Source organism: Luteibacter flocculans, from assembly GCF_023612255.1.
Classification (GTDB): Bacteria; Pseudomonadota; Gammaproteobacteria; order Xanthomonadales; family Rhodanobacteraceae; genus Luteibacter; species Luteibacter flocculans.
On sequence record NZ_CP063231.1, the window covers coordinates 2516055 to 2573725 of the forward strand.

At 63.6% G+C, this 57671-nt stretch carries 44 protein-coding genes (2 of these 44 cut by a window edge); 22 read left to right on the top strand and 22 right to left on the bottom strand.

Annotation, left to right across the window (positions count from 1 at the left end; genetic code table 11):
- The 3 genes from IM816_RS10680 to IM816_RS10690 form a co-directional block, all read right to left on the bottom strand.
- Window positions 1–276: the beginning of a chloride channel protein gene (locus IM816_RS10680; RefSeq protein WP_345779946.1), read on the bottom strand. 1134 nt of this gene lie to the left of the window's left edge; 276 of the gene's 1410 nt are visible here — the first part of the coding sequence; it begins with the start codon at window positions 274–276; its stop codon lies off the left edge, out of view.
- A 97-nt stretch (window positions 277–373) separates the two neighbouring features.
- The gene (locus IM816_RS10685; RefSeq protein WP_250338067.1) at window positions 374–1303 is read right to left on the bottom strand and encodes an LD-carboxypeptidase; all 930 of its coding nucleotides are present in this window, start codon (window positions 1301–1303) and stop codon (window positions 374–376) included.
- A 151-nt stretch (window positions 1304–1454) separates the two neighbouring features.
- The gene (locus tag IM816_RS10690; protein ID WP_250338068.1) at window positions 1455–2432 is read right to left on the bottom strand and encodes a helix-turn-helix domain-containing protein; all 978 of its coding nucleotides are present in this window, start codon (window positions 2430–2432) and stop codon (window positions 1455–1457) included.
- Between the two features lie 385 nt (window positions 2433–2817).
- Between IM816_RS10690 and IM816_RS10695 the strand changes: the two genes are divergently transcribed.
- A complete protein-coding gene (locus tag IM816_RS10695; protein ID WP_250338069.1) occupies window positions 2818–4563 on the top strand; it encodes a M28 family metallopeptidase in 1746 nt (581 codons plus the stop codon).
- Window positions 4564–4771: 208 nt separating this feature from the next.
- On the opposite strand, the gene IM816_RS10700 is transcribed toward IM816_RS10695, so the two are convergent.
- The gene (locus IM816_RS10700; protein WP_250338070.1) at window positions 4772–6178 is read right to left on the bottom strand and encodes a porin; all 1407 of its coding nucleotides are present in this window, start codon (window positions 6176–6178) and stop codon (window positions 4772–4774) included.
- A gap of 293 nt (window positions 6179–6471) precedes the next feature.
- Here IM816_RS10700 and IM816_RS10705 point away from each other — a divergent pair, with 293 nt between their 5' ends.
- The 7 genes from IM816_RS10705 (at window position 6472) to IM816_RS10735 (ending at window position 13275) form a co-directional block, all read left to right on the top strand.
- The gene (locus tag IM816_RS10705) at window positions 6472–8736 is read left to right on the top strand and encodes a TonB-dependent receptor (RefSeq protein ID WP_250338071.1); all 2265 of its coding nucleotides are present in this window, start codon (window positions 6472–6474) and stop codon (window positions 8734–8736) included.
- Window positions 8737–9285: 549 nt separating this feature from the next.
- The gene (locus tag IM816_RS10710) at window positions 9286–9468 is read left to right on the top strand and encodes a hypothetical protein (protein WP_072321267.1); all 183 of its coding nucleotides are present in this window, start codon (window positions 9286–9288) and stop codon (window positions 9466–9468) included.
- Between the two features lie 31 nt (window positions 9469–9499).
- Window positions 9500–9835, top strand: a complete 336-nt coding sequence (locus tag IM816_RS10715; RefSeq protein ID WP_250338072.1) for a hypothetical protein — start codon at window positions 9500–9502, stop codon at window positions 9833–9835.
- 5 nt (window positions 9836–9840) lie between these two features.
- Window positions 9841–10215: a GntR family transcriptional regulator gene (locus IM816_RS10720; RefSeq protein WP_250338073.1), complete on the top strand. Its 375-nt coding sequence runs from the start codon at window positions 9841–9843 to the stop codon at window positions 10213–10215.
- Complete coding sequence (locus IM816_RS10725; RefSeq protein WP_250338074.1) at window positions 10212–11069, top strand: ABC transporter ATP-binding protein; 858 nt, start codon at window positions 10212–10214, stop codon at window positions 11067–11069. The genes IM816_RS10720 and IM816_RS10725 overlap by 4 nt, the downstream gene beginning before the upstream one ends.
- Window positions 11066–12031 (top strand): hypothetical protein, encoded by a 966-nt coding sequence (locus tag IM816_RS10730; RefSeq protein WP_250338075.1) that lies wholly within the window; start codon window positions 11066–11068, stop codon window positions 12029–12031. The genes IM816_RS10725 and IM816_RS10730 overlap by 4 nt, the downstream gene beginning before the upstream one ends.
- A 53-nt stretch (window positions 12032–12084) precedes the next feature.
- Window positions 12085–13275 carry a serine hydrolase domain-containing protein gene (locus tag IM816_RS10735; protein ID WP_250338076.1) on the top strand — a complete coding sequence of 397 codons (1191 nt, stop codon included), beginning with the start codon at window positions 12085–12087 and terminating at the stop codon, window positions 13273–13275.
- Between the two features lie 10 nt (window positions 13276–13285).
- On the opposite strand, the gene IM816_RS10740 is transcribed toward IM816_RS10735, so the two are convergent.
- The 3 genes from IM816_RS10740 to IM816_RS10750 form a co-directional block, all read right to left on the bottom strand.
- Complete coding sequence (locus IM816_RS10740; RefSeq protein WP_250338077.1) at window positions 13286–14683, bottom strand: class II fumarate hydratase; 1398 nt, start codon at window positions 14681–14683, stop codon at window positions 13286–13288.
- A 71-nt stretch (window positions 14684–14754) separates the two neighbouring features.
- Complete coding sequence (locus IM816_RS10745) at window positions 14755–17328, bottom strand: dermonecrotic toxin domain-containing protein (protein WP_250338078.1); 2574 nt, start codon at window positions 17326–17328, stop codon at window positions 14755–14757.
- 45 nt (window positions 17329–17373) lie between these two features.
- Window positions 17374–19641: a dermonecrotic toxin domain-containing protein gene (locus tag IM816_RS10750; protein ID WP_250338079.1), complete on the bottom strand. Its 2268-nt coding sequence runs from the start codon at window positions 19639–19641 to the stop codon at window positions 17374–17376.
- 420 nt (window positions 19642–20061) lie between these two features.
- On the opposite strand from IM816_RS10750, the gene purB reads away from it, so the two are divergent.
- The 13 genes from purB (at window position 20062) to pilH (ending at window position 37447) form a co-directional block, all read left to right on the top strand.
- Complete coding sequence (gene purB / locus IM816_RS10755; protein WP_250338080.1) at window positions 20062–21429, top strand: adenylosuccinate lyase; 1368 nt, start codon at window positions 20062–20064, stop codon at window positions 21427–21429.
- Between the two features lie 12 nt (window positions 21430–21441).
- Window positions 21442–22635, top strand: a complete 1194-nt coding sequence (locus IM816_RS10760; RefSeq protein WP_250340743.1) for a cupin domain-containing protein — start codon at window positions 21442–21444, stop codon at window positions 22633–22635.
- Window positions 22632–23120 carry a DUF7931 domain-containing protein gene (locus tag IM816_RS10765; RefSeq protein ID WP_250338081.1) on the top strand — a complete coding sequence of 163 codons (489 nt, stop codon included), beginning with the start codon at window positions 22632–22634 and terminating at the stop codon, window positions 23118–23120. Before IM816_RS10760 ends, IM816_RS10765 begins: the two co-directional genes overlap by 4 nt.
- A gap of 303 nt (window positions 23121–23423) precedes the next feature.
- Entirely contained in the window at window positions 23424–24680 is a 1257-nt protein-coding gene (locus IM816_RS10770) for an NHL repeat-containing protein (RefSeq protein ID WP_250338082.1), read from the top strand.
- Between the two features lie 195 nt (window positions 24681–24875).
- Window positions 24876–26141 carry an NHL repeat-containing protein gene (locus IM816_RS10775; protein WP_250338083.1) on the top strand — a complete coding sequence of 422 codons (1266 nt, stop codon included), beginning with the start codon at window positions 24876–24878 and terminating at the stop codon, window positions 26139–26141.
- A 159-nt stretch (window positions 26142–26300) separates the two neighbouring features.
- The gene (locus tag IM816_RS10780; protein ID WP_250338084.1) at window positions 26301–27653 is read left to right on the top strand and encodes a hypothetical protein; all 1353 of its coding nucleotides are present in this window, start codon (window positions 26301–26303) and stop codon (window positions 27651–27653) included.
- 214 nt (window positions 27654–27867) lie between these two features.
- Complete coding sequence (locus IM816_RS10785) at window positions 27868–29217, top strand: NHL repeat-containing protein (protein ID WP_250338085.1); 1350 nt, start codon at window positions 27868–27870, stop codon at window positions 29215–29217.
- A gap of 307 nt (window positions 29218–29524) precedes the next feature.
- Window positions 29525–32371 (top strand): 2-oxoglutarate dehydrogenase E1 component, encoded by a 2847-nt coding sequence (locus IM816_RS10790; protein ID WP_250338086.1) that lies wholly within the window; start codon window positions 29525–29527, stop codon window positions 32369–32371.
- Between the two features lie 7 nt (window positions 32372–32378).
- Complete coding sequence (gene odhB / locus IM816_RS10795) at window positions 32379–33584, top strand: 2-oxoglutarate dehydrogenase complex dihydrolipoyllysine-residue succinyltransferase (protein ID WP_072321281.1); 1206 nt, start codon at window positions 32379–32381, stop codon at window positions 33582–33584.
- 111 nt (window positions 33585–33695) lie between these two features.
- Window positions 33696–35123: a dihydrolipoyl dehydrogenase gene (gene lpdA / locus IM816_RS10800; RefSeq protein ID WP_250338087.1), complete on the top strand. Its 1428-nt coding sequence runs from the start codon at window positions 33696–33698 to the stop codon at window positions 35121–35123.
- A gap of 162 nt (window positions 35124–35285) precedes the next feature.
- A complete protein-coding gene (locus tag IM816_RS10805; RefSeq protein WP_072321283.1) occupies window positions 35286–35894 on the top strand; it encodes an LOG family protein in 609 nt (202 codons plus the stop codon).
- A 14-nt stretch (window positions 35895–35908) separates the two neighbouring features.
- Window positions 35909–36901 carry an acrylyl-CoA reductase family protein gene (locus IM816_RS10810; RefSeq protein WP_250338088.1) on the top strand — a complete coding sequence of 331 codons (993 nt, stop codon included), beginning with the start codon at window positions 35909–35911 and terminating at the stop codon, window positions 36899–36901.
- A 180-nt stretch (window positions 36902–37081) separates the two neighbouring features.
- Window positions 37082–37447 carry a twitching motility response regulator PilH gene (gene pilH / locus IM816_RS10815; protein ID WP_072321285.1) on the top strand — a complete coding sequence of 122 codons (366 nt, stop codon included), beginning with the start codon at window positions 37082–37084 and terminating at the stop codon, window positions 37445–37447.
- Window positions 37448–37521: 74 nt separating this feature from the next.
- Here pilH and IM816_RS10820 read toward each other — a convergent pair whose 3' ends face one another.
- Together IM816_RS10820 and IM816_RS10825 are read right to left on the bottom strand one after the other, a co-directional pair.
- Complete coding sequence (locus IM816_RS10820; protein ID WP_250338089.1) at window positions 37522–38433, bottom strand: DnaJ C-terminal domain-containing protein; 912 nt, start codon at window positions 38431–38433, stop codon at window positions 37522–37524.
- Window positions 38434–38522: 89 nt separating this feature from the next.
- The gene (locus tag IM816_RS10825; RefSeq protein WP_250338090.1) at window positions 38523–38969 is read right to left on the bottom strand and encodes an Hsp20/alpha crystallin family protein; all 447 of its coding nucleotides are present in this window, start codon (window positions 38967–38969) and stop codon (window positions 38523–38525) included.
- A gap of 158 nt (window positions 38970–39127) precedes the next feature.
- On the opposite strand from IM816_RS10825, the gene IM816_RS10830 reads away from it, so the two are divergent.
- On the top strand, window positions 39128–39610 hold the full coding sequence (locus IM816_RS10830) for a peroxiredoxin (RefSeq protein WP_250338091.1): 483 nt from the start codon (window positions 39128–39130) through the stop codon (window positions 39608–39610).
- Between the two features lie 70 nt (window positions 39611–39680).
- Here IM816_RS10830 and gyrA read toward each other — a convergent pair whose 3' ends face one another.
- The 13 genes from gyrA to nusA form a co-directional block, all read right to left on the bottom strand.
- A complete protein-coding gene (gene gyrA, locus IM816_RS10835; RefSeq protein WP_250338092.1) occupies window positions 39681–42317 on the bottom strand; it encodes a DNA gyrase subunit A in 2637 nt (878 codons plus the stop codon).
- 138 nt (window positions 42318–42455) lie between these two features.
- On the bottom strand, window positions 42456–42869 hold the full coding sequence (locus tag IM816_RS10840) for a GtrA family protein (RefSeq protein WP_250338093.1): 414 nt from the start codon (window positions 42867–42869) through the stop codon (window positions 42456–42458).
- The gene (gene mtnA / locus IM816_RS10845) at window positions 42866–43879 is read right to left on the bottom strand and encodes an S-methyl-5-thioribose-1-phosphate isomerase (protein ID WP_072321290.1); all 1014 of its coding nucleotides are present in this window, start codon (window positions 43877–43879) and stop codon (window positions 42866–42868) included. Before mtnA ends, IM816_RS10840 begins: the two co-directional genes overlap by 4 nt.
- Before the next feature lie 47 nt (window positions 43880–43926).
- The gene (locus IM816_RS10850; protein ID WP_250338094.1) at window positions 43927–44421 is read right to left on the bottom strand and encodes a DUF2165 family protein; all 495 of its coding nucleotides are present in this window, start codon (window positions 44419–44421) and stop codon (window positions 43927–43929) included.
- Window positions 44418–45485, bottom strand: a complete 1068-nt coding sequence (locus IM816_RS10855) for a class III poly(R)-hydroxyalkanoic acid synthase subunit PhaC (protein ID WP_250338095.1) — start codon at window positions 45483–45485, stop codon at window positions 44418–44420. Before IM816_RS10855 ends, IM816_RS10850 begins: the two co-directional genes overlap by 4 nt.
- Complete coding sequence (locus tag IM816_RS10860; RefSeq protein WP_250338096.1) at window positions 45482–46288, bottom strand: poly(R)-hydroxyalkanoic acid synthase subunit PhaE; 807 nt, start codon at window positions 46286–46288, stop codon at window positions 45482–45484. The genes IM816_RS10855 and IM816_RS10860 overlap by 4 nt, the downstream gene beginning before the upstream one ends.
- 39 nt (window positions 46289–46327) lie before the next feature.
- The gene (bglX, locus tag IM816_RS10865; protein ID WP_250338097.1) at window positions 46328–48697 is read right to left on the bottom strand and encodes a beta-glucosidase BglX; all 2370 of its coding nucleotides are present in this window, start codon (window positions 48695–48697) and stop codon (window positions 46328–46330) included.
- A gap of 728 nt (window positions 48698–49425) precedes the next feature.
- Window positions 49426–51531, bottom strand: a complete 2106-nt coding sequence (gene pnp, locus IM816_RS10870) for a polyribonucleotide nucleotidyltransferase (protein WP_250338098.1) — start codon at window positions 51529–51531, stop codon at window positions 49426–49428.
- A 30-nt stretch (window positions 51532–51561) separates the two neighbouring features.
- Window positions 51562–51831, bottom strand: a complete 270-nt coding sequence (rpsO, locus tag IM816_RS10875; protein ID WP_072321295.1) for a 30S ribosomal protein S15 — start codon at window positions 51829–51831, stop codon at window positions 51562–51564.
- A gap of 143 nt (window positions 51832–51974) precedes the next feature.
- The gene (truB, locus tag IM816_RS10880; protein ID WP_250338099.1) at window positions 51975–52889 is read right to left on the bottom strand and encodes a tRNA pseudouridine(55) synthase TruB; all 915 of its coding nucleotides are present in this window, start codon (window positions 52887–52889) and stop codon (window positions 51975–51977) included.
- Between the two features lie 214 nt (window positions 52890–53103).
- Window positions 53104–53472, bottom strand: a complete 369-nt coding sequence (rbfA, locus tag IM816_RS10885; RefSeq protein ID WP_250338100.1) for a 30S ribosome-binding factor RbfA — start codon at window positions 53470–53472, stop codon at window positions 53104–53106.
- 109 nt (window positions 53473–53581) lie between these two features.
- Window positions 53582–56446, bottom strand: coding sequence for a translation initiation factor IF-2 (infB, locus tag IM816_RS10890; RefSeq protein WP_250338101.1), 2865 nt, complete (start codon window positions 56444–56446; stop codon window positions 53582–53584).
- A gap of 133 nt (window positions 56447–56579) precedes the next feature.
- A protein-coding gene (gene nusA, locus IM816_RS10895) for a transcription termination factor NusA (RefSeq protein ID WP_072321299.1) crosses the window boundary here: on the bottom strand, window positions 56580–57671 show its 3' portion. Its footprint extends 423 nt past the window's final position; 1092 of the gene's 1515 nt are visible here — the last part of the coding sequence; the start codon falls outside the window, past its right edge; its stop codon occupies window positions 56580–56582.

Consider the following 57671-nt stretch of genomic DNA (forward strand, 5'->3'; position numbering starts at 1 on the left):
CCACGCGCCCAGGTGATGTCCCGCGGGCGATGTGAAAGCGGTACTCCAGGTTTGATGGAACGCGAGGTTCGTCACCACGCCGATCAGCATCGTGAGCAAGCGCGCGACGCCACCCACCACGAGACCAAGCAGGATGGCGAGCCCGCAGACGCGCACGACACGCGCGCCGATCAGCGGCAAACGCGTGGGCATATGGGCGTCGACGAGCGAATCGTCCAACGACGGGGCGAGCGGGATCGCCGCACGATCGTGCGGTGTATGCAGGGGGTCGGTCATGGGTTCGCTCCGGTGGAGACTTGCGGCGCAAGGCTACCGGGATATCGGCGTCGTAGCTGGCTCGCAGATGAACGCCTGTGCGGCGCCCATCGGCACCTCACTCGCGAACATAGGGGTAATTCATCACCGACAGGTGGGCCGTTCCACCGGCTGCATCGAGCACCGCGTGCGCACCGAACGGCAAGGTCCACTTGTCCTGCCCGTGACCGAAGGCGAGTCCGCGCACGATCGGCAATCCGCAGGCCTGTCCGAAGCGCTGCAACGCGTGCTCGATGTCATAGCCATTGTCGTACTCACTGACGCGCTGGCCGCCCAGGCCGCCGATCAGGATGGCGCGTTGTCCGTCGAGCGCGCCACCGAGCTTCAACTCGAACAGCATGCGCTCGATGCGCCAGGCCTGTTCGCCGCTTTCCTCGATGTACAGAATGCCGTCGTCGAGCTTAGGCAGGTACGACGTGCCGACGAGGCTGCACAGCGCCGAGAGATTGCCTCCCCACAGCGTGCCTTCCACGCGTACGCGGGCATCGTCACCGCATGCCCAGCTCACGTCGGTGCTGGGCGACAAGACGGTTTGCCAGAAGTGTCGCCACATGTCCTCGCGCAGGTAGGGGCCGCCGAAATCGCGCACCAGCATGGGTCCATGCAACGAGAGGATGCCGCTGCGCGCATACAGCGCGCACTGGATGGCGGTGAAATCACCATGCCCCACGAATACGCAGGATTCGTTCTCGAAGCGACGCGCAAGGCCGTCGAAGTCGATGTGTTCGAGCAGCACGATGGCGCCGTAGCCGCCGCAGACGGCCATCGCCATGTCCGGCAATGGCTGGGAAGGATCGGCGAAGCGATTGATGTCTGCGGCGCGCTCGGCGTCGCTGCCGGCGAACCGCAACATCACACGCTCGAGCACTTCTTCCCCGTGCACGCGGTGTCCGGCGGCGCGCAGGCGTTCTACGCCTCGCTCGAAAGCTGCGCGGTCGTCCGGGTATCCGGAAGGAGCGAGAAGGCGGATATCGAGTCGTTTAGGCATGGCAGGCACGATGAGAATTGCCTACCAATACCGCTAGCCATGCGGGAAGGCAACACACAGTTGCCTTCCGCACAAGCGCGCGACGCATCGCCGCATGCATGGCAGCGGCCCCTACGCCTTGCAGCTCAACGCCAACGATCGCGGGAGCGCCCTACCATTCCTCGTATTCGTTCGTTTGTGCCATGTCTTCCGACAGGTTGTGCCGCGTGAGTGTCTCCCGCGGTTGTTCGCCGAATACGCTGCGATATTTCTCTGCAAAGCGCGAGAGATCCCACATGCCGCAACTCAGTGCCACCGACTTCACCGAACGCCGGCCGGCTTCCGCCATGACAAGGCTGCGATGCGCCGTGCACAGGCGAAGCATGGCGAGATAGCGATTCGGCGGAATGCCGAGCATGTCGTCGAATGCGTAGCGCAAGCCACGCTCGCTGGCGCCTGCCGCCTGGCAGAGCTCCTGCGAATAGATGTCACGGCGCAGGTTCGCCCGCATGAAACGCTCGGCGCGGCGCACCACCTGGTAATGCGCACGACGACCACGTGACGCGACCGGCCGTTCTTCCGGAGACGACGCGAGCGCCACGCGAATGTGCTCGTCGAGCAGATCCTCGATCGGCCCCATCGCGGCATCGCCCGACGCGACGCGCGACGCGATCTGCCGATAGGCGCGTCGCAGATGTTCCGAGCGCACCGAGAAAAGCCGCAAGCGCTGCGCTGCCATGTCGACGTCGGCATGGTCTGACGCCAGAAAGCGAGAACGGAATCGCGCGTACGGCGCCACCACCAGCGTCAGCCGTGTGCCGCGCTCGAACATGAAATCGGTGGGCGTACCACGCAGCAAGGTGACCGCCATGTCCGCTTCGACGCCGATACCCTGGCACCAGCTGCGCTCGCCTGCCTCATGCAGGTAAACCAGCATGCAGGCATCTTCCGGCACCGTGAGCGAACCGCGAACGTCGAAATCGATATGCGCGGAAAGATACGTCACGCCGTCGTGGGTCGTCGACGCAATGGCGGCGCGTGGTCGCACCGGGCTCAAGGTCAGGAGGTCCACTTCGCACACGCCGAGCGTCGCGCCCAACGTGACGAGGTCAAAATCTTCCAGACCCTGCATATCGGAGGGTCGGCTCATAGGGTTTCCTCCCCGCTGTTGGTTCTCGTCGCCCACACCGGCAAAAGCGGCTTCCGTTGCGGAACCCTCATGCCAGGCACGCCCCCTCTCACGATCCGGCCATTCCCCACGTTCATGCGTTCCCCCGCGTCCTCCGCGGGTGCTCCCCGCGCTTCCTGATGTCCTGCCCCTTGCCTTGCCTTTTCCCGGCGAAAAAGCCGCCGGTTGGGCATAACTTACGATGTATCGGAGCAAATGCCAGCACTTTGTGAATTTGCCGAATCGGCACATAACCTATGGTGCGCCAGGGGCCGCTTTGGCAAGGCTGATGCTTTCGCGGCGCGCCAGCTACCCCACGCTGCGGCTACACTCGGCCAGTTCAGCCAATGAAGGGATAGCCCAGCCGATGCGACGCCTCGTTCTCGCCTGCCTCACCGCCCTCACGCTGGCCGCCTGCCAGTCCCACGACGAAGACAAGACCGCCGCGGCGCCACCCGCCGCTCCGGCGGGCCCCTCGACCGCACCGCCGCCGCCCCTGCCTGCGGTAGCCAACGAGCATCACGAGTTCACCCCGGATATCACCGCCGCCGACTTTGCCGCGCACCTGCGAGTGATTTCCTCGGACGAATACGATGGCCGCAAACCGGGCACCCTGGGCGAACGCCTGACCACCAACTACATCATCGAACAGTTCAAGCGCATGGGTCTGGAGCCCGAAAACAAGGGCGAGTGGATCCAGACGGTTCCCGCCGTGTCCATGGCGTTGAATGGGCAGGACACGCTCGCGCTGGACGTCGCGGAAGGCGGCGGCACCGAACATTTCCCCTTCGGCACCGATATGGTCGCCGGCACGCTCCAGGCCAAGGCGGACGTGGATCTGAAAGACTCCGACATCGTTTTCGTCGGTTACGGCGTCGATGCGCCCGAGGCCGGTTGGAACGATTTCGACGGTATCGACGTGAAGGGCAAGACGCTGGTGATCCTCGTCAACGATCCCGGCTGGAATGGCAACGATGCGTCGCTGTTCAAGGGGCGCGAAATGACTTATTACGGCCGCTGGACGTACAAGTACGAGGAAGCCGCGCGCCAGGGCGCAGCCGCCGCATTCATCGTGCATCAGACCGAACCGGCCGCCTACGGCTGGAACGTGGTGCGCAGCGGCTGGACCATGCCGCGCCTCGATCTACCCGAGAGCGAAGACCCGGCACCGCGGCTCCCCGTCGCAGGATGGCTCACGCATGAAGCGGCGCAGCGGCTTTTCGCCAAGGCGGGAAAGAACTTCGACGAGTTGGCGAAGCAGGCCGATGTGCGCGGCTTCAAGGCGGTACCGCTCGACGCCAAGGCTTCCATCCACTTGCAGAGCACGATTACGCATTCGCTGAGCAACAACGTCATCGGCATGGTCAAGGGCAGCGAAAAGCCCGACGAAGCGATCGTCTATTCCGCGCACTGGGACCACCTCGGCCACGACCCGTCACTGAAAGGCCACCAGATCTACAACGGTGCCATCGACAACGGCACCGGTATTGCGGCCATGCTGGAAATTGCCGGCAAGTTCGCCCAGGAGAAACCGAAGCGATCGGTGATCTTCGCCGCGGTGACGATGGAGGAATCGGGCCTGCTCGGTTCGAAGTACTACGTGACGCACCCGCCCTTCCCGCTCGCCAAGACCGTGGCCGACATCAACATGGATGCCCTGGGCATTACCGGCCCCACGCATGACATGGAAGTGGTGGGTCTGGGCCAGAGCGACCTGGAAGACCTGTTCGCCGATGTGTTGAAAACGGACGGTCGTGTGGTGAGCGGCGATGCGTCTCCGGAAAAGGGCCACTATTTCCGCTCGGATCACTTCAACTTTGCCAAAGCCGGTGTCCCTGCGCTGTCCGCAGGTGGCGGTATCGACATGGTCCAGGGCGGCAAGGCCGCGGGCCTCGCGGCGGAAGAAGACTACACAAAGAACCGCTACCACCAGCCGACCGACGTCTACGACATGCGCTGGAACTTCGACGGGGTGATCCAGAACGTCAAGGCGTTCTACGCGCTCGGCGAGAAACTGGCCGACAGCGACACCTGGCCCAAATGGAAGGACGGCAGCGAGTTCAAGGCCGCACGCGAGAAGTCGCTGGCGGCAGGCTCGAAGAAAACGAGGTAAGGGCGAGAGTTCGGAGCCAGCCTGCGGGCCGCGACCTCGGTGAGAACTGGCCGTCCGGCTCTCGCTCCCGGTGTGAGCCAGCCTGCTGGCGATACGGGCTCGCGATATGCCCAGATCGCCAGCGGGCTGGCTCCCACCTAATGCCTCGTGGCTCCCACCTAATGCCTTGTGGCTCCCACCTAATGCCTTGTGGCTGCCACCTGAGGCCTCAGTAGTTGACCTGCAACTGCACCCGCAGCAACTGACCCTTGACCCGTCGATACGGTGCGGTCGTGACATCGGTGCGGTGCATGTTCGCCCAAGCCACGGCCAACTCCACCGCACTGGACGGCTGCCATTCCACGCCGGCTTCGAGTTCGTCGACCAGCATACGTGGCGCATTGGTGTCGAACTTCGACGCACCGCGGTAGGTCTGCCACTTTGCGTACGGCATGAGCGAACCATATCCGCCGTCGAACTTGTACATCACCTGCGCATAGCCGCCGCGAAGGGACTTGGTGCGAATGACGCGGCGGGCGATGTCCAGCTCGGGGCCCTTACCTACCGTCCATTCCGCCTGGAAACCGAACGGCTGGGGGTAATACACCACATGCGCGGCGACACGGCGGTCGGTGGAACCGGCCACGGGTGCATCCACGGAAGGCGTGAACGTCACGCCTCCTACCGTGGCCGATCCGGTACTCACCTTGTATCGGCCGGCATACGCATCCGCACCAACCTCAAGATATTGACCGTTGGCGAATTTGAACGGATAGGAGAAGTGGATCACGCTGTGCAACTGGTCGTTGCGGTCCGGGCGATTCGCGCCCTGCCCGTTGTAGACGCCGAAGCCGACCACGCCGTAATCGCCCGAGCCTTTCAGGCCCGATTTCTGCAGGTAGGCGAAGCGTTCCTTCGCGACCGTCGGCGACCAATATGCCAGCACGCCCAGATCTCGCTCGTCGCGCACGCCGGAATTCAAGGCATCGGCGCGGTCCGGCGCGAGCCGGTTCTGACTCGATTGCAGGTCTTCCCAGCCGTACGGGATCTTCGACTGGCCTGCGCGGATACGCCAGGTCTTCTCGTCGTTGAGCCAGAGGTCGGCGTAGGCATCGCGCAACTGAGCGAAGTTCGTGGTGCTGGATCCCGACGGCGTACTGGCAAGGTCGGGCTGGATATAGATCGACATGCGATCGTTCACGTCACCACTGATGACGACGCGGGCACGGCGAATGCCGAAACCCTGCTCCGGGCCGATGAACCGGTCGCCCGGCGATTTCAGAGTGTCGGCGCTGCCGGACAGCTCCTGGTTGTAGCGCATCTGCACATAGCCACGGATACCGATCTTCTCGTACCACGCCTTGGACGACGCGGATTTGGGAGCGGCAGCCACCGTCGCGGGGCTCGCTGCCACGGGCTTGCTCTCGGCCTGCGCGGTAGCCGTACTCATCGCAGGCGTTGCCTCGTCGCTTGCCTGCACGAACTTGCCCAGACGCTGCCTGCCCGGACCCGGCTCCGCGAAAATCTGCCGTGTGGTGGTGTCCACGTACAGCTCGATGGCCGCTTGCGGCGAACCTTCGGCCGCCGCAGCGCCACACATCGTCCAGAAGGCGGCCGCCAGGGGTAGTTTCTTCATTACGCTACGTGCTCCGAATGATTTGAGAAAAACCTCAAACGTCGGCGATCAGGTCATCAAGTGCAGCCAAAGCACAAGATCGCCGAAGACGGGCGCACGTTAGCCTCGCTGCATGTCACTTCCGTGACACGCGTGAACGCCGTCACGCAGGAATGTGTTGCCGCAGCGCAACACTTTCGTCATGACGTCGTCACAGTGGATAATTCGCGACAGACGCGCCCTCGCCAGGGGATCGGTGTTCACCGCAGTTGGCGAGGCACTCTCACCCAGGACACCCCAGGCGGAACCAAACCATGTCTCTCGCAAGCTCGCGCACGCCGCGACGTCTCGTCATCGCGCTGTCCATCGCCACGGCACTCGCCTCTGGCACGACCCTCGCTCAAGACGCCACGCCCACGCCCGCGTCCAATGCACCGGCCAAGACCGCCACGCTGCAGACCATCAACGTGACCGCGGAAAAGCGCACGGAAGACCTGCAGAAGGTGCCCATCTCGATGACCGTGGTGACGGCCGAGAAGCTCGAGGCATTCGGCCAGGCCGGCGACGGCGTGCTGCAACTCGCCTCACGCGCGCCGAGCGTGTATGCCGAGACGTCGTATGGGCGCGAGTTCCCGCGCTTCTACATCCGCGGCCTGGGCAACAGCGACTTCGACCTCAATGCGTCGCAGCCGGTGTCGATGGTCTACGACGACATCGTCCAGGAGAACCCGATCCTCAAGGGCTTCCCGCTGTTCGATCTTGAGCAGGTCGAAGTACTGCGCGGCCCGCAGGGCACGCTGTTCGGACGCAACTCCCCTGCCGGCGTGATCAAGTTCGAGTCGCGCAAGCCGACGCAGGAAACCGAGGGCTACGCCCGCGTTTCCTACGGTTCCTACGGCACGGCCAACGCCGAAGCCGCGATCGGCGGCAAGCTCGCCAGCAACTGGTCCGGCCGCGTGTCCGCACTGGCCCAGCACCGCGACGGCTGGATCGACAACGACTACACGGGCAAGAAGGACGACCTGGGCGGCTACAACGACCGCGCCGTGCGCCTGCAGGCGCTGTACAAGGCATCGGACGATTTCGACGCGCTCATCAACGTACATGGCCGCTGGCTGGACGGCAGCGCGATGGTCAACCGCGCCAACGCGATCACCCTGGGAAGCGATCAGCTCGTGCCGGGCTTCGATCGTGATTCCGTGTCGCAGGACGGCCGCAACAAGCAGCACCTGTTCACCTGGGGCAGCAACCTGCACCTGAACTGGCACTTCGGCGATCTCAACTTCGCGTCGATCACTGGCCTGGAACGCGCCACGACCTACAGCCTCGGCGATGTCGACGGCGGTTACGACGCGTCCGGCACGCCCGCGAAGCCGAGCTACACCAACCGCGTGACCCCGTTCTATTCCGAGACGGCCGATGCACTGCCGAAGGATCGCCAGATCACCCAGGAATTCCGCCTGTCCAACGACAGTGCCGAACGCCTGAAGTGGCAGGTCGGTACGTACTACTTCGACGAAGACATCGCGATCACCAACTTTTCGTACGACACGCTCAACAACCACGTGCTCAACGGCTGGGTAGACCAGAGCCAGCGCACGAAGGCATGGGCGGTGTTCGGCTCAGCCGACTACCAGTTCACCGACGACTTCGACGTACGCGCCGGTGCCCGCTGGTCGCATGACAAGCGCGACTTCAAGGCCGAGCGCTTCCTCGGATTCACCGGCCCCGTCGGCCCGCTCACTTCGGATCCGACCGACGCCCGCTGGAGCGGCGATCTGACCGGCACCTGGCAGCTGTCGAAGAATTCGAACGTCTACGCGCGCATCGCCAACGGCTTCCGCGCGCCGAGCGTGCAGGGCCGCATCAACTTCGCCAACAGTATCTCCACGGCGAAGCCGGAGACGATCACCTCGTACGAAATCGGCTTCAAGTCGACCACGGAAGACAACAAGGTCCGCTTCAACGCTGACATCTACAAGTACAACATGCACAACCAGCAGCTCACGGCCGTGGGCGGCGCCACCAACGTCACGCAGCTCATCAATGCGAAGAAGACCGAAGGCTACGGCGCCGAGTTCGACCTCGAAGCCTACTTGACGCCGAACTTCTACATGACCGCTGGCGGCAGCTATAACCACACCGAGCTGAAGGACCGTAACCTCGCCGTCGCGCCGTGCGGCGGCGGCTGCACGGTGCTCGATCCGCTCAACGCCACCGGCAACGCGCTGATCGACGGCAATACCCTGCCCAACGCCCCGAAGTGGATCGGCACCTGGACGGCACGCTACGGCATCCCGTACGGCGAGAGCGGCGAGTTCTTCGTCTACACCGACTGGAACTACCGCAGCGAGGTCAACTTCTTCCTGTACGACTCGCAGGAGTTCCGCAGCAAGCCGTTCCTCGAAGGCGGTATTCGCGTCGGCTACAACTGGGATTTCGGCAAGCGTGAGGTCGCCCTGTACGGCCGCAACATCACCAACAAGAAGGTGATCACCGGCGGCATCGACTTCAACAACCGCACGGCGTTCGTCAACGATCCGCGCGTGGTGGGCATCGAGTTCCGCGCCGAGCTGTAAGCGTAGCGGTCATCGTCGTCCGCTGAAGGCCGGCCCCGAGGGGCCGGCCTTTTTTGTCGGGTCGCCGTCCGCCCGAATGAGCCGCGAGCTGTAATAAACCAAAGCCGGTGGGAGCCAGTCTGCTGGCGAAAAGCCAACGAAGCGATGTAGCAGCGAGGCGAGCTCCTATCGCCAGCAGGCTGGCTCCCACCGGCAAGTTCGAGGGATTCTCTGTGGGAGCCGCCATGGCGGCGAGACAAGGTTGCCTTGAGGTTTGGTGATGCGGGGGCTGAGAGGTTCTAGCGTCGCCGCTCCGTTGGCTTCTCGCCGCCATGGCGGCTCCCACAGGGCTCCCACAAGGCTCCCACAAGAGGCACAGCCTGAGCTAAACCTTTGGCGGCATTCCGGCATCAGAACGGGTGCCACGCCGACGCGCCGCACTAGCACACCCGGGCAAGGCATAGGCCATAAGTCATATGGAAATTCCCGAACTTCTCGTTGACAGGTCATTTTATAGTGTTATAGTTCACTACAACACCGGTCACCCACAGCACCACAGGAGCAAACACCATGAAAAGCCCGAACTACATCGCCCTCGCCGCCTCCGTCGTCATCGCTGCCGCCGCCCTGGGCGTCTTCAGCAGCACCTCGACCACCGCCGCCCCGCTCGCCGAGATCAACGGCACCAAGGTCACCAACCTCGCCCCGATCGTCGTCTACGCCGACGCGGGCGAACACGTCGCCTCCCTCTAACCACCGCGCAGCACGTCATCGGAGTCGTCCCATGAAAGCGCCGAACCTCATCGCATTGACCGCTTCCCTTTTGATTGCCGGCACGAGCGTGTTCGCCCTGCGCTCCTTCGATGACCGCGCTGCAGCGATGATCGCTGCACCCCACTTCGTCAACGGCACGCGTGTCGTCGACCTGCCCTCCCTCGAAGTAAGGCCCACCGACGCCGATGTGCGCGAGGCCATGCTGGCGAGCGAGGCCACTTTGGATTCCGCCGCGGATGCGCTCAAGCGCAGCGCGGAGGATCGGGCCGCTGCGCTGATCGGCGCGCAACTGGCCATGCCCTACTATTCGTTCGGTAACGCACTGCGCCAAACGGCGAAGGAATGACCTACATGTCCATCACCTGGAACGACAGCGTCCCGATCTACCGCCAGCTCCGCGAACGCGTGGTGGCGATGATCCTGGATGGCGCCTTGAACGAAGGCGATCCGCTGCCGTCGGTACGCCAGGTCGCGGGGGATTTTCAGATCAACCCGCTGACCGTATCCAAGGCGTATCAGGAGCTGGTCGACGAACAACTGGTTGAGAAACGGAGGGGGCTTGGCATGTTCGTGATCGATGGCGCGCGTGATGCGCTGCTCAAGAGTGAGAGGGAGCGCTTCCTGCGCGAGGAATGGCCGGCTCTGTTCGCCCGCCTCCAGCGCATGGGCCTCGATCTGAAAACCCTGATGCGTGAAGCCCCGGGTTCCAAGGAGGATGCGTCATGACTGCGGTCGTCACTGCCACTGGCCTGACCAAGCTCTACAAGTCGTCGCTGGCCCTCGACGGCGCCAGCTTTCAGATCGGCGCCGGCCGCATCGTCGGCCTGATTGGCCCCAATGGTGCAGGCAAGACGACGGCGCTCAAGGCCATCCTCGGCCTGACCACCTTCGACGGTCAGTTGAACGTGCTCGGCCTGGACCCGCGCAAGGACCGCGGCAAGCTGATGGAACAGGTCTGTTTCATTGCCGACGTGGCGGTACTGCCCCGCTGGCTGAAGGTGGGCGATGCTGTCGACTTCGTGGCCAACACCCATCCGCGCTTCGACCGCGCCAAGTGCGAGGCCTTCCTGGCACGCACGAAGCTGCAACGCGGGCAGAAAGTGAAGCAGCTTTCCAAGGGCATGATCGTGCAGTTGCACCTCGCCCTCGTGATGTCGATCGACGCGAAGCTGCTGGTGCTGGACGAGCCCACGCTGGGCCTGGACATCCTCTACCGCAAGCAGTTCTACCAGAGCCTGCTGGAAGACTATTTCGACGAGGAAAAAACCATCCTGGTCACCACGCACCAGGTCGAGGAGATCGAACACATCCTCACTGACCTGATGTTCATCCGTAACGGCAAGATTGTGCTCGACACGGATATGGACAGCCTTGGCGAGCGGTTCGCCGAAGTGCTGGTCAGCGCCGAACAGGCCCCCGCGGCACGCGAACTGAAACCATTGGACGAGCGCCAGGTGTTCGGCAAGAGCATCTTCATCTTCGACAACGTCAGCCGTCCGCAACTCGAGCAACTGGGTGAAGTCAGGCGGCCGTCGATCGGCGACCTGTTCGTCGCCACCATGAAGGGAACCTACGCATGAAAACCTTCTATTGGCTGGTCAAACGCGAGTTCTGGGAATACAAGGGTGCGTTCTTCTGGGCGCCCATCGTGACCGGCATCGTGTTCCTGGTGCTCAACACCATGGGCCTCATTCTCGGCGAGGTCTTCGGACGCCGCACGAACTGGGGCGGGTTCAAATACAACGGCGACATGCACTTCCAGAGCTCGATGAGTCCGGAAGACCTGCACAACGCAGGCGCGGGGCTCGACATCATGCTCTACGCCATCGCTGGCATCATCCTGTGCGTGTCCGCGATCGTGGTGTTCTTCTACTGCCTCGGCACGCTCTGCGAGGAGCGTCGCGACCGCAGCGTGCTGTTCTGGAAGTCGCTGCCGCTGTCGGATACCTCCACCGTGTTGTCGAAGGTCTTCAGCGCGCTCGTGCTCGCTCCCAGCATCGCGGTGGTGGTCGGCGTGGTCGTCGGCCTCGTGCTCAGCGTCCTGATCGGCACCGTCGCCTCCATGCACGGCCTGGGCGTGTGGAGTCTGCTCGCGGAAGCGCATCCGTTCCGCGTCGTGCTCAACCTGATCCTGCTGCTCCCGTTGTATGCGATCTGGGCGCTGCCCACCGTCGGCTGGCTGATGCTTTGCTCCTCCTGGGCCCGCAGCAAGCCGTTCCTCTGGGCGATTGCCCTGCCCGTCGGTGCCGGCGTGATCGTCTCCTGGTTCGGTCTCATGGGTATGGCGGGACTGTCGAGCCAGTGGTTCTGGGCCAACGTGGTCGGTCGCCTGCTCGGCAGCCTCATCCCGGGTGGCTGGATCAGCCATGCATCGACGCTCGAGGGGCTCGACCGCAACAATCCTGCCGCGATGGTGGATAGCCTGGGCCTGGTCTACAACTACAGTGCCCTCGCCAGCCCGACGCTCTGGATAGGTGCCGCAGCCGGTGCCGCGATGATCGCCGGCGCCATATGGTTCCGCCGCTGGCGCGACGACAGCTGATCCAAGTCACACGACGGCTCCTTCGGGAGCCGTCTTTTCATAGGGAGAGTGCCATGCGCAAGTCGCTCGTGTTCACCGTGTTTTCCCTCACAGCACTGACGTTCACCGCGGCACACGGGGCCGAACAGGCGCCACTTCGTGGTGCAGCATTGGACAAGCGCATCGCCTTTCTGATGCAGGAAGCGAACGTACCCGGACTGGCCGTCGCGATCATCGAGGACGGCAAGGTGACCTCGGTCAAAGCCTATGGGCAGCGCAACGTCGAGAAGAACCTGCCACTCACGACCGACACCGTGATGTATGCCGCGTCGCTGACCAAGGCTGCGTTCGCCTACGCCACGATGTCGCTCGTCGAGCAAGGCAAGCTCGATCTCAACGGCAGTATCGCGAACGACCTGCCCCGCCCGTTGCCGGAATACCCCAAGTACGCCGACCTCGCAGGTGACGAGCGCTGGCGAAAACTCACCCCATCGATCCTGCTCAGCCATCGCTCCGGCTTCCCCAATTTCCGCTTCTGGCCGCCGGGCAAAGACTTCGATCCCAACGGCAAGCTAGCCTTCTATTTCGACCCGGGCACGAAATTCGGCTATTCCGGCGAAGGCATCAACCTGTTGCAGTTCGTGCTGGAGAACGGCAAGGGCATCGACGTCGCCACGCTCATGAAGCAGCGGCTGTTCGAACCCTTCGGCATGACCCGTACCAGCATGACCTGGCGCGACGACTTCGCCGACAACCTTGCCATCGGTTACGACGAGAATGGCAAGCCACTGGGGCACAAGCAACGGGAATCGGTCCGCGCTGCGGGCTCCATGGATACGACGATCGCAGACTACGCGCGACTCGTCGCAGCCATGTCGCGCGGCGCCGGACTGAAACCGGCCACCTATCGCACGTGGCTCACGCCGGTAGTGAAGATCCACTCCGTGCGACAGTTTCCGACCATCGGCCAGCCTGATACGACGGCCTACGATGCGATCTCGCTCGGCTATGCACTGGGCGTCGGAAGGTTCGAGTCGCCGCGCGGCCCGGTGTTCTTCAAGGAAGGGCACGACGACGGCACCAACAACCTGTTCGTGTGTCTCGAGCGATCGAAGACCTGCGTGCTGTTGATGAGCAACAGCTCGCTGGGGGAATCGCTTTACGCCTATCTGCTCGACGACATCCTCGGCAAGGTGGGATTTCCACTCTGCTGGAATGGATACGATCCGTACGACAAGCCGCAGTTCTGCTCGGAGAAACCCTGAGGTCTCGAACTCAGCCGCCACCGCCTCCACCGCCGTGGATGCCACCCTTGGTCAACGCGGCGGGATCGAGCAACTTCGTCAGTTCCGCCTTCGACAAGCCGGTGGTTTCCAGCGCCACATCCATGATCGGGCGCTTTTCCTTGTACGCCTGCTTGGCGGTTGCCGCGCCCTTCTCGTAGCCGATCACGGGATTGAGTGCCGTGACCAGAATGGGATTCTTGTCGAGGGCCTCGCGGATATGTTCCTCGTTGACCTTGAACCCCGCGATGGCCTTATCGGCCAGCAACGTCGTCACGTTGGCGAGGATCTCGATCGATTGCAGCAGGTTGTACGCGATCACCGGCAGCATGACATTGAGCTGGAAATTACCCGACTGCCCGGCGATGGCGACCGTGGCGTCGTTGCCGATCACTTGCGCGGCCACCATGGCGGCGGCCTCGGGAATCACGGGGTTCACCTTGCCCGGCATGATCGACGAGCCCGGCTGCAGCGCAGGCAACTCGATTTCGCCAAGCCCGGCAAGCGGACCGGAATTCATCCAACGCAGATCGTTGGCGATCTTCATCACCGCCACCGACAGCGTGCGCAACTGGCCGGACAGCTCCACCGGCGCGTCCTGTGCCGCCATGCCGGCGAAATAGTTGGCAGCGGATTCGAACTTCACGCCCGTCAGCTTCGACAGTTCCGTCGCCACGGCGGGGCCGAACTTCGGATCGGCGTTGATGCCCGTGCCGACGGCGCTGCCGCCTTGCGGAAGGCGACGCGTGCGCTTGAGCGTGTCGCCGATCCGCTCCTCGGCGTCCGCGATCTGCGCCGACCAGCCGGACAGCTCCTGGCCGAAGGTGATCGGCATGGCGTCCATCAGATGCGTACGACCGGTCTTCACCACCTTCTTGAGTTCCTTCGCACGTGCGTCGATGGTCTTGCGCAGGTGCTTCAGAGCCGGCAGAAGTCGCTCACTGGTCGCCAGGGTGGCACTGACGAGGATCGCCGTGGGAATGACGTCGTTCGAACTCTGCCCCGCGTTGACGTGATCGTTCGGGTGTACCTTGCGTCCCGCGGCGTCGGCGAGGTGAGCGATCACCTCGTTCGCGTTCATGTTGGAACTGGTGCCGGAGCCGGTCTGGAAGACATCGATGGGAAAGTGCTCGTCCACCTCCCCTGCGGCCACCCGCGCAGCGGCCTCGCGGATGGCCTTGGCCGACGCCTTGTCCAGATGCCCGAGTTTCACGTTGGCCTCGGCCGCGGCCGACTTGATCAGGCCCAGCGCGCGGATGAACTCGCGAGGCATGGTGAGGCCCGAGACCGGAAAGTTGTCCACCGCGCGCTGGGTCTGCGCGCCGTAAAGCGCCTTGGCGGGCACCTTCAGCTCGCCCATGCTGTCACGTTCGGTGCGGAACTTGCTCATGCGAAAACTCCGGTCGAGGCTCAGGGGTCTCCCTAAGGTAAGTCCATCCACCGTGCTTTTACAGGGATCGGCTATAACCGCTGCTCGGAAAAGCGGTTCGGTGCATGAATGTCCAATCGGCCGGCCAGATACTCGGTGAAGGCCTCAATCGGGACGCCGTAAGGGGTGGCAACGTGGTCGGACTCGACGATCTCGCTGATGGCCTTGGCATAGTCAGGATTCATGGAGTCGATGATGTAGATGTCGCTGGCAGGAATGTCCGCGGCGAAATGGACTTCTTCGAGCGCATGATCGGCGCCTGCTATTTCGTTGTCAGCCACGTCGGCGACCTCTCGCCCGCGTGCCCAGACCGCGTACTGGTGGAAGTCTCCAAGATGCTTTTTCGTGGAATCCTGCGGCCAGTACTTGAAGACCACGCCGCTGCCTCGCAGCGAACGACTGCCGATCGTTGCCGGCCCCTCCAGCATGGGATCCACATCGAAGAACTCCTGGGACGGCCCGAACCCGCCGTTTTCCACCAGAGTCATAGGAGAACGGGAGTCCACACGAAACGCCATGGACCGGTCCGTCGATACCAGAAAGCCATGCCCATTACGTGTGGTCGCAGGCTCTTCGACATCACTCAGCTGGCGATGCAGTTCGTCGATCGTTTTCTTTTTCAGATCGATGACGGCGGACACCCGGTCGACACTGTTCTCCGGCACGACCATAACCACATAGCCGCCGCTGCGCACTTCGGCATGCGGACCGGGCTGCGTCCAAACGCTGCTCGTAGGCAGCGGATCGAACTGCGGATGGGCCTCCTCAGGCATCATCGGTGCTTTCGGCGGCCCCATCAGGTACCCGATTTTGCCGTTTACCCGACGAGGTGGAACGAAACGTGCCGGCGTCTGACCTTCACCTGCCTTGCCGACGCTCGCATACGCGACGCCTAGCGGCACGTTGGCCACGAACGTCATGGCCGCCTGACCAAGACCACGTTTTCTTGCTTCGCTCGTCCTTCCACGGAATCCTTCGTCGAGTCCGGTGCCCAGGCCCACAAGACCCGTCCCCAACTGAACGGGAATGGCCAGCGGAGGCAGATAGCCGATAGGGCCTAGCAACGCTGCCGTGCGATTGAGCGTCGTGCGCCATCCCTCCCAAGCGGTACTGGCGAGAATGCGGGCATCCTCGCGCATGCGGTTGTCGACCTGCGCGCACAGATCCACAAAAACGTCGCCCGCCATTACCACATCGGCATGGTCGATCGCGCTGGCATCCGCTTTCCACTGGCCTTTTGCGATGTTTTCCAGCCCATGCTCAACGCCGGTCCAGAACGTGCCGTCCTGGCGGTCGTAGCGAGAGAAGCGCGAGAGCAGCGCATCCAGTTTCCGTGCGTCATCCGTCTGCGCCAGCACCCATTGACGCAGCTTCTCCTCGTTGGCGAATTCCAGGAAGGGCTCGGCAGCCCCTGGCAAGTAGAGAACTTCGCTTCCATCCGAGGCGACGAAGCGCAGAAGGTCAGTAGCGAAGTATCCATTGATATCCAGCCGGCGCACCGCTCGCCCGCCTGGTGCCCGGCTCCCGTCACGGAGCTGCGCAAGCGTGATCGCTCCTTCGAGAGGCACGCGTGGCGCACCCTCGCGCATGACCTGCGCATAGGCTTCCTGGGTAAGCTTTCCCTTTACACGTGCCTCACGGGCCTGCTGGACGAAACGATACCGGGCGAGAACCGGCCATTCGTCTCGATTTGCCGCCCAATAGGCGTCCATGTCGGCATGAAGCTTGCGGACGTAGGGCAGTTCGGAGAACACGCCATCCGCCTCGAAGGCGCGGACAACCTGGGACAGAACGAGGTCGCTCGGCCCAGCGAACCCCTTGCCGACAGCAAACACACCAAAGGCCTCGTCCAGCGAACGGGCATCCTCGCGTACTGTCTCCACCACATTGCCTCTGGCGAAGAACAGGTTGTAGATGTAACCCGGCCCGGTGTGGCTCCAAAGATAACCGCCGATGCTTGAAAAACACTGTCGCACGCTGCGGCAGTGACGGGCCTGCTCGATGAAAGCGAGCGGGCCCGGGCTGGCCTGCCCACCTGTCATCACGCCGCCCACGGTGTCCGCCCATGCCGCGAAGGTCGAATGCCGGTCGTGCTCCGGAAACGCCTCCATGAGTGCGTCGGTGAGCGGCATGGTGTGGTCGGGCTTCCCCTGTGCCCAGTCCTGGGACGTGGCGAAATGCGCGACCACGTACGCGTCGCCGTCCACGCCCAGTCGTTGAAGAAGGAGTGCCTTGGCGACGCTACGGGCGTCCGGTATCGGCAACGCATGGGCCTTGGAGGCCATCTCCCAGTAGGCGCGCGCATCCGCCTGCATGCGGAAGCCGAGTGTCGAATCCGGAAGCGACAACGGCGTTCCTGGCGTGTGCCCGACATCGTCGTGGTCGGCCGAGTTCGGATGATCCTCATCGGCGTAGTAGGTAATCGTCGTATACGCCTGTGCTGTGCTCGCCGATAGCGCGGCTACGACAAGCCCCGCCAGAAGACGGGAGCCGAACGGAAATCCTTTCATGATGGTGACCTTCCTTGAGACTGGCGCGCACTTTAGTGGGCCATGCCCAACCGCGCATGCTCCGGCTCGCCCGTCACAGCGCGGGCCGAAAGCCAATAATGCGTAGGCTCATCTTGGCGGTCTGTAGCGGTCCGCCGATTGCTATAGCCGCTGCTCGGAAAAGCGGTTCGGCGCATGAATGTCCAGTCGGCCGGCCAGATACTCGTTGAAGGCGTCAATCGGGACGCCGTAAGGGGTGGCAACGTGGTCGGATTCGACGATCTCGCTGATGGCCTTGGCATAGGCCGGATTCGTGGAGTCGATGATGTAGATGTCTCTGGCAGGAATGTCCGCGGGGAAGTGAACTTCTTCGAGCGCCTTATCCGCCCAGGGCATGTCGTTGTCGGCTACCGCGGCGACCTCGCGTCCATGCGTCCAGATCACGTACTGATGGAATTCCCCGAGATGCGCGTTCACGGAAGCCTCGGGCCAGCGCTTGAAGACCAGATTGCTGCCCCGCAGGGAGCGACTACCGATCGTTGCGATGTCATCCAGCATGGGATCCACATCGAAGAACTCCCGCGACGGTCCGAAGCCACCGTTGTTCAGCAGGCTCATCGGCGAGCGGGAGTCCACGCGAAACACCAGCGCCCGATCGGTCGACACCATGAAGCCGCGCGCATTACGCGTGGTCGTAGGCGTTTCGACATCTCTCAGTTGGCCATGAAGATCCTTGATCGCGTTCTTTTTCAGATCGATGATCGCGGTGATTTGATCGGCGCTGTTCTCGGGCACGGCCAGAACCACATAGCCATCCTCGCGCACCTCGGCCTGAAGGTCGCTCGGTACCCACCGGCTACTCGTGGGCAACGGATCAAGTCGGATAGGGGGTTCAATGGCGAGACGGGCCGGCGGTGCCCGCAGCGACGTCGGTGGCCCTACCAGGTAACCGATATTGCCGGTCCTCTGCTCTGGTGGAAGAGAGCGTGCGGGCGCTTCGCCACCACTGCCCTGCCGGGAACTGGCAAAACCCGCTCCGAGCGTCACGTTGGTAACGACCGCCATGACAGCGTGCCCGAGGCCGCGCTTTCGCGTGTCGTTCGTCCGTCCGCGAAATCCTTGGTCGAGCCCCGTCTCAAGTCCGACAAGACCCGTGCCCAACTGGATGGGAATGGCCAACGATGGCACGTAGCCTAAGGGACCGAGCACCGTCGCCGTGCGATTGAGCGTGGTGCGCCAGCCCTCCCATGCCGTGCTGGCAACCACGCGCGCGTCGTCACGCATGTGCTTTTCTACCTGCGTCCGCATGTCCACGAAGACATCGCCGGCAATCACGCCATCGGCATGGTCGATGGCGCTCGCATCGGGTATCCATAGCCCTTTCGCGATGTTATCGAGCCCGTGCTCGACGCCTGTCCAGAACGTTCCGTCCTGTCTGTCGTAACGCGAGAATCGTGAGAGCAGCGCATCCAGCTTCCGCGAATCCCGTGTCTGGGTAAGGACCCATCGACGCAGTGCTCCCTCGTTGACGAACGATACGAAAGGCTCGCTGGCACCTGGCATGTAGAGGATTTCGCTTCCATCTGCCGCCACGAAACGAAGTATGTCCGTGGCGAAATATCCGTTGATGTCCAGACGACGCACGGCTCGTCCACCTAGCTCCCGTTGTCCATCGCGGAGCTGCGCGAGCGTGATTGTTCCATCGAGAGGCACGCGCGGCGCCCCCTCTCGCATCACCTGCGCATAGGCTTCCTTGGAGAGCTTTCCCGTTCTGCGCGCCTCGCGGGCCTGCTCGACGAAACGATAGCGGGCCATGACAGGCCAGTCTTTCTCGCTCGTCACCCAATAGGCGTCCATCTCGGCGCGAAGCTTGCGCACGTACGGAAGCTCCGAAAAAGCGTCGTCCGCTTCGAACAAGCGGACGATCCGCGACAAGGCGAAGTCGCTATGCCCGGTGAATCCCTTGGCGACGGCGAATACCCCAAAGGCCTCATCCAGAGGACGGGCGTCCTCGCGTACCGTCTCCACCATGTTGCCTTTGGCGAAAAACAAGTTGTAGAGGTAACCCGGTCCGCTGCGGCTCCACAGATAGCTACCGAGGCTGGAAAAGCACTGCCTGGCGCTGCGCCACTGGCTCGCCCCTTCGATGAAGCCAAGCAGCCCGGGACTCGCCTGGCCACCCGAATTCACACTGCCCACCGCATCCGCCCATTCGGCAAACCTCGTATGCCGGTCGTGCGCCGGAAACGCCTCCATCAGCGCATCGGTCAGCAGCATGGTGTTGTCGGGTCGCCCCTGCGCCCAGTCCTGAGGCGACGCGAAATGCGCGACCACGTAGGCGTCGCCATCCACGCCCAGGCGCTTCTTGAGCAAGGCCTTGGCGACCATACGGGCATCCGGCACGGGCAGCGCCTGTACCTTGGTGGTCATGCTCCAGTAAGCGCGCGCATCCTCCTTCGTAGTAAAAGCTACCGTGGTTCCTTGAAGCGCCAACGGTGTTCCTGGCGCCGGCACGGCATTGGCTCCGTCAGCGAGGCCAGGGCGAGTCTTGTCCTCGTGATACGCGCCCGTCGTGTGCGCAGGCACTGTCCCGGCCGATAGCGCGGCCACGACCATGGCAGCCAGGAGCCGAGGCTTGAGGGGAAATCCTTTCATGAGGGTGACCTTCCTTGAGACTGGCGCGCACTTTAATGACGCGGGCCCGACCGCGCAGGCGCCCCAAGGCGCGACAAAGCGCAGCCCGTAGGCCTGGAATGTGTCGGCGCCGCCCAGGGGGCCCGTAGCGGTCCGCCGACTGCGACGGCTGGCATATAATCGACGGCTGCCCCGCCGCCCTCAGGAACACCCCGCATGTCCCACGCCACGCTCACCGCTCTTTCGCCGCTGGACGGTCGCTACGCCGCCAAGGCGGCGCCGCTGCGCCCGATCTTCAGCGAATTCGGCCTGATGCACCGGCGCGTGCACGTGGAAATCCACTGGCTGCTGGCCCTGGGCGCCCATCCGGGCATCGTGGAACTGCCGGCATTCCCGAGCGATGCGGCCGACCGCCTGCTCGCTATCGCGAACGACTTCTCGGCCGAGGACGGCGAGCGCATCAAGGCCATCGAAGCGACCACGAATCACGACGTCAAGGCCGTCGAGTACTTCATCAAGGAAAAGATCGGCAACGATCCGGCGCTATCCCAGGCCAAGGAATTCGTGCATTTCGCCTGCACCAGCGAGGACATCAACAACCTCGCCTACTCCCTTATGCTCCACGATGCGCGTGAGGCCGTACTGCTGCCGGCGATCGATCAGGTGATAGCAACGCTGCGCGCGCTCGCCCACGACCATGCGGGTCTTTCGCTGCTCTCGCGCACGCATGGGCAGACGGCGTCGCCGAGCACCATGGGCAAGGAGATCGCCAACGTGGTCGCGCGACTGGAGCGCCAGCGGCGCCAGCTCGTGGCAATCGAAATCCCGGGCAAGATCAATGGTGCCGTGGGCAACTACAACGCACACGTGATCGCGTACCCGGATGTGGATTGGCCCGCACTGGCATCGCGCTTCGTCGAGGGGCTCGGGCTCGTCTTCAATCCCTATACCACACAGATCGAGCCGCACGACGGCATCGCGGAATTCGCAGACGTGCTGCGCCGGATCAACATCATCCTGATCGACCTGTCCCGCGACATCTGGGGCTACATCTCGCTTGGCTACTTCCGCCAGGCGTTGAAGGCCGGCGAAGTCGGCTCGTCCACCATGCCGCACAAGGTCAATCCGATCGACTTCGAGAACGCCGAAGGCAATTTCGGTCTTGCGAATGCCCTGCTCGGCCATTTCGCCGAGAAGCTGCCGATCAGCCGCTGGCAGCGCGATCTCACCGACTCCACCGTGCTGCGCGCCCTGGGCACCGCCTTCGGCCATACGCTGGTCGCGCTGGAATCGCTGCAGAAGGGTCTTGGCAAGCTCAACGTCAATGCCGAGCGGATCGCTGCCGATCTGGACGCGAGTTGGGAAGTGCTTGCCGAAGCCGTACAGACCGTGATGCGTCGCTTCGGCCTGCCGGAGCCGTATGAGCAGTTGAAGGCACTCACGCGCGGTCAGGGCATCACGAAGGATTCCATGCGCACCTTCATTGCCGGTCTGGACCTGCCCGCCGAGGCGAAGAAGGCACTGGCCGAGCTGACACCCGCTTCGTACATCGGCCTCGCCGCCGATCTTGCGCGCAAGGTCTGAGCACACATGGCCATGACCCCCACCCGCAAGCCGCTCCCGATCGAGGTGCGCGGCAACGCCAACCAGCCGCTCGGCATGAGCGCGGCGCAGTTCCTGCGCGATTACTGGCAGAAACGCCCCCTGCTCATCCGCAACGCGTTCCCCGATTTCCAGGCGCCGATCGAGCCGAACGACCTCGCCGGCCTCGCGTGCGAGGAAGGTGCCTTGGCACGCCTCATCATCCATGACGAGAAGCGCGATCGCTGGACGGTCAAGAACGGCCCGTTCGCCGAGGCCGAGTTCGGTAAGACGCCGAAGCGCGACTGGACGCTGCTGGTGCAGGACGTCGACAAGTGGGACGCCGACGTGGCTGCATTGCTTGAGCACTTCACCTTCCTTCCGAGCTGGCGTCTCGACGACATCATGATTTCCTATGCCGAGGACGGTGGCGGTGTGGGAGCGCACGTGGACCAGTACGACGTCTTTCTGCTCCAGGGCATCGGCGAGCGGCACTGGGCGATCAGTGACGACCCCGATGCGCCGCTCGATTTCCGCGAGGACGTCGAGCTGAAGCAATTGAAGGTGTTCGAGCCAACCCACGAATGGCTGCTTGAACCGGGTGACATGCTCTATCTGCCCCCCGGCGTCCCTCACGACGGCGTCGCCATCGGCAACTGCATGACGATTTCCGTCGGTATGCGCGCGCCCTCCCAGGCCGAACTGACCGGTGATCTGGCCGATTTCCTCGCCGAGCGGATGCCCGATGAACTGCGCTACGCCGATCCCGACCTTACCCCTGCCAAGCGGGCTGGGGAAATCGACACGGCGGCGCTGAATCGCCTTCGCCAGGCGCTGCCATTCGCGGCAGCCCTCGACCGCGACCTGCTCTCCGACTGGTTCGGTCGCTTCATCACCCGGTACCGCAACGCTCAGGTGGCAGCCGCCCCCCCGAAGGCCCTCACCGAGACCGCCTTCGACAAGGCGCTGGCGAGCGGCGCTACCCTCATGCGCCACCCCTACGCCCGCGTGGCCTGGGTAAAAGGCCGTAACGAAGCCACGCTGTACGTCAGCGGTCAGGCCTACGAATGCCCAGCGGCGCTCGCCGAGCGGTTGTCAGGCGAACGCGAACTGAGCTTCGACCGCACGCCGTCCGGGCCGGAGAAGGCCGTACTACTGGCGCTGCTCAACGACGGGCAGCTCGCCGTGCGCAAGGCCCGCCGCCGGTGAACGACCCGGCGAGCCTGGTAGCGGATGACAAGGCGGCGCTCGGCGCCGCGCATGTGCGTCTGCTCGCCCAGGCCCGCCACCGCGTATCTCTTTATCTACCGATCATCGAGTCCGGCGTGCTGGATGACGACGAGGCCCTGACCGAGTTGCGCCGCATCGCCACCAGCGGCCGGCAGGCGCAGATCCGCGTACTGACCCATGACGCCGAGCGCGCCCATCGCGAGGGGCATCGTCTGATCGCCCTCGCCCAGCGCCTGCCCACCGCGATCACGCTGCGCGTTCCGACCGAGGACGCCCAGCTCCGCTACGGATCGGCCTTCGTCGTCGATCACGTCAGCGGCTTTCTGTTCCGGCCGGTGGCCACGCGCTACGAAGCCCGCGGTTCGCTCGGCGAGCCCGGCGAGACCGCTCGCTTGACCGCCTATTTTGACGACGTGTGGGAGCGGGCCGAGCCCGCCTGGCAGATACGACCGCTGGGTATTTGATTCCCAACGTGGTTTTGCGCTCAGTCGCGTCGCGCTGCGGTTGCCGGATCGGCGTGGCGAAGGTTTGCGGACTACGACAAAAGGTGGATTCGAGACGGAACATGCCTCGGTACATTGGTGGCCCACGGAATATCAACGTGGTCGCCCGTGAATCCGAGACCTACCCGGCGTCCCCCTAACCGGCCAGTCCGTCCCTCGACCTCACGCGAATAGCCCAGTGAAGCGAATCCGCGGAGACGCAGGGCTTGTAATGACATATTCCGTGGCCGCATACACCCCAGCGATTGACCAAGGAAGGTTCATATGAACGAGAGTAAGAACGATAAATCAAAAAAGGTTAGGCCTGGAGACATCGACTTGTCCTTCGACAACGATGGACGCATGACTTTCCCCGGGGATGGCATCGGGCTGCCTACTAGCGATGAAAAAATTTGGGTCTTTGGAGAGAAGCGGACAGAGCAGGCGGTGACCGTCGCGCGATTCATGAGCGATGGTTCGGAAGACAAGGACTTCACTCCCGGCAGCGTTACTCCTCCTTATCGAGGTGGAAATAACCTCTACAAAGCAGCCGAGCAGCCGAACGGGAGAATCATTCTCTACGGCACGCTCCACCCCGAATCCAATCCTTCATTTCCATACGCTATGTGCATCGATGCGCAAGGGAGACTCGATACTTCCTTCGGCATGATGGGCATGAAGCAAATTCAATTCGACCCTGGCCGTCCTAATTCGGGCAAACGTTACGAGGACTCTGTGATTCAGCCAGACGGTAAGTTGGTCGTACTGGCATCCGGTATGTTGGAGACCAATGTGGCGTACCGGGTGATCCGGCTGAACGAGACGAACGGCAGCGAAGATGCCGGTTTTGGAACGACTGGCGTCGTCTACGACCTCCCCGAGGACGTCGTTTTCGAAAAAATTGCGATCCTCAAAAACAACCGTCTGCTGCTTTCCGGACACAGCATTCGAGGGATACAGGAGTATACGGTTCTGACACGACTGATGGCAGACGGGAAACTCGACCCTGACTTTGGCGACAATGGCACCGTCAGATTGGATTATGTCTTTCAAGATCTCACAGGCAGCGCAGAATTCGGTGGAATCGCATTTTTCAACGTGGATGACTCCATGGTGGTAGGTGGCCGCTTCACTATCAGAAGCGAGTCGATCGGCGGATGGATAATGAAGCTGACCCCGAGCGGAATACCCGATCGCGGATTCAACGAGGGTAAGCCATTGTTTGTCGACGTCCCCGTCAGTGCGTTGGGAACACAGGACGACAAGGCCATCTTGCAAGGCTATCGCAACTCATCGGGCGTCTCTTCCATGTACCTGGGTCGGGTCAATAGTGAGGGAGCGCTGGATGAGACGTTCGGCGAAGACGGCATAGTGCGTGCGCCGTCTTATGTACTTGCTACAAACGACCTTTGGAAGCGTCACTACGTCGTCGTTCGCGGGCAGGACAAGAAGACGCTCTTCGTCAGCAGCGTGGTGGACGACGGGCTCGAGGTACTGACCCAACTCGTTCGCTTCTTACTTACTGAAGAATTGCAGCCGTAGGCCACTGTGGAGCCCGCGTAGCGGACTAGGACGGCGTCTGGGGTCGCATTCCCAACAGAGGGGGATGGGAGATGTGCAAGGGTCGACCGCGAGACGAGTGCCTGGACGGTCCATATGCATTACAGCGAAAGCTTTATTCCGGCGCAGGAACCAGCGCCATAGCGTGCATCACACGGTTCATCAAGGAGGATTCCCATGCGCAAGATCATCGACATGCTTCGCCCCGATGACATCGACCTGTCCTTCGGGAAGGACGGGCGCCTGGGGTATCCCGGTTATGGCGTCGGGCTGCCCGCTAGCGATGGAAAGTACTGGCTCTTCAGAGAGGAGAGCGCAGGAAATCCACCACTTGTGGAAATCGTACGACTATTGAACGATGGCTCGCCCGATCCCGCCTTCCCGTCCGGGGGAACGACCGTACGTTTCCCCAATCTCATGGGTGCTAACAATCTTTACAAAGCCGTCGAGCAGTCGAACGCGAAAATCGTTCTCTGCGGCACGCTCTATGATCCAAAAATAGGGACTTCATTTCCTTACGTTATGCGCATCAACGCGGAAGGAGATATCGATCCCTCATTCGCTGAAGGCGGTATCAAGCCGCTCTACTACGACGCAAGCGTTCAAGCTGAAAACAAGTCGTATCGAGACGTCGTCATCCAACCCGATGGCAAGATCGTCGTACTGGCGACTAATAGTGGGTTGCTGCCTAGCAATAAGACGTGGTCGAAGGTGATCCGATTGACCGCCAGAGGACAAATGGACGCGACTTTTGGAAGGCATGGTGTATTCCATGATCTCCCCGAGGAAGTATTGTTCCTGAAGATAGTGAGCCTCAAGGACAACGCATTGCTGATGGGGGGGATGTACGCTCGCGCGGAAACACCATATCCAGTCCTGGTCCGACTGACCGCAGAAGGCGAAATCGATAGGCATTTTGGCGACCTTGGCATCAAGCGCCTTGATTATGTCAACCAAGGCGTGGAAGGTAGAGCAGACGTCAATACAATCGCGTTGTTCGACGACGATGATTCCATGGTCGTAGGTGGCCTCTTCATAACGGGCGCCGAACCAACCGGCGGGTGGATAGTGGCGCTCCATTCGGACGGGACGCCAGACGCTGATTTCAATGGCGGAAAGCCACTATTTGTCAACGATCCCGTCGTCGCGCTTGCGACACAGGGCAGCCAAGTCATTTTGCAAGGCTATCGCGATAATGCATCGGACGCTTCGTCGATGTACCTGGGTCGGCTCGATAGGGACGGATCGCCGGATACCGAGTTCGGCGAGGACGGCATAGTGATTGCACCGCCTCACATCGCCACAACAAGGGACATCTGGCGGCGGCACCACATCTTCGTTAACGGACAAGACAAAAAGACGCTCCTTGTCAGCAGCGCGGTCGTGGTGGGCGACAAGCAACCAAAGCTCGTAACCCAACTCGTCCGCTTCCTGCTGTCCTGAGGAGGGGCCCTTGCCGCCCGGGCGTTAGCTTCTACATTCAGCCGACAGGCGAAGCCGTGAACAACTTCGCCTGTAACCTGCGCTTATATCGAACGCTTTATACCGGCGCAAGGAAACGCGCCATAGCGCGCATCACACGATTCATCAAGGAGGATTCCCATGCGCGAGATCATCGATATGCTTCGCCCCGGCGACATCAATCCATTCTTCGGCGAGAGCAAACAATTCCCTGAACGGTTCATCCGCCCTGAAGACCTGCTTGCACAGCAGGCGGGGCCAGGAGACGTCATTGATGACGTAAAGCCAGGCGACCTGGATACGTCATTTGGGAACAAAGGAGTGGTGACCCGCCCCTCCATCGGCATCGGATTACCGACCGGAGACGGGAGATACTGGGTGGTTTCTAAGTTAAACCTGGTGGGCAGGGGCCCGCGATTGCATGTGATTCGTCTCTTGAGCTACGGGTCGCCGGATCCTGACTTCGCCCTCGGAGGAAAGATCGTAGATCTGCATCCATTCGCCGATCACACTCAACTAACGAATGCGGTATTGCAGTCAAGCGGGAACATTATCGTCGCCGGCTACATCTATTTCACGGACGCACCGGACGAACGGGCCGTATTTGTTGCGCGCATCAACAAGGAAGGAGAACTCGACCTCTCGTTCGGCAACGAGGGCATCAAGTTGATCCAACTATCAGGGAACCCCTTGAGGACCACTCTATACGACATTGCAGTGCAGCCCGATGACAAGATCATCGTCACGGCGATGGCATCTTGGAGAGTGAAGAGTTTCCCACGAATCATCAGGTTGAACGCAGACGGCGCCCTAGATGTCGATTTTGCAAAATTTGGAGTCGCTTACGATCTGCCCGCGCAAGTGTATATGTTCGGAACTTTAGCCCTCAGTAACAAGAAACTGTTATTGCACGGATTGTCAGCAACTGACGAGGACGCCGTTGTGATGCGCTTACACGCAGACGGCAGAGTCGACCGAACGTTTGGCGAGGAGGGTATCGTCCGACTAAGCCACCCGCTCTATCGACGCATGGGAGCCGTCGCGGCTGCGGAATTCCAAAAAAGTGACGGCTCCGTAGTGGTCGGCGGCTACGCGGACTCCCACGAGGGAGTAGCTGGTGGCTTCATAGCACGCATCCTTTCGAGCGGTCACCTCGACCCGCGGTTCAACCGCGGTCGGATCTTATTCTTCACCAACGATTGGGTCGACGAGATCGCAACGCAGGACGACAAGATCGTTTTCCAAGGTACCGCGCGCCGAGGGCCATCTGCGCGCTTGATCGTAGGCCGGATCAGACCTGATGGCCTACCCGATCCGACATTCGGCGACGACGGCTTCGTGATCTATGAGCGACCTGTACAAAACGGATTGTCCTCTCAATATGCCAACATCCACATCGAGAGTGCAGGACAGGAACAAAGGAAATTGCTCGTCAGCAACGTCAACCAGTTAGATGAGGACTTCGACACTCAACTGCTCCGCATCATCCTTTGATGAACCACGGTGGGCGGCCCGGCTTCAGCATGTCGGTTCGCATTCACGCTGCCGAGAACCGCTCACCGATCCATCCAACACTGTCCTGCCCATATATCGCATTGCAACCCGCCGGACTGGGTAGCGCAATAGACGCGATGACAACGAAGGCTATATACCGGCGCGGGAACCAGCGCCATAGCGTGCATCGCACGATTCATCAAGGAGGATTCCCATGCGCGAGATCATCAACATGCTTCGCCCCGGCGACATCAAGCTCTCTCCCGGACGATGGGGAAAATTCTCTGAAAGAATGGCGGGATGGGAGGATCTGCTCATGCCTGACGTTGAAGCGAAGGCCTCGCACAAGGCCGCGAGGCCAGGAGATCTCGATACATCGTTCGCGAACAATGGGTTTCTGACGGAGGCTGCGCGCGGTGTGGGGCTCCCGACGGGCAACGGCAAACATTGGATCCTGACAGAACCCCAACCGACAGGGATGGCGAGGATCAAAGTCCAGCGATTGCTGGAAGATGGCGCGCCAGACGAATCCTTTCCCCCCGAGGGAAAGATTGTGGACCTGTCCCTCAGCGGGAGAGTCGAGATTTTCAAGGCGGGAGTGCAGTCGGATGGATGCCTCATCATCGGCGGCATGCTGCTCTCCCCGGGCGCAGGAACCCCAATCGTCGTGCGCATGACGTCGGAAGGCGACCTCGACACATCGTTCGGCAATGCTGGTATCGCGTTGATTCATTTCAAGGAAAAGCTCGACGCCAACACCTTCTACGACTTCGCCATCCAGCCCGACGACCGGATCGTCGTGGCGTTATTCGTCCTCATCGACTATTTCGTATGGGACGAGGAACCGCGGGTGGTCAGGCTGACCCGTCAAGGGCAACTGGATACGGAATTCGGAAAAGGAGGGATGGTCTCCGGTCTACCTAAGCACGTGGCTTTCCTGAAGATCGCCGTTCTTAAGGACGATAAACTCTTTCTTGCTGGAGACTCCGCCAAAAGCCGGCACGCCGTTCTGGCACGGCTGAACGCGGACGGCAGTGTCGACACATCGTTTGGCAACGAAGGATACGCAATGCTCCGCCATCCCGATTACTCCGGCATGCGCGCCCATGCCATTGCGCTGTCTGATCGCGACGACTCCGTAGTGGTCGGCGGTCCGCTCTACACCGCACATCGGTCATTTGGATGGATCGCAAGAATACGCGCGGATGGCTCGCTGGACGACGAGTTCAACGGTGGCAAGATCTTCGTTTTCGATGGCGTCATCTTCTCGCTTGCCACGCAGGACGACAAAATTATTCTCCGAGGCCCCTGGCAAGACGGATTGGACTCGTTTCTGTACGTGGCTAGAGTCGATCGCCATGGATCGCTGGACACGACGTTTGGGCACGGGGGCGTGATGATTGTGGCCCGGCCGGTGCTAAATCCAAACACCCCTTCCCTCTCCTCCTCTTTCGTTCAAGGGCAAGAGCGGAAAACGCTCCTTCTCAGTGATCTGGTCATCTTGTGGGAGCCGAATATCGGCCACACGGTCATGACCCAGCTCGTCCGCCTTATCCTGACTTAAGCTAGAAATCAGCCCTGGCTGCCCCCCTGACCCCGCCACGCCGGTGGCGGTGCGTTCAGGCCACGGCCAGGGACCGACCTCTCTTCCCTACGGCGAGACCTCTTGTTTGGCCGCCCATGCCGGCCGCGTTCTTGCGCGGACAAAGCCCGACGCGCAGATAAGACCACTCGCCCACGGAGCCCGTCGGCGCGGCGCCGAATAGGTTGGCGCGGCGCAGCAGCACGAGGCTATAATTAACGGATTCTTTGCCGCGGGCGATCCCCACATGCCGAGCGGCGGCCCGTCCTTTTCGTGTGCCGGTGGTGACGTGAGCGCAAACCTGATCCGCGAGTTCTTCGAATCCTCCCAACTCGCCGGCGGCAACGCCGACTACGTGGAGCAAGTCTACGAAGCCTGGCTGGCCGACCCGAGCGCCGTTCCGGCGGAATGGGATGGCTATTTCAAGTCGCTGAAGGGCCGTGAGGCCGGCGACGTCCCCCACTCCGGCGCCATCGCCCGTATCGAGGCGGCGCAGAAACAGCGTCGTAGCGCAGCGGTCTCGGCCGGTCCGGTCGACAACGCCTACGCGCAGAAGCAGGCCGGTGTGCTCCGCCTGCTCACGGCCTATCGGTCGCGCGGTCACATCGCCGCCCAGCTCGATCCCCTCGGCCTGACCGTCCCCGACATCGACACTCCGGACCTCGGCCTCGCCTTCCACGGCCTGTCCGATGGCGACCTCGACACCGAGTTCGACGCCGGCAGCTTTGCCGGTGGCGGCCACCGCATGAAGCTCCGCGATCTGCTCGCCAAGCTGAAGCAGATCTACACCGGCACCGTGGGTGCCGAGTTCATGTACATCGCCGACCACGACCAGCGCGCATGGATCCACTCGCGCCTCGAACAGGCCGGCGGCTCGCCGGGCCTGCAGAAGCCCGAGAAGGTGCGCGTGCTCGAGGCGCTGACTGCCGCCGAGGGCCTGGAGCGCTACCTGCACACCAAGTACGTCGGCCAGAAGCGTTTCTCGCTCGAAGGCGGCGACAGCCTGATCCCGATGGTGGACGACGTGGTTCGCGCCGCGGGCGACAACGGGGTCAAGGAAATCGTGATCGGCATGGCCCATCGCGGGCGCCTCAACGTGCTGGTGAACATTCTCGGCAAGGCCCCGTCGCAGCTCTTCAACGAGTTCGAAGGCAAGTTCGAGCACGACGACAGCCCGATCCACTCCGGCGACGTGAAGTACCACATGGGCTTCTCGGCCGACGTCAAGACGCCGAACGGCGGCGTGCACGTGGCCCTGGCCTTCAACCCGTCGCACCTGGAAATCGTCAACCCCGTGGTGGCTGGCTCGGTGCATGCGCGCCAGTCGCGTCGCCGCGACACGGCGCGCGAGAAGTCCATCGCCATGCTCATCCACGGTGACGCCGCCTTCGCGGGCCAGGGCGTCAACATGGAACTGATGCAGATGTCGCAGGCGCGCGGCTTCGCCATCGGCGGCACGCTGCACCTGGTGGTGAACAACCAGGTCGGTTTCACCACCTCCAAGCGCGAGGACGCCCGCTCCACGCTGTACTGCACCGATCTCGCGAAGATGGTCAACGCGCCGGTGTTCCACGTGAACGGCGACGATCCGGAAGCGGTGATCCAGGTCACCCGCCTCGCTTACGAGTTCCGCAAGCGCTTCAAGAAGGACGTGGTGATCGACCTCGTCTGCTATCGCCGCCACGGTCACAACGAGGCCGACGAGCCGGCGGCCACGCAGCCGCTGATGTACCAGATCATTCGTAAGCGCCCCACTACGCGCGACCTGTATGCGCAGCGGCTGGTGAAGGAATCGACCATCGGCGCCGACGACGGCCAGAAGATGCTCGACGATTACCGCGCACGGCTGGAAAAGGGCGAGCCCCTGATCGCGATCGATCCCCAGCCGACCCGCGACATTCCGGTGGACTGGAGCCGCTTCCAGAAGAACAGCCTGTCCATGGAAGTCAGCACCGCCGTCTCGCGCGAGCAGATGGGCAAGGTGCTCGACGTCATCCTTGATGTCCCGTCCAACGTGACCCTGCATCCGCGCGTCGCCAAGATCTACGAAGACCGTCGCAAGATGGCTGCGGGCGAGTTGCCGGGCGACTGGGGCTTCGCCGAAAACCTCGCCTACGGCACGCTGATCGCCGAAGGCTACGACCTGCGCGTGGTGGGTCAGGACGCCGGTCGCGGCACCTTCTTCCATCGCCACGCCGTGCTGCACGACCAGAGCTCCGACGACACGTACATGCCGTTGTCCAAGGTTCGCGCTGACGCACGCGTCGAAGTCATCGACTCGCTGCTCTCCGAGGAAGCCGTGATGGCCTTCGAGTACGGCGAAGCCACCACGGCGCCCGACCAGCTCACCATCTGGGAAGGCCAGTTCGGCGACTTCGCCAACGGTGCGCAGGTCGTGATCGACCAGTTCATCAGCTCCGGCGAAGCCAAGTGGGACCGCCTCTGCGGCCTCGCGCTGTTCCTGCCCCACGGCTATGAAGGCCAGGGTCCGGAGCACTCCTCCGCCCGCCTTGAGCGCTTCCTGCAGCTCTGCGCGCTCGACAACATGCAGGTCTGCGTGCCCACCACCCCGGCGCAGGCGTTCCACATGATCCGCCGCCAGCAGGTGCGCCCGGTGCGCAAGCCGCTGATCGTGATGACGCCCAAGTCTCTGCTGCGCCACAAGCTCGCGGTGTCCTCGCTGGACGAACTGGCGAACGGCCGCTTCCAGCTGGTAATCGGCGAGCATCGCGATCTGCAGGCCAAGAAGGTCAAGCGCGTCGTGCTTTGCTCGGGCAAGGTCTACTACGACCTGCTGGAAGACGCCGAGAAGCGCCAGTTGACCGACGTCGCCATCGTCCGCGTCGAGCAGCTCTACCCGTTCCCGCGCCCGGAAGTCACGGCCGAACTGGAAAAGTACCCTTCCGCGAAGGAAGTGGTGTGGTGCCAGGAAGAACCGATGAACCAGGGCGCCTGGTTCCAGATCCGTCACCACCTGCAGGCCTGCGTGGGACCGAAGCACAGCCTGTCCTATGCAGGACGCGCTCGTTCGCCGGCCCCGGCCGCGGGTCACCTCAACACTCATGTCGCCGAACAGACGGCGCTCGTCGAACAGGCGCTCGTCGCGCCGGTCGGCACCGATCACGCAGCGGAGTAAGACAAGCATGTCCATCGAAGTCAAAGTCCCGGTCCTGCCCGAGTCGGTCTCCGACGCGCTCATCGCCACCTGGCACAAGAAGGCCGGTGATGCGGTCAAGCGCGACGAGAACCTGCTCGACCTCGAGACCGACAAGGTCGTCCTCGAAGTCCCGGCGCCGGTCGACGGCGTGCTGAAGGAAATCAAGTTCGAGGAAGGCGCCACCGTTACCAGCAACCAGGTCATTGCGGTGATCGAGGAAGGCGCTGCTGCCGCCGCTCCTGCGCCCGCCCCGGCCGCCGCCGAGGCGCCGAAGGCCGAGAAGACCGAAGCCGCCGCTGCGCCGAAGGGCGTCGACGAACTGTCGCCGGCCGGCCGCCGCGTCGCCGTGGAAGAAAACATCGATCCGTCCAAGGTCGCCGGCACCGGCCGCGACGGCCGCGTGACGAAGGAAGACCTGGTCAACGCCGGCAAGGGCGGCTCCGCGCCGGCCCCGGCCGCCGCCGCTCCGGCCGCGAAGCCGACCCCGGGCAGCCGTCCGGAAGAGCGCGTGCCGATGACCCGCATCCGCACCCGCATCGCCGAGCGCCTGATGCAGTCGAAGAACTCGATCGCCATGCTCACCTCGTTCAACGAGGTCAACCTCGCCGAGGTGGTGAAGCTGCGCAAGGCCCTGGGCGAGCAGTTCGAGAAGGCCAACGGCGTGAAGCTCGGCTTCATGAGCTTCTTCGTGAAGGCGGCGACGGAAGCCCTGAAGCGCTATCCGGTCATCAATGCCTCGGTCGATGGCAGCGACATCATCTATCACGGCTACCAGGACATCTCGATCGCCGTGTCCACTGACAAGGGCCTGGTCACGCCGGTACTGCGCGACGTGCAGGACATGTCGTTCGCGGACGTCGAGAAGGGCATCATCGGTTACGCCAAGAAGGCGCGTGACGGCAAGCTCGGCCTGGACGACCTCCAGGGCGGCACCTTCACCATCACCAACGGCGGCACCTTCGGTTCGCTGCTGTCCACCCCGATCGTGAACCCGCCGCAGAGCGCCATCCTCGGCATGCACACGATCAAGGAGCGCCCGGTCGTGGAGAACGGCCAGGTGGTGGCCGCGCCGATGATGTACATCGCGCTGTCGTACGACCACCGCATCATCGACGGCCGCGACGCCGTGCTGTTCCTGGTCGACATCAAGAACCAACTGGAAAACCCGCAGCGGATGCTGCTCGGCCTCTGATGGCCGGTTGAGCCGCAATGTGAAGGCGGGAGTCGAAAGACTCCCGTTTTCACGTTCGGACCCCCATATAGGGCGGTAACGACTACCGCAGTGACATCCGGAGCAAGAGCAATGAGCGACAAGTTCGACGTCATCGTCATCGGTGCGGGCCCGGCGGGCTATGTGGCCGCGATCCGCGCCGCGCAGTTGGGCCTGAAGACCGCCGTGGTCGACGCCTTCGTCGGCAAGGACGGCAAGGCCGCCCTCGGCGGTACCTGCCTCAACGTGGGTTGCATCCCCTCCAAGGCGCTGCTGGATTCCTCCAAGCAGTTCCACAACCTCACGCACAACTTCAAGGATCACGGCATCACCGCCGAGAATCCGAAGATCGACATCGGCACCTTCATTGGCCGCAAGGACAAGATCGTCAAGCAGTTCACCGGCGGCGTGACGATGCTGTTCAAGGCGAACAAGATCACGTCGTTCTTCGGCAAGGGCAAACTGCTGAAGGGCAACCAGGTCGAAGTCACCGGCAACGACGGCAGCGTGCAGACCATCTCGGCCACCAACGTCATCCTCGCCTCGGGCTCCGTGCCGATCGAGCTGCCGTTCGCGAAGTTCGACGGCAAGCACATCATCGACAACACCGGCGCGCTCGACCTCACCGAGGTCCCGAAGCGCCTTGGCGTGATCGGCGCCGGCGTGATCGGCCTGGAACTCGGCAGCGTGTGGAAGCGCCTCGGCGCCGACGTCACGGTGCTGGAAGCCTTGCCGAAGTTCCTGGCCGTTGCCGACCAGGACATCGCCAAGATGGCCGCCCGCGAGTTCGCCAAGCAGGGCCTGGACATCAAGGTCAACGCCAAGGTCACCTCGGCCGAGGTCAAGGGTGACGAAGTCCACGTCGGTTATACCGACAAGGACGGCAATGCCCAGTCGCTGATCGTGGACAAGCTGCTGGTGGCCGTGGGCCGTCGCGCTTACACCACCGGCCTGCTGGCCGACGACACGGGCGTGAAGCTCGACGAGCGCGGCCGCATCGTGGTGGACGAACACAACCACACCGGCGTCGATGGCGTCTGGGCTGTCGGCGACGCCGTGCGCGGCCCGATGCTCGCGCACAAGGGCTCCGAAGAAGGCGTGATGGTGGCCGAGCTGATCGCCGGTAAGCCGGGCCACGTCAACCTCGACACCGTGCCCTGGGTCATCTACACCGAGCCGGAAATCGCCTGGGTCGGCAAGACCGAGGAGCAGCTCAAGGAAGAAGGCGTGCCGTACAAGACCGGCGCCTTCCCGTTCGCCGCGAACGGCCGCGCCGTCGCCATGAACGAAGGCATCGGCCAGGTGAAGATGATCGCCCACGCCGAGACCGATCGCATCCTCGGCGTGCACATGGTCGGCCCGGTCGTGTCCGAGCTGATCCACGAATGCGTCGTGGCGATGGAGTTCAAGGGCTCGTCGGAAGACCTCGCCCGCATCGTGCACGCCCACCCGGCGCTGTCCGAAGTGGTACACGAAGCGGCCCTTGCGGTCGACAAGCGCGCCATCCACAAGGGCAACTGATCGCCCCGGTTGCCGATCGGACCTGTAGGAGCCGCTATAGCGGCGAGAAGCCAACGAAGCCATGAAGCGGTGAGTCGGGCTCCTCTCGCCGCCATGGCGGCTCCTACGGGTATCTGGCGACTCCCACAAGGGCACGCGGCACACCAGACGGGACACCGCATCATGCGTGAGATCCAATCCCTTTGCGTCTACTGCGGTTCGAGCAGCGGCGCACATCCGGAATACACCGAAGCGGCGTGGGCATTCGGCACGCGGCTGGCGCAGGAAGGCATCACCCTCGTCTACGGCGGCGGCAAGGTCGGGCTGATGGGTACGGTGGCCGATGCGGCGCTCGCTGCGGGCGGTCGCGTCGTCGGTGTCATTCCGCGCCAGCTCGTGGAGAAGGAAGTCGCGCATACAGGGCTGTCGGAACTGCAGGTCGTCGAGACCATGCACGAGCGTAAGACGCGCATGTACGAGATCTCGGATGCCTTCGTCGCCCTGCCCGGCGGCTTCGGCACGATGGACGAAATGTTCGAGATGCTGACCTGGGCTCAGCTCGGTCTGCACAGCTACCCGTGTGCCTTCCTCGACGTGCGTGGGTTCTATCGCAGCCTGGCTGCGAGCATGGACCACATGGTGAGCGAGGGCTTCGTCAAGCCGATCCAGCGCGACCAGGTATGGTTCGGCAGCGAGATCGATGCGCTGTTCACGTGGATGCGGCAGTACGAGTCCACCTATACGCCGAAGTGGATCACGTCCACCTCGATCGACAGCCAGGTCGAACGATAAACGGGGGCACCGCCATGACCGCCTTTCGCGCCTTCCGTATTCACCAGGACGATGCCGGCTACCATGCCGGTATCGAGACGATGTCCATCGACGCGCTCAGCCCCGGCGAGGTGCTGGTGCGCGCCGAATGGTCGTCCGTCAACTACAAGGACGCCCTCGCCGGCACGGGGAAGGGGAAGATCCTTCGCCAGTTCCCCTTGAACGGCGGCATCGACGTCGCGGGCACCGTGGTCGCCTCCACCGACCCGGCCTTCAAGGAAGGCGACAAGGTGCTCGCCACCGGCAGCGGGCTCTCCGAAACGCGCGACGGCGGGTACAGCGAATACGTCCGTCTTCCCGCCGCATGGACGGTGGCGCTTCCACCCACGCTTACCACGCGCGAGGCCATGATCATCGGCACCGCCGGCTTCACTGCCGCGCTGGCGCTGCTACGGATGACCGAGAACCGCCAAACACCGGCCCTGGGGCCCATCGCCATCACCGGTGCCACAGGCGGCGTCGGCATGCTCGGCATCGACATCTTCAGCGGTGCGGGCTATGAGGTGCATGCGATCAGCGGCAAGCCGGAGCGGTTCGACTTCCTGCGACGCATCGGTGCTGCGCAGTGCCTCGATCGCCACGAACTCGCCTTCAGTGGCAAGCCGATGGAATCCGCCCGCTACGGTGGCCTTCTCGACAATGTCGGCGGTGCGACGTTGGCCGGCTTCCTCCCGTCGATCGCCCCTTACGGCAATGCGGCCATCTGCGGCCTGGCCGGCAGCCCCGCGCTGTCCACGACGGTCATGCCCTTCATCATCCGCGGCGTGAGCGTGCTGGGCGTTGCGTCCGCTGGCACCGCCCGGGACGTGCGCGATGAAGTCTGGAAGCGACTTGCCGGCGCATGGAAACCACGCCACCTCGACGTTATCTGCACGCGAGAGATCGCACTCCATGAGGTAGCGAGCGTTTTCGAGACCATGCTGGCTGGCGGATCCTTCGGCCGCACCGTGGTCCGTATCGCCGGCTGACGCTTGCATTGAGACATGTCTGACGTGCCACCATTGATCCATGCGCGGTGCCCGGTAGAATGGCCCCTCGCCAAAGGCACCACGCGCGACGTATTTTCGTCACCGCGGATCCGAGACGCCTGCCGGGATGGCCGGCGTCATCAGCAAGAACACATCGGGCATCGGCCCGGGGGAAAGTGAATGGCTCGCATCCTGATCGTCGACGATTCGCCGTCGCAGCTTCTCGGTATCAAGCGCATCGTCGAGAAGCTGGGCCATGAGGCCATCACCGCCGAGGACGGCGCGCAAGGCGTCGAGGTGGCGAAGCGTGAGATTCCCGACCTCATCCTGATGGACGTGGTGATGCCCAACCTCAATGGTTTCCAGGCCACCCGCACCATCAGCAAGGAAGACACCACCAAGCACATCCCGATCATCCTGGTGACCACCAAGGACCAGGACACGGACAAGGTGTGGGGTCTGCGTCAGGGCGCGAAGGCTTATGTCGTGAAGCCGATCAAGGAAGAGGAACTGGTCGCCGCCTTGAAGGAACACCTGCCGGGCTGACCCGCCACGGCGCCTTGGGCGCTGCGAGCGTCAGGCCGGCGCCGCCGCGATACGGCAACGCCGGCCCCGGTAACTCAGCCCCGCCGCGGATCGAAATCCGCGAACGCATCCTTGAATTCCGCGTAGGCCGCCTGCTCCTCATGGGTTTCAGGCACGGGCACGCGGATTTCCAGCACCACGATCTGGTCGCCGGGTTCGGCCCCGGGCAACCCACGGCCCTTGAGGCGCAGCTTGCGCCCCGACTGCGAGCCGGCCGGGATACGCAGATCCACATGTCCACCGAGCGTCGGCACCGGCACCGTGGCGCCGAGCGCGGCTTCCCAGGGCGTGATGGGCAACACGTGCGTTACCGTTCGGCCGTCCAGGCGGAAGCGTGCGTCGTCGCGAATACCGATCTCCAGCAGCAGGTCGCCTGCCGGGCCACCACCGGCACCGGAGTGCCCCTGCCCGGCCAGGCGGATCGTCTGGCCCGAAGTGATCCCAGCGGGGATCTTGACCTCCAACACGCGCTCGCCGCCCGAGGAGTCGTTCAGCACCACACGTGTCTTGCCGCCGTTGTAGGCCGTCTGGATGTCGGTTTCGATCTTGGCCTGGATGTCGCGGCCGCGCCGCGCCTGCGGCTGCTGGCTTCTGCCACGACCGCCACCGAACAGGCTCTCGAAGAAGTCGCTGAAGTCGCCGCCGCCGCGGCCACCCATATCGCCGAAATCGAACCCGTTGCCTTGCTGGCCCCAGCCCGGCGGCGGGCGAAACTGCTCACCCTGGCGGTAACCGCCAGCGCGGAACTGGTCGTAGGCGCGACGCTTCTCGGGGTCCTTGAGTGCCTCATTCGCCTCGTTGACCGCCTTGAACTTCTCTTCCGCCCCCGGATCCTTGTTCTTGTCCGGGTGATACTTGCGGGCAAGCTTGCGATACGCCGCCTTGATCTCGGCGTCGGTCGCGTCGGGCTTGACCCCTAATGTCTCGTAATAATCCTTGAACTCCACAGGCTCTCCCGGGCTTGTGTCGAATACCCAAATGAAACGCCCGCGGTGGACACGTCCACCGCGGGCCAGACCTGCAAGCTTAGGCCGTTTTAGCCCGCAGCGTTAATGGTGATGCGACGTGGTGCGCTTTCTGCCTTCTTCGGGATGGCGATTTCCAGCACCCCATTGCCACCCGATGCGGTGATGCCGTCGGCATCGGCGCTTTCCGGCAGCGTAAAGCTCCGCTTGAACGCGCCCACCGAGCGCTCCACACGGCTGAACTTACCTTCCGCCTCGCTGGTGAACGTCTTCCGCTCGCCCTTGAGCGTCAGCACGTTCTTTTCCATCTGGATCTCGATGTCGGACAACTCGACGCCCGGCACGTCGGCAAGGATCAGGAAACGCCCTGCCTCTTCCCGAATGTCCACCCGCGGCGCCCATGCATTCGCGGCAGCCGGTGCCGGAATGTCATTGCCGAAGAAGTGTTCGAACACGTTGCGGACGTCGCCACCGAACACCGGCGCACGACGAAACGACACCTGACGAAGCTGGCTCATCTCTTTGACTCCCAAGAATTTTTCGGCCCCGTGGCCGTCTGGTATCCAAGATATGAGCGCCCTTGTCCGATTCAAGTGGTCGGGGCGTCAGGTTGCCTTGCCTTCAGCTCCACACCCTTCACGTACACTGGCGTTTTCCCCGCGAAAGAGGCAACGCCATGACCATCGCCATTGGCGAGCGCATACCGGACGGTTCGCTCAACCTGTTCAAGGACGGCATCCAGACCATTTCCAGTCTCGACGTGCTGGGTCAGGGCAAGGTGGTGCTGTTTGCCGTGCCGGGGGCCTTCACGCCAACCTGCTCGAACAAGCACCTGCCGGGCTTCATCCAGCACATGGAGGATTACCGCGAGCGCGGGGTCAAGGTCGCCTGCATGTCGGTGAACGATGCGTTCGTGATGCACGCCTGGGGCGAGGCACAAGGCGTGCCGCCCGATCTGCTGATGCTCGCCGATGGCAATGCCACCTTCGCCAAGGCGCTGGGCCTGGAACTCGATGGCACCAAGAACGGCATGGGCATCCGCGCGAAGCGCTTCGCGCTCTATGCGGAAGACGGCGTCGTGAAGGCGATCCACATCGAGGCCCCGGGCGAGTTCCGCGTCTCGTCAGCCGAGGCCATGCTGAAGGCTATCGACGAGTGAGACGCGCAGCGCGCTGAACTCAAAACGATAGGCACAAAAAAAACCCCGCGTTTGATCGCGGGGTTTTTCGTTACGCGTCGGCCGGGTCTTCGCTCTCGGGCCCGTCGACGGGGCCGCTTTCGATCGGCGGCAGGTCCGCTGCAACCTCGCCATCGAGCGTTTCGCCCTCCCCTTCGAGTTCTTCCTCGGCGGCAAGACGCACCACACCGATGAGCGTCTCTTCCTTGGGCAGCTTGATGAGCGTGACGCCCTGGGTGTTGCGGCTCAACTGCGACACTTCGGACACACGCGTACGCACCAGCGTACCCTGGTCGGAGATCAGCATAAGCTGCTGTTCTTCCGTGACCTGCGTGGCGGCGACGAGGTTGCCGTTGCGTTCCGAGCACTGGATGGCAATGACGCCCTGCGTGCCGCGTCCCTTCTTCGGGAACTCGTCGAGCGCCGTGCGCTTGCCGTAACCACGCGCCGTTGCGGTGAGGATGTCGCCCTCACCCGCGGCAACGATGAGCGATACCACTTCGGCATCCTTAGCAAGACGCATGCCGCGCACGCCCGTGGCGGTACGTCCCATCGAACGCACGCTGCCTTCGTCGAAGCGCACCGACTTACCGTTCGACGCGAAGAGCAGCACGTCGCTTTCACCATCGGTCATGGCGACGTCGACCAACGCATCGCCCTCGTCGAGGTTGATGGCGGCCTTGCCTCGCTGCAACTGGAACGCGAACTCGGTCAGCGGTGTTTTCTTGACCGTACCGCGGCGCGTCGCGAAGAACACGAAGCAGGTGGGATCGTAGTCACGCACGGGCAGCAAGGCCTGGACCTTTTCGCCCTCGCCCAACGGCAGCAGGTTCACGATGGGCTTGCCGCGAGCGCCCGGACCGGCTTCCGGCATCTGGTAGACCTTGAGCCAGTAGACGCGACCGGTGCTGGTGAAGGTGAGCAGCGTGTCGTGGGTGTTCACCACCCACAACTGCTGCACGACGTCTTCGTCCTTCAACGCGGACGCCGAGCGCCCCTTGCCGCCGCGACGCTGCGCGCGGTAAAGGCTGGCCGGCTGACGCTTGATGTAGCCGGTGTGCGACAGCGTGACCACCACGTCTTCCGGCGCGATCAGGTCGAGGACGTCGAGGTCTTCCTGCGAATGCTGGATCTCGGTGCGACGCGCATCGCCGTAGTCGGTGCGGATCTGCTCCAGCTCCTCGCGAATCACTTCGAGCAGACGCTCCGGGTTCTCGAGGATCTCGATGAGGCCGCGGATCGTGTCGAGGATCTCCCGGTATTCGTCGGAGAGTTTTTCCTGCTCCAGGCCGGTCAGGCGATGCAGGCGCATCTGCAGGATTTCGGTGGCCTGGGCTTCGGACAGCTGGTAGCCGTCTTCGCGCAGGCCATCACGCGGGTCCATGTCTTCCGGACGCGACGAGGCAGCACCGGTCGCCGCAAGCAGCGCCTTGACCAGACCCGGCTCCCAGCGCCGCGCGACCATGCGCTCGCGCGCCTCGGCCGACGAATTGGACGTACGGATCAGCTCGATCATCTCGTCGATGTTCGCGAGCGCTACCGTGAGGCCTTCGAGGATATGGGCGCGTTGGCGTGCCTTGCGCAGCTCGAAGATGGTGCGACGGGTGACCACCTCGCGGCGATGGCGGATGAATGCCTCGAGGATGTCCTTGAGGTTCAGCAGCTTCGGCTGGCCGTCGAGCAAGGCCACCATGTTGATGCCGAAGGTGACCTGCAACTGCGTCTGCTGGAACAGATTGTTCAACACCACGTCGGCCATGGCGTCGCGGCGGATCTCGATGACCACGCGCATGCCGTCCTTGTCGGACTCATCGCGCAGCTCGCTGATGCCTTCGAGCTTCTTTTCCTTGACCAGCTCAGCGATCTTCTCGATGAGACGCGCCTTGTTCACCTGGTACGGCAGCTCGTGGACGATGATCGTCTCGCGGCCGTTGGCTTCCGTTTCGATCTCCGCCCGTGCGCGTACGAGGATGCGACCGCGGCCCGTGCGATAGGCCTCCACGATGCCCGACGAACCGTTGATGATGCCGGCGGTGGGGAAATCGGGACCCGGGATATGGGTCATGAGTTCATCGATGCCGAGCGACGGCTCTTCGATGAGCGCGAGCGTGGCGTTGATGACCTCGGTCATGTTGTGCGGCGGAATGTTGGTCGCCATACCCACGGCGATGCCCGCCGAACCGTTGACGAGCAAGGTCGGCACGCGGGTCGGAAGCACCAGCGGTTCGTGCTCGCTTTCGTCGTAGTTCGGGCCGAAATCGACGGTTTCCTTATCGATGTCCGCCATCAATTCATGGGTGAGGCGCGCCATGCGCACCTCGGTGTAACGCATGGCGGCGGCATTGTCGCCGTCCACCGAACCGAAGTTGCCCTGGCCGTCCACCAGCATGTAGCGCAGCGAGAACGGCTGGGCCATGCGGACGATGGTGTCGTAGACCGACGCATCGCCATGCGGATGGTATTTACCGATCACGTCACCGACCACGCGGGCCGATTTCTTGTACGGCTTGTTCCAGGCGTTACCCAGTTCGTTCATCGCGAACAATACACGGCGATGCACCGGCTTGAGGCCGTCGCGGACATCGGGCAGCGCACGGCCGACGATGACGCTCATCGCGTAGTCGAGATAGCTCTGACGCATCTCGTCTTCGATGTTGACGCGGATGACTTCTTTGGCGAGTTCTGCCATCAATCGGCTTCCTGGATGTGCGTGAATGCCCCCGCCGGTCATTGCGTTTCGCATGCGCGAGACGCCCCCGGCTCAACCCGTCGATGGTAGCACAACAGGCGGGGAAAAGACAGCTAAAAGGATCGCAAATTCAATGAGTTAGACGGGTGTTTCCGACCTGCGGAAAAGCATCGTGCGGGCGAGCACGAAATTCGCGACGGCGCCTGCTGCCGAACCGGCAGCGACGGCCACGGCGGGCCACTCATGGAGCCCCGGAAACAGCTTCAAGGCGAGCACGTAGACCGTGTTGTTGATGACCGCGCCGAGGGCCATCAGCGCCATCCAGTGCAACCATTCCGCGTGGCGGCCACGGCCGGAATCCCGGTGCGCAAAGGTGTGCGTGCGGTTCCACCACCACGTGACGGTGGCGGCGCTCAGGAACGACACGATGCGAGCCGTGTAGACGTTCCAGCCGGCGAGCCCCACGAGGGCCTGCACGATACCCGCGTCGACGACGAGACCGAGCACGCCGCCGATCGCGAACAGCGCGACCTCGCGACGCAGTCGCGTCACGGGAACAGAATCCGCATCTGCTCCTCGTCGGGCTTAAGAATCACGCCGCGTTCGGTAACGATGGCGTCGATCAGCTCGGCGGGCGTCACGTCGAACACCGGATTCCACGCATCCGCGCCCTCGATCACGGTACGCGTGCCGGACATCGAAAGCAGTTCGGCGGCATCGCGCAGCTCGATCTCGATGTCCGCGCCGGTGGCCGTCGCCATGTCCACGGTCGTGGACGGTGCGACCACCATGAACTTCACCCCATGGTGGCGAGCCGCGATGGCGAGCTGGTACGTGCCGATCTTGTTGGCCGTGTCGCCATTGGCTGCGATGCGGTCGGCGCCCACGATGACCCACTTCACCTTGCCGTCTTTCATCAGGTGCGACGCGGCGGAATCGGCGATGAGGCGCGCGGGAATGCCATCGCGCACCAGCTCCCACATGGTGAGGCGCGCGCCCTGCTGCCAGGGTCGCGTCTCGCCGGCATAGACCTGTTCGATATGGCCGGATGCGACACCCGCGCGGATGACGCCCAACGCGGTGCCGTAGCCCGCGGTAGCGAGCGAGCCGGTATTGCAGTGCGTGAGCACGTGCGAACCGGGCTCGATCAACGCGGCGCCCAACTCACCCATATGCCTGTTGGCAGCAAGGTCTTCGTCCTGGATAGCCTGCGCCTCGCGCTCGAGCGCCTCGGCGTCGGCGCCCTCGAGCGAACGCAAATTCATGCGATCCAGCGCCCACATCAGGTTGACCGCCGTAGGACGCGCGGCACGCAGCGTCGACATCGCGGTCGGCAGATCGTCGCCCGCCTTGGCCGCCAGGACCACGCCCCACGCCGCCGCGATACCGATGGCCGGCGCGCCGCGCACGGCGAGGTCACGAATGGCCTGGGTGACGTCTTGGTAAGTGGTGCAATCGAACCAGGTCTCTTCCGCCGGCAAGCGGCGCTGGTCGAGAAGACGAAGGCGGTCGCCATGCCATTGCACGGCGCGGATGGAGTCGTGGGACGTGGTCGCGTTCATCGGGCGATTATCGCATGCCGGCCGCTGCCCGCGCCGGGATCGCGCGGTCAGACCAGCTCGGCATCCGGCTGGTTGACGAACACCAGCACGCCGAGCAACGCCATGTAGAAACGAAACGCAGCCTCTTGCCCATTCCAGACCTTCGACTGCCACATGGCGAACCATTCACCGCCGACCGCCATGAAGCCAAAGAACCACAGCACGAAACCCAGCGTGCATCCGGCCACTACCCAGCGTTTGGCCGCCTGGAAGGCCATCGCGCTTGCGTAGCGGGCACGCCAAAGCGAAGCCGCCCCCACGACCAGCAGCAGCCCGGTGGCGGCCTCAGCCGCGATGATGAGAGCGTACCCGGCATGCCACAGGACGGGACGGGTGATCGCACGGCCCATCAGGGCGTTGTCGGGGAACGTGGTGTCCATCGACAACACGTGGCGTACAAAGGCAAAGTTCGAGCCGTAGTCGACGAGGTTGCCGAAGGCCACCAGCAAGGCAAAGCCGGCCAGCGAAAGCGCCATGACGATCTTCGCCAGGCGTACGGTCATCGCTCGGCGAGCCACGCGTGTATAGCGGGAGGCACCAGCTTCTGCGCACGCCCGGACACGTAGATGCCGATGTGACCGCCCGGGAACGCAAGCGCCGTGTAGTCGCTGCTGCCGACGACGTCGCCCAGCGGCGTCGACGCCGCGGGTGGCACGAGATGATCCTGCTCGGCGTAGATGTTGAGCACGGGCTGGGTGACCGCCTTCAGATCCACGGCACGTTCGCCGATGCGTGCCTCGCCTTTGATCAGCAGATTCTTCTGGAAGAAATCGCGAGCGAATTCACGAAAGGCTTCGCCGGCCTGATCGGGCGAATCGAAGATCCACTTCTCCATGCGCAGGAAGTTCTCCACTTCCTTCGGGTTGTCGAGGATGTCCACCAATCCGACGTACTTTTGCTGGTTGAGGCGCAGCGGCTTCAAGGTGAGGTACGCGAAGTTCATGACGTCCGCGGGGACGTTGCCCACGGCATCGACGAACAGGTCGATGTCCACGTGGCGTGCCCAATGCGAAAGCATGTTGTCCGGCGTGTGGAAATCGACCGGCGTCACCATCGTCACCAGATTGCGCACTTTCTGCGGATGCAGCGCGGCGTAGCAAAGCGAGAACACGCCGCCCTGGCAGATGCCGAGCAGATTCAGCGCATCGACGGCGTGGCGCTGGCGCACCACGTCCACGCAGCGATCGAGGTAGCCATCGATATAGTCCTCCAGCGTCAGCCAGCGGTCCGCGCCATCGGGATAACCCCAATCGATCAGATAGACATCCTCGCCCTGTGCCAGAAGGTTGCGCACCATCGAGCGATCGTCCTGCAGGTCGATCATCCACGGCGTATTGACCAGCGCATAGCAGATCAGCAGCGGCGTCTTCGCGGTGGGCGGTTTCTCGCCCTTGAAGTGCCACAAGGTGAGCTTGTCTTCGCGGTAGACCGCTTCGCGTGGCGTGGTGCCCAGCTCGATCGGGCCCACGTGCTTGAGCGTCTCCATGCCCGCTTCGAGCTTGCGCCGGAACGCTTCGACTTCGGCTTGCGCGCGTTCGGGATCGATGAGAAACGGTGAACCGTTCATCGCGTCTTGCCCTTCTTCGGCTTCCCGCGGAGCGTGGCGACCTCGGCCTTCAATGCTTCTACTTCGGCGGCCAGACCCTGCATGCGTCGAAGCTCGCGGCGTGCCGTCTGCAGGCGCTCGGCGAGGCTGTCGAACTCGCGCCGCGTGGGCAGGCCCGCCTGCGTGGCGGCACGCTCCAGTTGCCGCTGCTGAAGCAGCTTGAGACGCATCTGCGCATTCACCAGTGCCGCATAGACGTCGCGGAACTCGTCCGATAGCGCCGCTTCCGCGTAGCTCTCCTCGGCGAGGTTCACCCAGCGATCGTAGAGCGAGCGCATCGACTCCGGATCGGCGGGCGGCGCCTGTTCGCGCAACGTGGCAGCCGCACGTTCGTGAACGCCCTGCAAGAGCGACTGATAACGCTGGTAGTGTTCGGTGTAGTCGATCCACGCGCGGAACAGTGCCTGCTGTTCTTCCTGCTGTTCTCGCGTGAGGCCGAAGGCCGGCATCGACAGCATGTCTTTCGCACCGCGCGCCCAATCGTCGAACGCGGCGTTAGCGCCCATACCCGATGCGCCCGGTGGCGGCGCATAACCGAACGGCGGCATGCCGCCAGGGAACGGGCCAGGCGGCGTCGCATCGCCCGTGGCGGAACGCAGCCAGTCGCCGAAGCCGCTGAGACCGGTAAAAAGCCGCCCCACGATGTCCGGCGATGGCGCGTCGGCCGGTTCGGCCTTCGGGTCGAACTGCTTCGCCCATGCCTCGACGCCCTGCCGCACGAAGGCCTGGTATTGCGCAATGAAATCGGTGGGTTCGTCTGCCATGGCGCTATGGTACGGCACCCAACGGACGGGCGCCCCTGGTCAGGGCGCGATGTCGAACGAGGCCTGTGCCGTTGCCCGGGAGCTGCCACCCACCCAGACGGTGTAGTGCGTGGGCTCGACGACCTCCTGGCTGCGCGCATTCCAGAATGCGATCTCGGGGAAGCCGAGGGTAAAGGTCACACGGCGCGACTCGCCAGGACGCAACGAGACCCGCTCGAAACCCTGCAGGCTGCGTACCGGTTGCTCCACGCTCGCGCCGAGGTTGCGCAGGTAAAGCTGCACGACCTCTGTTCCCGGACGTTGCCCGGTATTTGTCACCGTGGCGCTCACGCTCACGAGGTCCTTCGCGTCCGCGCGATTCGCCTCGGCTAGGGGAATCCTGCTGCGGGATACGCGCACGTCCGAATAGCCGAACGTGGTGTACGACAACCCGTGTCCGAAAGCGTAAAGCGCGTCGTTCGGCACGTCGATGTAGCGCGAGATGAACGCGGTATGGCGCGACGGCGGCTTGCTGAGGTCGGCATCGCCCGGCGGCCGGCCCGTTGGGAACTGGTTGTAGTAAAGCGGCTCCTGACCGACCGCGCGCGGAAAGCTCATGGGTAGCTTGCCGCTCGGCGCCACGTCGCCGAACAACACGTCCGCCACGGCGTTGCCCGCTTCGGTGCCGGGGAACCAGGTTTCCATGATCGATGCCACGTGCTGGTCGGCCCAGTCGAGCACGAGAGGACGGCCGGAGAACACCAGCAACACCACGGGCTTTCCGGTGGCAACCACTTGCGCAAGCAACTGCTGCTGGTTGCCAGGGAGATCGAGATACGCGCGCGAACCGGCCTCCCCGCTCATGCGCGAGGACTCACCCATGGCCATCACCACCACGTCGGCCTCGCTTGCCGCCTTGAGCGCTTCGGCGAAGCCCGCCGTCGAGTCCGTCTCCACCTCCGTGCCTTCCGCGTAAAGCAGCCTGCCGCCGCGCTCCCGCATGCGCTTCTCCAGGCCATGGCGCAGCGTCACTACGTCAGTGAATTGCTGTGCCCCGCCCCATGCACCCTGCATCTCGCCGGCAGCATCGGCCAAGGGGCCGATGAGTGCGAGTGTGCGCACGTGGGCGTCGAGCGGCAGCGCCGGTAGCGTCCCGTTGCCGCCATTCTTCAGCAACACGAATGACTCGGCGGCGGCACGACGAACCAGCGGCCGATTCGCTTCCACGGCCTTGGTCACCTCGTCACCGCTCGGATAGGGATGATCGAACAGCCCAAGGGCGAACTTCACGCGAAGCACGCGTCGCACGGCTTCGTCCACAGTCGCCATGGACAAGGCGCCTTCCTTCAGCAGCGTCGGAATCTGGGTGTCGTAGTAGTGGCTCATCATGTCCACTTCCACGCCCGCCTGCAGCGCCTTGCGCGTCGCCGTGGCGGCGCCCAGCGCCACGCCATGCTGGGTGAGCTCCATGACGGCGGTGAAGTCGCTCACCACGAAGCCGTTGAAGCCCCATTCCTTACGCAGGATGTCCGTCATCAGATACGCATTGGCCGTGGCAGGCACGCCGTTCAATGCATTGAAGGCGCTCATCATCGTGACGGCGCCCGCTTCGACCGCCGCGCGATACGGCGGCAGATACACCTGACGCAAGCGGATGTCCGACATGTCGGTCGTGTTGTATTCGCGGCCCGCCTCGGCGGCGCCATAGGCGGCAAAATGTTTTACCGATGCCGCCACGCTCTGTGGATCGGCCAGGTTCGTGCCCTGGTAACCATGCACATAGGCGCGTGCCATCGCCGAGCCGAGATAGGCATCCTCGCCCGCCCCTTCGGTGGAACGCCCCCAGCGCGCGTCGCGCGAGATATCGACCATCGGCGAGTAGAACCACTTCACGCCGGCTGTCGTGGCTTCCGCAGCAGACATGTGCGAAAGCGCCTCGACCAGCGGCGGATCCCAGGTCGCGGCAAGGCCGAGCGGCACGGGATAGATCGTGCGATAGCCGTGGATGATGTCGGCACCGAACAGCAAGGGAATGCCGAGCCGGCTGCGCAAGGCGGCCTCCTGAAAGCGCCGCGTCTTTGCCGCACCGGTCACGTTGAGCATCGATCCCAGTTCGCCCTTTCGCGCCAGATCCATCACGTCGACATGCGTGCGCGTCTCCGGATTGACCGCGACCGCGTCGGTATCGACGGCGTCGGCACCACCCGATGCACCGTATTGCACCAACTGGCCGATCTTCTCCGACAAGGTCATCCGCGCCAGCAGCGCATCGACCTTGCGTTCGATCTCGGGCGAGGCCAGTTGCGCGTTAGTCGTGGGAACGACCGTTGGACCGATTGGAGGCTCTGCACTGGCAGCCGACGCCAGCGACAAGGAAGCACCAAGAAAAAGCCTGCGCGAGAATGGGAGCGAACGGGACAGGAAGTTCATGCGCCATCCGAAACGTAAACGAACCCGAATGTAAACGCTTACGTGCGGTCCGGTAAACAGTCTGAGGCGTCGGCTATCGGACAGGCAATTTGGCTGTCAGGCTAAAAAGAACGCCAACAACAAGGCCGATAGAGGCACCGACGAGAATGGTCGGCGTAGAAGGCGGCGTCTCTAGGTTCTGATGCCAGAAACCGGCCCAAACGATCGAACCGATAGATGCAGCCCCGCCACAAACGGGTACCCACGTTAGCCATCCTTTCGAGCGGAGCCATAAAAAATAGGGCAGCCCGAGAACCACCATAGCGCCGTAACTCAGAGGCAACCCAAGGACCAGAATAAAAGGCGTCAAAACAAACAAACCACAGCACTCGACAGAACCCTGAACCGCTATGGATTCCCAAACGAGCGCCAGGATCAGCGACAAAGGCACGCCCCACGGGGCTAACAGTACGGCCTTCCCGAATCTGGATCGGTCTTCTGCCGTGGATGATGAATTGACGCACTTGTCTGTGACAACAATTCGCACGACGTCGCCTTAAAAACCAAGTGGAGGCACGATAGGCACTCCGTCCGGCGATGTCTTCGGAATAATTCTGAAAAAGTAAGCGGAAAGCCGACTCTGTTTACAGCAAGCGTGTCGAGCCTCGGCGGCGCATCCTCTCTGGAAACGCGCAAAAAAAACCCGGCATCTTGCGATGCCGGGTTTCTTCGTACGCTTCTGAGCTGGATCAGCCCGCGGCGTTTTCTTCTTCGGTAACGGCCTTCATCGACAGGCGGATGCGGCCCTGCTTGTCGACTTCGAGCACCTTGACCTTGACGATGTCGCCTTCCTTCAGCTTGTCCGAGACCTTCTCGACGCGCTCGCTGGAGATCTGCGAGACGTGCACGAGGCCGTCCTTGCCCGGCATGATCGTGACGAATGCGCCGAAGTCCATCAGCTTGGCGACCTTGCCCTCGTAGATGCGGCCCGGCTCGACGTCCGAAACGATCTGCTCGATGCGCTTGCGCGCGGCTTCGGCGGCTTCGCGGTTGACCGAGGCGATCACGACATTGCCGTCGTCGGTGATGTCGATGGTGGTGCCGGTTTCTTCGGTGATGGAACGGATGGTGGCGCCACCCTTGCCGATCACTTCGCGGATCTTGTCCGGATGGATCTTGATCGTAAGGAGGCGCGGCGCGAACTCGCTCATTTCCGAACGTGCCGTGCTCATGACCTTGGCCATCTCGCCGAGGATGTGCACGCGACCACGCTTGGCCTGGGCCAGTGCGGTGCGCATGATCTCTTCGGTGATGCCTTCGATCTTGATGTCCATCTGCAGCGCGGACACGCCATCGGCGGTACCGGCCACCTTGAAGTCCATGTCGCCGAGGTGGTCTTCGTCACCCAGGATGTCGGAGAGCACGACGAAGTCGTCGCCTTCCTTCACCAGGCCCATGGCGATACCGGCCACCGGCGCCTTGAGCGGCACACCGGCGTCCATCATGGCGAGCGACGAACCGCAGACCGAGGCCATCGACGACGAACCGTTCGACTCGGTGATTTCCGAGACGACGCGGACGACGTACGGGAATTCCTCGATCGTCGGCTTGACGGCCTGCACGCCGCGCTTGGCGAGACGGCCATGGCCGATTTCACGACGCTTCGGGCTGCCGACGCGGCCGGTCTCGCCCACCGAGAACGGAGGGAAGTTGTAGTGGAACAGGAACGTGTCCTTCCACTCGCCTTCCGGCGCATCGATGATCTGCGAGTCGCGCGTGGTGCCGAGCGTGGCGACGACCAGGGCCTGCGTCTCGCCGCGGGTGAACAGCGCCGAGCCGTGCGTGCGCGGCAGGACGCCGACGCGCACCGAGATCGGGCGGATGTCGTCGAGCTGACGGCCGTCGATACGGACCTTGGTCGACAGCACGCCGTCGCGCAGGGTGCGGTACTCGACTTCACCGAAGGCAGCGCCGATGTCGCCATCGGTCCAGCCATTGGCTTCTGCCTGCGCGGCAAGCGAGGCCTTGACCTCGGTCTTCAGCGCGGAGATGACATCGCGACGGGCGAGCTTGTCGCGGATCTGGAAGGCCTCGGCGAAACGCGTGCCGACGGCGGCCTTGACCGCGTCGTACAGCGCCGACTTGGCGGCCGGAGCTTCCCACTTGAACGACTTGGCGCCGGCTTCGGCGACGAAGGCGTTGATCGTGTCGATGGCGGCCTGCATCTGCTGGTGGCCGAAGACCACCGCGCCGAGCATGACGTCTTCGCTGAGCAGCTTGGCTTCCGATTCCACCATCAGCACAGCCTTGGCGGTACCGGCGACGACGAGGTCGAGGTCCGAGGTCTTGAGCTGCGTGGCGGTCGGGTTGAGGAGGTACTGGCCGTTGGCATAACCGACGCGGGCGGCACCGATCGGACCCTTGAAGGGCACGCCGGCGAGCGTCATGGCGGCCGAGGCACCGATCAGCGCCGGGATGTCGCCGTCCACTTCGGGATTCAGCGACACGACCTGCGCGATGACCTGGATCTCGTTGCGGAACTCTTCCGGGAAGAGCGGACGGAGCGGGCGATCGATGAGACGCGAGGTGAGCGTTTCCTTCTCGGTCGGGCGGCCTTCGCGCTTGAAGAAGCCACCCGGGATGCGACCCGCGGAGTAGAACTTCTCCATGTAGTCGACCGTGAGCGGGAAGAAGTCCTGGCCTTCGCGTGCCTTCGGCGCCGCGACGACCGTCACCAGGACGACGGTGCCGCCCATGCTGACCATGACCGCACCGGAGGCCTGCCGGGCGATTTCGCCCGTCTCCAGTGTGACTTCGTGACTACCGTACTGGAATGACTTGGTTACTTTCGCCACTTCGATCTCTCCTCGTCCTGTTCCGGTGGTTTAGCGGCGCAGGCCGAGGCGTTCGATCAGGGACTGGTAGCGAGCGAGATCGCTCTTCTTGAGGTAGGCCAGCAGCGACTTGCGCTTGTTGACCATCTGCAGCAGGCCGCGACGCGAGTGGTGGTCCTGCTTGTGGGCTGCGAAGTGCTCCTGCAGCGCGGTGATGTTGGCGGACAGCAGGGCGACCTGGACTTCGGTCGAGCCGGTGTCATTTTCCTTACGGCCGTAGTCTTTGATGATCTGGCTGGTCTGTTCGACGGTGAGCGACATGTGTATCGATTCCTTAAAAGCGGATGCGAGACTTGCGCAACCTCAACGGGCTCCGATGAAGTTGCGCAAGCCTCGCTTTTGAATGAAAGCTGTTAAACGAGCACGTAATTGTAACGTCCTGCACGTAGCGTCAACAAGCCCGCTCAGACGGACGGCAGGTTCAGGCCCCTGAGCACCCTCAGCACCCCTGCCCCGTCCACGTCGCCGAGGGCCATGAGACGGCCATCGGCGCCCCAGACGCCGCAGCGGCCTGGCGTTGCACCTTCCCCCAGCGGCACCGGCTGGCCGAAGCCCAGTACCCGCGTGCCCTCGGGGTCGAGATCGACCCGGGGCACGTGCGCCAGACCGGCCGCGACGGGCAGCAGGCACGCGTCCAGCGGGTCGGGGCCCGCCTCCGCAGCCGCCCTCAGCTGATCGAGGGTGATCATGGCGGGCGCCATGAACGGCTCGACCCAGAGCCGGCGCAGTGCCGTGAGGTGGGCGCCGCAGCCCAGGTTGGCGCCCAGGTCCACGGCCAGGCTACGCACGTAGGTACCCGAGCCGCACTCGACGTGAAGACGGATCGTGTCGGTCGTGCGCTCGAGCACATCGAGTCGATAGACCTCGACCTCACGCGACGGCACGTCCACCGTCTCGCCGCGGCGCGCCTTCACATAGAGCGGCACGCCGTCCTGCTTGATCGCCGAATAGGCTGGAGGCACCTGCACGATCCGCCCGCGCAGGGGCGCCAGGGCAGCCTCGATGGCAGCGGTATCGAGCGCCGGCACAGGGCGCGTCTCGACCACCTCGCCTTCGAGATCGGCCGTGGTGGTCGTGGCACCGAGGCGGACTTCGGCCTCGTAGGCCTTGCGCGAACCGAGCAACCAGCCAGCCAGCTTGGTCGCCTCGCCGAAGCACAGCGGCAACAGGCCGGTGGCCAGCGGATCGAGGCTGCCCGTGTGACCACCCTTGGCAGCGCCCACGAGACGACGCGCCGTCTGCAGGGCCTGGTTGGAACTCAGGCCCAGCGGCTTATCGAGGAGGAGGATGCCGTGGATGTCGCGGAAGGATCGACGCATAGATGAGGGAACATGTGGGAGCCGCCATGGCGGCGAGATGCCTACGGAGCGAAGGTAGGAGCCACCCTGGTGGCGAAAAGCCAACGAAGCGGTGTAGCCGTGAGGTGAATCCATCGCCAGCAGGCTGGCCCCCACCAGGGCCCCTCGCCGCCATGGCGGCTCCTACAACGAAGCGGGCTCCTGCAGGCGCGACGGCGACCGCAGGGGAAGTGCGTTACTGCGCTTCGTCGGCCGGCGGGACAGGGTTCTCGCGCAGAAGGCGTTCGATGCGCTCGCCCTGGTCTACCGACTCGTCGTACTTGAACTTGAGCTCGGGCACGCGGCGCAGGCGCATCGAGCGCGACAGCGCCCGGCGGAACTCCGGCGCCAGTTCCTTGAGTGCCTTGAGCGCTTCCACGGCCTGTTCCGGCATCAGCGCGGTGACCCACACCGTGGCCCAGTCCAGATCCTTGGTGGTTTCCACGTCGGACACGCTGACCGAGGGAAGCGCGTGGTCGCGCACAGCGGCATGCACGAGCAAGCCGATCTCGCGGCGAAGCTCAGCAGATACGCGGTCGGTGCGTTTGAAGTCGCGTGAGGGCATGGGGAGAACTCCAAATGGCGTGAATGGCGAACCGTGAACCGTAAGCCGCCGTCGTCGCCTGGACGACGGCGGCTCTTACTTAAGGTTCACAGTTGACGGCTTCACTGTCTTACAGCGTGCGGGCGACTTCGATGCGCTCGAAGCACTCGATCTGATCGCCGACCTTCACATCGTTGTACTGCTTCACGGCGATACCGCATTCCATGCCGTTGCGGACTTCGTCCACCAGTTCCTTGAAGCGACGCAGCGATTCCAGTTCGCCCTGGAACACCACCACGTTGTCGCGGAGCACGCGAATCGGCTTGGAGCGCTTGACGACGCCCTCGGTGACCATGCAACCCGCCACCGCGCCGAACTTCGAGGAACGGAACACGTCGCGGACCTGCGCGATACCGATGATCTCTTCGCGGATTTCCACGCCGAGGAGACCGGACGCTGCCTGCTTCACCTGGTCGATGACATCGTAGATGATCGAGAAGTAACGGACGTCCAGCCCGTTGGTGTCGATCACCTTGCGCGCCGAGGCGTCGGCACGGACGTTGAAGCCGATGATCAGCGCCTTCGAGGCCGCTGCCAGCGTAGCTTCCGACTCGGTGATGCCGCCCACGCCGGACGAGATCACGTTGACCTTCACCAGGTCGTTGCCGATCTGGGTGAGCGAATCGCGCAGTGCTTCCACCGAACCCTGGACGTCGGCCTTGACCAGGATGTTGAGGGTCTGCTGGCCTTCGCCCTGACCCATCTGGGCCATGATGTCTTCCAGGCGGTTCGACTTGCTGACCAGGCGGTTCTCGCGGCGCTTCTGCTGACGCTCCGCAGCCACCTGGCGTGCCAGGCGCTCGTCCTCGACGGCCACGAAGTCGTCACCCGACTCCGGCACGCCGGACAGACCCAGCACCTGCACCGGAATCGACGGACCGGCTTCGTTGACCTGCTTGCCGGTTTCGTCGACCAGCGCGCGCATGCGGCCGTATTCGATGCCGCAGACGACGAAGTCGCCCTTCTTCAGCGTGCCCTGCTGCACCAGCACCGTAGCCACCGGACCGCGACCGCGGTCGAGGCTGGATTCGATCACGACACCCGACGCGCGGCCATCGGCCACGGCCTTGAGTTCCATGACTTCGGCCTGGATCGAGATCGCGTCGAGCAGCGCTTCCACGCCGTCGCCGGTCTTTGCCGACACGGGCACGAACTGCGTGTCGCCGCCCCAGTCTTCCGGAATGACCTCGAGGTTCGCGAGGCCCTGCTTCACGTTGTCCGGATTGGCGTCGGACTTGTCCATCTTGTTGACCGCGACGATCAGCGGCACCTTGGCGGCGCGCGCATGCTTCACGGCTTCCTGGGTCTGCGGCATGACACCGTCGTCGGCCGCCACCACAAGCACCACGATGTCCGTGGACTGCGCACCGCGCGCACGCATCGAGGTGAATGCCGCGTGGCCCGGGGTGTCGAGGAAGGTGATCACGCCACGGCTGGTTTCGACGTGGTACGCACCGATGTGCTGCGTGATGCCACCCGCTTCGCCCGAGGCGACCTTGGTACGGCGGATGTAGTCGAGCAACGAGGTCTTGCCGTGATCGACGTGACCCATGATCGTGACGACCGGCGGACGCGAGACCTTATCGCCTTCCAGCTCCACGTTCTGGGTATGCGAAGCCAGCGCGGCTTCGGCATCGTTGTCGGTGGCGCGAACCGGGTTGTGGCCGAGTTCTTCCACCACGAGGGCAGCCGTGTCGTGGTCGATGGTCTGGTTGATGGTCGCCATGACGCCCATCTTGAACAGCGCCTTCACCACCTCGGCGCCCTTCACGGCCATCTTCTGGGCCAGCTCGGTGACGAGGTTGTTGTCACCGATGACGACATCGCGAACCACCGCAGCGGTGGGACGCGTGAAGCCGTGCGGGCCGGTCGGAGCGGACGTGCCGCGCTGCATGTCGGAGCGACCCTTGACCTTGCCGCCGCGACGATTGCCGCTGGAACGGCGCGCGCGATCGGCATCGGACAGGTGCAGTTCGCCAGCAGCGAAGCGCTTGCCACCCGGCTCGCGATCGCCACCGCGACCACCGGGCGAGCCGCCACCACCGTGCTTCGGACGAGCTGCACCGCGGGCGTCGTTCGTCGACGACGGTGCGGAGCCCGGGGCCGGACGCGCTGCCGACGGAGCGGGACGCGCCGTCGGCGTGGCGGCCACGGGGGCGGGCGCCGGAGCCGGTGCCGGGGCAGGCGCCGGAGCGGGCTTGGATACCACGCGCTCACGCTTACGCGGCTCGTGGATACGCGGCAGGATCATGCCCAGCGAACGCGTATCGAGCTTGGCGGTCTGGTGGCCGATGCCGTCATCGCCGGCTGCGGCCGGAGCCGGAGCCTCAGGCGCGGCGGCAGTCGGAGCCTCGGCACGGACTTCTTCGGCGCGCGCGCGTTCGGCCGCGGCTTCTTCCGCTTTGCGACGCGCCTCGGCGGCGGCCTCTTCCTGGCGGCGAGCCTCGGCTTCGGCGTGCTGGCGAGCTTCCTCGGCCTGCTGGCGACGCTCGGCTTCCTCGCGACGCTGGGTTTCTTCGTGCTCGCGCTGCGCCTGCGATTCGGCGAGCTTGCGCGCGGCCTCCTCGCGTTCGCTGTCATGCGATGCGTCTTCGGCGATGGCACTGCGCTTCACGTAGGTGCGCTTGGCGCGCACCTCGACGTTCACGGTCTTGGCCGGACCGGCGCCACGGCCCGTGCCCGAGTTCACCTTGAGTTCGCCGACGGTGCGGCGCTTCAGGGTGATCTGGCGCGGGGCCGAGTCGTCCGCTTCGGGTGCGGCCTCGTTCTTGCCATGCGTGCGACGCAGGAAACCGAGCAGCTTCACCTTTTCGGTGCTGCTGATCACCTGATCCGCATTGTTGAATTTCATCCCGGCCTGATCGAGCTGCCCAAGGAGCTTCTCGACTGGCATTTCCAGGACCTGGGCCAATTGTTTGATAGTGACGTCCGACATCGTTCTTTATTCTCCGCCGTTCCCGCGCGTAACCTTACGTGCCGTCGATGACCCGTACGGCTGCCTCCATCCCTGGGTGGAAACCTCGCGGCTTCCCACAAGGCGCCCTTCCAGGGCGCTTCCGGACTCGCGCTTAGCCACCCTTCTCCAGTCGGGCGATCATCGGAGCGCGCGCAGCCATGATGAGCTGCGAGGCGCGTTCCTCCGTCATGCCTTCGATATCGATCAGTTCGTCGACGGCGAGGTCACCCAGGTCGTCGAGGGTCTTCACGTTGCGCTCCGCCAGCGCGAAGGCAGTGGGCTCGTCCATGCCGTCCAGCTCCAGCAACTCGGCGGAGGGGCCGTTCTCGTCGATGCCTTCCTCGACCGCCAGGGCCTCGGTGAGCAGCGAGTCGCGAGCGCGGGCACGAAGTTCCTCGACGATGTCCTCGTCGAAGCCTTCGATGGCCAGCAGCTCGGCGCTGGGCACATAGGCGATTTCCTCGACGGACGAAAAACCTTCCTGAACGAGGATGCCGGCGATTTCCTGATCGACTTCCAGTCGCTCCATGAACAGGTTGAGCGCTGCCTGCTGCTCGGCTTCGGTCTTGGCCGTGACCTGATCCTGGGTCATGACGTTGAGCTGCCAGCCGGTGAGCTTGCTGGCGAGGCGCACGTTCTGGCCGCCGCGGCCGATGGCCTGGGACAGCTTGTCCTCGGCGACCGCGATGTCCATGGAGTGCTTTTCTTCATCCATGATGATCGACTGCACTTCGGCCGGCGCCATCGCATTGATGACGTACTGCGCCTGATTCTCGTGCCACAGGATGATGTCGACGCGCTCGCCGTTGAGCTCGTTCGACACCGCCTGCACGCGCGAACCGCGCATGCCGATGCAGGCACCGATGGGATCGGTGCGGCTGTCGTGGGCAACCACTGCGATCTTTGCGCGGTCGCCCGGATCGCGGGCGCAGCCCTTGATCTCGACCAGACCCTGGCCGACTTCAGGCACTTCGAGCTTGAACAGCTCGATCATGAATTCCGGGGCGCTGCGCGAAACGAACAGCTGCGGACCGCGGATTTCCGATTTCACTTCGTAGAGGTAACCGCGCACGCGGTCGCCCACGCGAGCCGATTCGCGGGGAATCGTCTTGTCGCGGGGAATGAAGGCTTCGGCGTTGCTGCCGAGGTCGAGGTATACGTTGCCGCGCTCCACGCGCTTGACGATGCCGGTCACCAGCTCGCC

Excerpts from the sequence above, each read along its gene's own strand:
- mtnA (WP_072321290.1), bottom strand. The coding sequence starts at position 43,879 with ATGAACGCGACCACGTCCCACGACTCCATCCGCGCCGTGCAATGGCAT.
- IM816_RS10785 (WP_250338085.1), top strand. The coding sequence starts at position 27,868 with ATGCGCGAGATCATCAACATGCTTCGCCCCGGCGACATCAAGCTCTCT.
- IM816_RS10850 (WP_250338094.1), bottom strand. The coding sequence starts at position 44,421 with ATGACCGTACGCCTGGCGAAGATCGTCATGGCGCTTTCGCTGGCCGGC.
- IM816_RS10780 (WP_250338084.1), top strand. The coding sequence starts at position 26,301 with ATGCGCGAGATCATCGATATGCTTCGCCCCGGCGACATCAATCCATTC.
- IM816_RS10725 (WP_250338074.1), top strand. The coding sequence starts at position 10,212 with ATGACTGCGGTCGTCACTGCCACTGGCCTGACCAAGCTCTACAAGTCG.
- IM816_RS10825 (WP_250338090.1), bottom strand. The coding sequence starts at position 38,969 with ATGAGCCAGCTTCGTCAGGTGTCGTTTCGTCGTGCGCCGGTGTTCGGT.
- rbfA (WP_250338100.1), bottom strand. The coding sequence starts at position 53,472 with ATGCCCTCACGCGACTTCAAACGCACCGACCGCGTATCTGCTGAGCTT.
- IM816_RS10715 (WP_250338072.1), top strand. The coding sequence starts at position 9,500 with ATGAAAGCGCCGAACCTCATCGCATTGACCGCTTCCCTTTTGATTGCC.
- IM816_RS10720 (WP_250338073.1), top strand. The coding sequence starts at position 9,841 with ATGTCCATCACCTGGAACGACAGCGTCCCGATCTACCGCCAGCTCCGC.
- pilH (WP_072321285.1), top strand. The coding sequence starts at position 37,082 with ATGGCTCGCATCCTGATCGTCGACGATTCGCCGTCGCAGCTTCTCGGT.
- IM816_RS10735 (WP_250338076.1), top strand. The coding sequence starts at position 12,085 with ATGCGCAAGTCGCTCGTGTTCACCGTGTTTTCCCTCACAGCACTGACG.
- IM816_RS10770 (WP_250338082.1), top strand. The coding sequence starts at position 23,424 with ATGAACGAGAGTAAGAACGATAAATCAAAAAAGGTTAGGCCTGGAGAC.
- IM816_RS10750 (WP_250338079.1), bottom strand. The coding sequence starts at position 19,641 with ATGACCACCAAGGTACAGGCGCTGCCCGTGCCGGATGCCCGTATGGTC.
- infB (WP_250338101.1), bottom strand. The coding sequence starts at position 56,446 with ATGTCGGACGTCACTATCAAACAATTGGCCCAGGTCCTGGAAATGCCA.
- IM816_RS10775 (WP_250338083.1), top strand. The coding sequence starts at position 24,876 with ATGCGCAAGATCATCGACATGCTTCGCCCCGATGACATCGACCTGTCC.
- purB (WP_250338080.1), top strand. The coding sequence starts at position 20,062 with ATGTCCCACGCCACGCTCACCGCTCTTTCGCCGCTGGACGGTCGCTAC.
- IM816_RS10810 (WP_250338088.1), top strand. The coding sequence starts at position 35,909 with ATGACCGCCTTTCGCGCCTTCCGTATTCACCAGGACGATGCCGGCTAC.
- IM816_RS10705 (WP_250338071.1), top strand. The coding sequence starts at position 6,472 with ATGTCTCTCGCAAGCTCGCGCACGCCGCGACGTCTCGTCATCGCGCTG.
- odhB (WP_072321281.1), top strand. The coding sequence starts at position 32,379 with ATGTCCATCGAAGTCAAAGTCCCGGTCCTGCCCGAGTCGGTCTCCGAC.
- IM816_RS10830 (WP_250338091.1), top strand. The coding sequence starts at position 39,128 with ATGACCATCGCCATTGGCGAGCGCATACCGGACGGTTCGCTCAACCTG.
- IM816_RS10730 (WP_250338075.1), top strand. The coding sequence starts at position 11,066 with ATGAAAACCTTCTATTGGCTGGTCAAACGCGAGTTCTGGGAATACAAG.
- IM816_RS10805 (WP_072321283.1), top strand. The coding sequence starts at position 35,286 with ATGCGTGAGATCCAATCCCTTTGCGTCTACTGCGGTTCGAGCAGCGGC.
- IM816_RS10690 (WP_250338068.1), bottom strand. The coding sequence starts at position 2,432 with ATGAGCCGACCCTCCGATATGCAGGGTCTGGAAGATTTTGACCTCGTC.
- IM816_RS10740 (WP_250338077.1), bottom strand. The coding sequence starts at position 14,683 with ATGAGCAAGTTCCGCACCGAACGTGACAGCATGGGCGAGCTGAAGGTG.
- rpsO (WP_072321295.1), bottom strand. The coding sequence starts at position 51,831 with ATGTCGCTCACCGTCGAACAGACCAGCCAGATCATCAAAGACTACGGC.
- IM816_RS10710 (WP_072321267.1), top strand. The coding sequence starts at position 9,286 with ATGAAAAGCCCGAACTACATCGCCCTCGCCGCCTCCGTCGTCATCGCT.
- gyrA (WP_250338092.1), bottom strand. The coding sequence starts at position 42,317 with ATGGCAGAACTCGCCAAAGAAGTCATCCGCGTCAACATCGAAGACGAG.
- IM816_RS10855 (WP_250338095.1), bottom strand. The coding sequence starts at position 45,485 with ATGAACGGTTCACCGTTTCTCATCGATCCCGAACGCGCGCAAGCCGAA.
- IM816_RS10695 (WP_250338069.1), top strand. The coding sequence starts at position 2,818 with ATGCGACGCCTCGTTCTCGCCTGCCTCACCGCCCTCACGCTGGCCGCC.
- IM816_RS10700 (WP_250338070.1), bottom strand. The coding sequence starts at position 6,178 with ATGAAGAAACTACCCCTGGCGGCCGCCTTCTGGACGATGTGTGGCGCT.
- IM816_RS10860 (WP_250338096.1), bottom strand. The coding sequence starts at position 46,288 with ATGGCAGACGAACCCACCGATTTCATTGCGCAATACCAGGCCTTCGTG.
- lpdA (WP_250338087.1), top strand. The coding sequence starts at position 33,696 with ATGAGCGACAAGTTCGACGTCATCGTCATCGGTGCGGGCCCGGCGGGC.
- bglX (WP_250338097.1), bottom strand. The coding sequence starts at position 48,697 with ATGAACTTCCTGTCCCGTTCGCTCCCATTCTCGCGCAGGCTTTTTCTT.
- IM816_RS10685 (WP_250338067.1), bottom strand. The coding sequence starts at position 1,303 with ATGCCTAAACGACTCGATATCCGCCTTCTCGCTCCTTCCGGATACCCG.
- IM816_RS10760 (WP_250340743.1), top strand. The coding sequence starts at position 21,442 with ATGACCCCCACCCGCAAGCCGCTCCCGATCGAGGTGCGCGGCAACGCC.
- truB (WP_250338099.1), bottom strand. The coding sequence starts at position 52,889 with ATGCGTCGATCCTTCCGCGACATCCACGGCATCCTCCTCCTCGATAAG.